The sequence below is a fragment of the Paenibacillus gansuensis genome (assembly GCF_042684925.1).
Taxonomy (GTDB): domain Bacteria; phylum Bacillota; class Bacilli; order Paenibacillales; family DY6; genus Paenibacillus_N; species Paenibacillus_N gansuensis.
In genome coordinates this window covers 1-57,537 of sequence record NZ_JBHUME010000003.1, presented here as the reverse complement: position 1 = coordinate 57,537, position 57,537 = coordinate 1, and the positions used below count along the sequence as shown (strand labels likewise).

General features: G+C 50.2%; 63 protein-coding genes, 1 rRNA gene and 1 riboswitch (1 of these 65 only partly in view). Of the genes, 61 read left to right on the top strand and 3 right to left on the bottom strand.

Going from position 1 to position 57,537, the window contains the following annotated elements:
* A protein-coding gene (locus tag ACFSUF_RS03950) for a glycoside hydrolase family 13 protein (RefSeq protein WP_377600372.1) crosses the window boundary here: on the bottom strand, positions 1-265 show its start. It extends 1,481 nt beyond the left edge of the window; 265 of the gene's 1,746 nt are visible here — the first part of the coding sequence; its start codon is at positions 263-265; the stop codon falls past the left edge of the window.
* Between the two features lie 271 nt (positions 266-536).
* On the opposite strand from ACFSUF_RS03950, the gene tmk reads away from it, so the two are divergent.
* From tmk to rsmI, 8 genes are all read left to right on the top strand, one after another.
* Positions 537-1,169: a dTMP kinase gene (tmk, locus tag ACFSUF_RS03945; protein WP_377600370.1), complete on the top strand. Its 633-nt coding sequence runs from the start codon at positions 537-539 to the stop codon at positions 1,167-1,169.
* Positions 1,170-1,282: 113 nt separating this feature from the next.
* Positions 1,283-1,612, top strand: a complete 330-nt coding sequence (locus ACFSUF_RS03940; protein WP_377600368.1) for a cyclic-di-AMP receptor — start codon at positions 1,283-1,285, stop codon at positions 1,610-1,612.
* Between the two features lie 31 nt (positions 1,613-1,643).
* A complete protein-coding gene (locus ACFSUF_RS03935; RefSeq protein WP_377600366.1) occupies positions 1,644-2,090 on the top strand; it encodes a YaaR family protein in 447 nt (148 codons plus the stop codon).
* A 17-nt stretch (positions 2,091-2,107) separates the two neighbouring features.
* Complete coding sequence (gene holB, locus ACFSUF_RS03930; RefSeq protein WP_377600364.1) at positions 2,108-3,085, top strand: DNA polymerase III subunit delta'; 978 nt, start codon at positions 2,108-2,110, stop codon at positions 3,083-3,085.
* 3 nt (positions 3,086-3,088) lie between these two features.
* The gene (locus ACFSUF_RS03925) at positions 3,089-3,889 is read left to right on the top strand and encodes a PSP1 domain-containing protein (protein ID WP_377600363.1); all 801 of its coding nucleotides are present in this window, start codon (positions 3,089-3,091) and stop codon (positions 3,887-3,889) included.
* A 76-nt stretch (positions 3,890-3,965) separates the two neighbouring features.
* A complete protein-coding gene (yabA, locus tag ACFSUF_RS03920; protein ID WP_377600361.1) occupies positions 3,966-4,340 on the top strand; it encodes a DNA replication initiation control protein YabA in 375 nt (124 codons plus the stop codon).
* A gap of 62 nt (positions 4,341-4,402) precedes the next feature.
* On the top strand, positions 4,403-5,155 hold the full coding sequence (locus ACFSUF_RS03915; RefSeq protein ID WP_377600359.1) for a tRNA1(Val) (adenine(37)-N6)-methyltransferase: 753 nt from the start codon (positions 4,403-4,405) through the stop codon (positions 5,153-5,155).
* Positions 5,152-6,024, top strand: a complete 873-nt coding sequence (rsmI, locus tag ACFSUF_RS03910) for a 16S rRNA (cytidine(1402)-2'-O)-methyltransferase (protein WP_377600357.1) — start codon at positions 5,152-5,154, stop codon at positions 6,022-6,024. Before ACFSUF_RS03915 ends, rsmI begins: the two co-directional genes overlap by 4 nt.
* A 118-nt stretch (positions 6,025-6,142) precedes the next feature.
* Here the strand turns inward: rsmI and ACFSUF_RS03905 are convergent, their stop codons facing one another.
* Positions 6,143-6,397: an AbrB/MazE/SpoVT family DNA-binding domain-containing protein gene (locus tag ACFSUF_RS03905; RefSeq protein ID WP_068605365.1), complete on the bottom strand. Its 255-nt coding sequence runs from the start codon at positions 6,395-6,397 to the stop codon at positions 6,143-6,145.
* Between the two features lie 282 nt (positions 6,398-6,679).
* On the opposite strand from ACFSUF_RS03905, the gene ACFSUF_RS03900 reads away from it, so the two are divergent.
* The 15 genes from ACFSUF_RS03900 (at position 6,680) to ACFSUF_RS03830 (ending at position 19,247) form a co-directional block, all read left to right on the top strand.
* Complete coding sequence (locus ACFSUF_RS03900) at positions 6,680-7,972, top strand: HD domain-containing protein (protein ID WP_377600355.1); 1,293 nt, start codon at positions 6,680-6,682, stop codon at positions 7,970-7,972.
* A gap of 61 nt (positions 7,973-8,033) precedes the next feature.
* Positions 8,034-8,801: a TatD family hydrolase gene (locus ACFSUF_RS03895; protein WP_377600353.1), complete on the top strand. Its 768-nt coding sequence runs from the start codon at positions 8,034-8,036 to the stop codon at positions 8,799-8,801.
* A 183-nt stretch (positions 8,802-8,984) separates the two neighbouring features.
* Positions 8,985-9,182: riboswitch (cyclic di-AMP (ydaO/yuaA leader) on the top strand.
* Positions 9,183-9,428: 246 nt separating this feature from the next.
* Positions 9,429-10,565: a ubiquitin-like domain-containing protein gene (locus ACFSUF_RS03890; protein ID WP_377600351.1), complete on the top strand. Its 1,137-nt coding sequence runs from the start codon at positions 9,429-9,431 to the stop codon at positions 10,563-10,565.
* 135 nt (positions 10,566-10,700) lie between these two features.
* Complete coding sequence (gene rnmV / locus ACFSUF_RS03885) at positions 10,701-11,237, top strand: ribonuclease M5 (protein ID WP_377600349.1); 537 nt, start codon at positions 10,701-10,703, stop codon at positions 11,235-11,237.
* Positions 11,238-11,254: 17 nt separating this feature from the next.
* Entirely contained in the window at positions 11,255-12,163 is a 909-nt protein-coding gene (gene rsmA / locus ACFSUF_RS03880) for a 16S rRNA (adenine(1518)-N(6)/adenine(1519)-N(6))-dimethyltransferase RsmA (protein ID WP_377600347.1), read from the top strand.
* 76 nt (positions 12,164-12,239) lie between these two features.
* On the top strand, positions 12,240-13,154 hold the full coding sequence (yabG, locus tag ACFSUF_RS03875; protein ID WP_377600345.1) for a sporulation peptidase YabG: 915 nt from the start codon (positions 12,240-12,242) through the stop codon (positions 13,152-13,154).
* A 195-nt stretch (positions 13,155-13,349) separates the two neighbouring features.
* Positions 13,350-13,625 carry a biofilm formation stimulator Veg gene (gene veg, locus ACFSUF_RS03870; protein ID WP_377600343.1) on the top strand — a complete coding sequence of 92 codons (276 nt, stop codon included), beginning with the start codon at positions 13,350-13,352 and terminating at the stop codon, positions 13,623-13,625.
* Between the two features lie 93 nt (positions 13,626-13,718).
* Complete coding sequence (locus ACFSUF_RS03865; protein WP_377600341.1) at positions 13,719-14,084, top strand: hypothetical protein; 366 nt, start codon at positions 13,719-13,721, stop codon at positions 14,082-14,084.
* 57 nt (positions 14,085-14,141) lie between these two features.
* A complete protein-coding gene (locus tag ACFSUF_RS03860; protein WP_377600339.1) occupies positions 14,142-14,324 on the top strand; it encodes a small, acid-soluble spore protein, alpha/beta type in 183 nt (60 codons plus the stop codon).
* A gap of 109 nt (positions 14,325-14,433) precedes the next feature.
* Entirely contained in the window at positions 14,434-15,288 is an 855-nt protein-coding gene (gene ispE / locus ACFSUF_RS03855; RefSeq protein ID WP_377600337.1) for a 4-(cytidine 5'-diphospho)-2-C-methyl-D-erythritol kinase, read from the top strand.
* Between the two features lie 99 nt (positions 15,289-15,387).
* Entirely contained in the window at positions 15,388-16,236 is an 849-nt protein-coding gene (gene purR / locus ACFSUF_RS03850) for a pur operon repressor (protein ID WP_377600334.1), read from the top strand.
* Positions 16,233-16,622: a RidA family protein gene (locus tag ACFSUF_RS03845; protein WP_377600332.1), complete on the top strand. Its 390-nt coding sequence runs from the start codon at positions 16,233-16,235 to the stop codon at positions 16,620-16,622. The genes purR and ACFSUF_RS03845 overlap by 4 nt, the downstream gene beginning before the upstream one ends.
* Positions 16,623-16,739: 117 nt before the next feature.
* On the top strand, positions 16,740-17,024 hold the full coding sequence (gene spoVG, locus ACFSUF_RS03840) for a septation regulator SpoVG (protein WP_068605342.1): 285 nt from the start codon (positions 16,740-16,742) through the stop codon (positions 17,022-17,024).
* 121 nt (positions 17,025-17,145) lie between these two features.
* Positions 17,146-18,540, top strand: a complete 1,395-nt coding sequence (glmU, locus tag ACFSUF_RS03835; RefSeq protein ID WP_377600329.1) for a bifunctional UDP-N-acetylglucosamine diphosphorylase/glucosamine-1-phosphate N-acetyltransferase GlmU — start codon at positions 17,146-17,148, stop codon at positions 18,538-18,540.
* Between the two features lie 71 nt (positions 18,541-18,611).
* Complete coding sequence (locus tag ACFSUF_RS03830) at positions 18,612-19,247, top strand: 50S ribosomal protein L25 (RefSeq protein WP_377600327.1); 636 nt, start codon at positions 18,612-18,614, stop codon at positions 19,245-19,247.
* Positions 19,248-19,321: 74 nt separating this feature from the next.
* Here the strand turns inward: ACFSUF_RS03830 and ACFSUF_RS03825 are convergent, their stop codons facing one another.
* On the bottom strand, positions 19,322-19,522 hold the full coding sequence (locus ACFSUF_RS03825) for a hypothetical protein (protein WP_377600324.1): 201 nt from the start codon (positions 19,520-19,522) through the stop codon (positions 19,322-19,324).
* Between the two features lie 97 nt (positions 19,523-19,619).
* On the opposite strand from ACFSUF_RS03825, the gene pth reads away from it, so the two are divergent.
* From pth to ACFSUF_RS03635, 38 genes are all read left to right on the top strand, one after another.
* A complete protein-coding gene (gene pth, locus ACFSUF_RS03820) occupies positions 19,620-20,180 on the top strand; it encodes an aminoacyl-tRNA hydrolase (protein ID WP_377600323.1) in 561 nt (186 codons plus the stop codon).
* A 117-nt stretch (positions 20,181-20,297) separates the two neighbouring features.
* On the top strand, positions 20,298-20,528 hold the full coding sequence (locus tag ACFSUF_RS03815) for an anti-sigma-F factor Fin (protein ID WP_377600321.1): 231 nt from the start codon (positions 20,298-20,300) through the stop codon (positions 20,526-20,528).
* A 112-nt stretch (positions 20,529-20,640) separates the two neighbouring features.
* Entirely contained in the window at positions 20,641-24,162 is a 3,522-nt protein-coding gene (gene mfd / locus ACFSUF_RS03810; RefSeq protein ID WP_377600319.1) for a transcription-repair coupling factor, read from the top strand.
* Positions 24,149-25,207: a peptidylprolyl isomerase gene (locus tag ACFSUF_RS03805; protein WP_377600317.1), complete on the top strand. Its 1,059-nt coding sequence runs from the start codon at positions 24,149-24,151 to the stop codon at positions 25,205-25,207. Before mfd ends, ACFSUF_RS03805 begins: the two co-directional genes overlap by 14 nt.
* A gap of 325 nt (positions 25,208-25,532) precedes the next feature.
* Positions 25,533-26,075 carry a stage V sporulation protein T gene (gene spoVT, locus ACFSUF_RS03800; protein WP_377600315.1) on the top strand — a complete coding sequence of 181 codons (543 nt, stop codon included), beginning with the start codon at positions 25,533-25,535 and terminating at the stop codon, positions 26,073-26,075.
* A 158-nt stretch (positions 26,076-26,233) separates the two neighbouring features.
* Positions 26,234-27,859 (top strand): putative polysaccharide biosynthesis protein, encoded by a 1,626-nt coding sequence (locus ACFSUF_RS03795; RefSeq protein WP_377600313.1) that lies wholly within the window; start codon positions 26,234-26,236, stop codon positions 27,857-27,859.
* Between the two features lie 7 nt (positions 27,860-27,866).
* Positions 27,867-29,360 (top strand): bifunctional methyltransferase/pyrophosphohydrolase YabN, encoded by a 1,494-nt coding sequence (locus ACFSUF_RS03790; RefSeq protein WP_377600311.1) that lies wholly within the window; start codon positions 27,867-27,869, stop codon positions 29,358-29,360.
* A gap of 114 nt (positions 29,361-29,474) precedes the next feature.
* Complete coding sequence (locus ACFSUF_RS03785; RefSeq protein WP_068605323.1) at positions 29,475-29,747, top strand: HU family DNA-binding protein; 273 nt, start codon at positions 29,475-29,477, stop codon at positions 29,745-29,747.
* A complete protein-coding gene (locus ACFSUF_RS03780) occupies positions 29,747-30,019 on the top strand; it encodes an RNA-binding S4 domain-containing protein (RefSeq protein WP_377600309.1) in 273 nt (90 codons plus the stop codon). The genes ACFSUF_RS03785 and ACFSUF_RS03780 overlap by 1 nt, the downstream gene beginning before the upstream one ends.
* A gap of 105 nt (positions 30,020-30,124) precedes the next feature.
* Complete coding sequence (locus tag ACFSUF_RS03775) at positions 30,125-30,400, top strand: hypothetical protein (protein ID WP_377600307.1); 276 nt, start codon at positions 30,125-30,127, stop codon at positions 30,398-30,400.
* A 62-nt stretch (positions 30,401-30,462) separates the two neighbouring features.
* Positions 30,463-30,744, top strand: a complete 282-nt coding sequence (gene yabP / locus ACFSUF_RS03770; protein ID WP_377600385.1) for a sporulation protein YabP — start codon at positions 30,463-30,465, stop codon at positions 30,742-30,744.
* On the top strand, positions 30,741-31,310 hold the full coding sequence (gene yabQ / locus ACFSUF_RS03765; RefSeq protein WP_377600305.1) for a spore cortex biosynthesis protein YabQ: 570 nt from the start codon (positions 30,741-30,743) through the stop codon (positions 31,308-31,310). The genes yabP and yabQ overlap by 4 nt, the downstream gene beginning before the upstream one ends.
* 18 nt (positions 31,311-31,328) lie before the next feature.
* The gene (locus tag ACFSUF_RS03760; protein ID WP_377600304.1) at positions 31,329-31,646 is read left to right on the top strand and encodes an FtsB family cell division protein; all 318 of its coding nucleotides are present in this window, start codon (positions 31,329-31,331) and stop codon (positions 31,644-31,646) included.
* Positions 31,647-31,790: 144 nt separating this feature from the next.
* Positions 31,791-32,297: a S1 domain-containing RNA-binding protein gene (locus ACFSUF_RS03755; protein ID WP_377600302.1), complete on the top strand. Its 507-nt coding sequence runs from the start codon at positions 31,791-31,793 to the stop codon at positions 32,295-32,297.
* 72 nt (positions 32,298-32,369) lie between these two features.
* Positions 32,370-33,287 (top strand): CPBP family intramembrane glutamic endopeptidase, encoded by a 918-nt coding sequence (locus tag ACFSUF_RS03750; protein WP_377600300.1) that lies wholly within the window; start codon positions 32,370-32,372, stop codon positions 33,285-33,287.
* A 364-nt stretch (positions 33,288-33,651) separates the two neighbouring features.
* Positions 33,652-36,147: a stage II sporulation protein E gene (gene spoIIE / locus ACFSUF_RS03745; protein ID WP_377600298.1), complete on the top strand. Its 2,496-nt coding sequence runs from the start codon at positions 33,652-33,654 to the stop codon at positions 36,145-36,147.
* Positions 36,148-36,323: 176 nt separating this feature from the next.
* Positions 36,324-37,085: a hypothetical protein gene (locus ACFSUF_RS03740; RefSeq protein WP_377600296.1), complete on the top strand. Its 762-nt coding sequence runs from the start codon at positions 36,324-36,326 to the stop codon at positions 37,083-37,085.
* A complete protein-coding gene (locus tag ACFSUF_RS03735; RefSeq protein ID WP_377600294.1) occupies positions 37,069-37,998 on the top strand; it encodes a protein kinase domain-containing protein in 930 nt (309 codons plus the stop codon). The genes ACFSUF_RS03740 and ACFSUF_RS03735 overlap by 17 nt, the downstream gene beginning before the upstream one ends.
* Before the next feature lie 32 nt (positions 37,999-38,030).
* Positions 38,031-39,464, top strand: coding sequence for a tRNA lysidine(34) synthetase TilS (gene tilS / locus ACFSUF_RS03730; protein ID WP_377600292.1), 1,434 nt, complete (start codon positions 38,031-38,033; stop codon positions 39,462-39,464).
* 34 nt (positions 39,465-39,498) lie between these two features.
* Positions 39,499-40,038, top strand: coding sequence for a hypoxanthine phosphoribosyltransferase (hpt, locus tag ACFSUF_RS03725; protein WP_377600290.1), 540 nt, complete (start codon positions 39,499-39,501; stop codon positions 40,036-40,038).
* A 90-nt stretch (positions 40,039-40,128) separates the two neighbouring features.
* The gene (ftsH, locus tag ACFSUF_RS03720; RefSeq protein ID WP_377600288.1) at positions 40,129-42,096 is read left to right on the top strand and encodes an ATP-dependent zinc metalloprotease FtsH; all 1,968 of its coding nucleotides are present in this window, start codon (positions 40,129-40,131) and stop codon (positions 42,094-42,096) included.
* Between the two features lie 221 nt (positions 42,097-42,317).
* Positions 42,318-43,256, top strand: coding sequence for a quinolinate synthase NadA (nadA, locus tag ACFSUF_RS03715; RefSeq protein ID WP_377600286.1), 939 nt, complete (start codon positions 42,318-42,320; stop codon positions 43,254-43,256).
* A gap of 47 nt (positions 43,257-43,303) precedes the next feature.
* Positions 43,304-44,926, top strand: a complete 1,623-nt coding sequence (nadB, locus tag ACFSUF_RS03710) for an L-aspartate oxidase (RefSeq protein WP_377600384.1) — start codon at positions 43,304-43,306, stop codon at positions 44,924-44,926.
* Positions 44,910-45,773: a carboxylating nicotinate-nucleotide diphosphorylase gene (gene nadC / locus ACFSUF_RS03705; protein WP_377600284.1), complete on the top strand. Its 864-nt coding sequence runs from the start codon at positions 44,910-44,912 to the stop codon at positions 45,771-45,773. Before nadB ends, nadC begins: the two co-directional genes overlap by 17 nt.
* A 3-nt stretch (positions 45,774-45,776) precedes the next feature.
* Positions 45,777-46,544 (top strand): type III pantothenate kinase, encoded by a 768-nt coding sequence (locus tag ACFSUF_RS03700; protein WP_377600282.1) that lies wholly within the window; start codon positions 45,777-45,779, stop codon positions 46,542-46,544.
* Positions 46,545-46,588: 44 nt separating this feature from the next.
* Complete coding sequence (gene hslO / locus ACFSUF_RS03695; protein ID WP_377600281.1) at positions 46,589-47,464, top strand: Hsp33 family molecular chaperone HslO; 876 nt, start codon at positions 46,589-46,591, stop codon at positions 47,462-47,464.
* Between the two features lie 157 nt (positions 47,465-47,621).
* Positions 47,622-48,560, top strand: coding sequence for a cysteine synthase A (cysK, locus tag ACFSUF_RS03690; protein WP_377600279.1), 939 nt, complete (start codon positions 47,622-47,624; stop codon positions 48,558-48,560).
* Positions 48,561-48,772: 212 nt separating this feature from the next.
* Entirely contained in the window at positions 48,773-50,326 is a 1,554-nt protein-coding gene (locus tag ACFSUF_RS03685; protein ID WP_377600277.1) for an anthranilate synthase component I family protein, read from the top strand.
* A gap of 42 nt (positions 50,327-50,368) precedes the next feature.
* Positions 50,369-50,953: an aminodeoxychorismate/anthranilate synthase component II gene (gene pabA, locus ACFSUF_RS03680; protein ID WP_377600275.1), complete on the top strand. Its 585-nt coding sequence runs from the start codon at positions 50,369-50,371 to the stop codon at positions 50,951-50,953.
* Positions 50,954-50,957: 4 nt separating this feature from the next.
* On the top strand, positions 50,958-51,821 hold the full coding sequence (gene pabC / locus ACFSUF_RS03675) for an aminodeoxychorismate lyase (protein ID WP_377600273.1): 864 nt from the start codon (positions 50,958-50,960) through the stop codon (positions 51,819-51,821).
* 1 nt (position 51,822) lies between these two features.
* Positions 51,823-52,677 (top strand): dihydropteroate synthase, encoded by an 855-nt coding sequence (gene folP / locus ACFSUF_RS03670; protein ID WP_377600271.1) that lies wholly within the window; start codon positions 51,823-51,825, stop codon positions 52,675-52,677.
* A 34-nt stretch (positions 52,678-52,711) separates the two neighbouring features.
* Positions 52,712-53,080 carry a dihydroneopterin aldolase gene (folB, locus tag ACFSUF_RS03665; RefSeq protein WP_377600269.1) on the top strand — a complete coding sequence of 123 codons (369 nt, stop codon included), beginning with the start codon at positions 52,712-52,714 and terminating at the stop codon, positions 53,078-53,080.
* Entirely contained in the window at positions 53,077-53,622 is a 546-nt protein-coding gene (gene folK, locus ACFSUF_RS03660) for a 2-amino-4-hydroxy-6-hydroxymethyldihydropteridine diphosphokinase (protein WP_377600267.1), read from the top strand. Before folB ends, folK begins: the two co-directional genes overlap by 4 nt.
* Positions 53,574-53,774, top strand: coding sequence for a helix-turn-helix domain-containing protein (locus ACFSUF_RS03655; protein WP_377600265.1), 201 nt, complete (start codon positions 53,574-53,576; stop codon positions 53,772-53,774). Before folK ends, ACFSUF_RS03655 begins: the two co-directional genes overlap by 49 nt.
* A gap of 66 nt (positions 53,775-53,840) precedes the next feature.
* Positions 53,841-54,842 (top strand): tRNA dihydrouridine synthase DusB, encoded by a 1,002-nt coding sequence (dusB, locus tag ACFSUF_RS03650; protein WP_377600382.1) that lies wholly within the window; start codon positions 53,841-53,843, stop codon positions 54,840-54,842.
* Between the two features lie 194 nt (positions 54,843-55,036).
* The gene (gene greA / locus ACFSUF_RS03645) at positions 55,037-55,513 is read left to right on the top strand and encodes a transcription elongation factor GreA (protein WP_377600263.1); all 477 of its coding nucleotides are present in this window, start codon (positions 55,037-55,039) and stop codon (positions 55,511-55,513) included.
* Between the two features lie 89 nt (positions 55,514-55,602).
* Positions 55,603-57,117: a lysine--tRNA ligase gene (gene lysS, locus ACFSUF_RS03640; RefSeq protein WP_377600261.1), complete on the top strand. Its 1,515-nt coding sequence runs from the start codon at positions 55,603-55,605 to the stop codon at positions 57,115-57,117.
* A 282-nt stretch (positions 57,118-57,399) separates the two neighbouring features.
* A 16S ribosomal RNA gene (locus ACFSUF_RS03635) occupies positions 57,400-57,537 on the top strand; the annotation flags it as partial.

Here is a 57,537-nt window from a genome sequence, read left to right as displayed (position 1 = left end):
CACCCGATATCAGATCGAATCCGTAAACCAGACGGCGGTACCGCGGCTGAATATACGTTTCCCAATAATCAAAGAGGGAATCGGAAGTCAGCACCTTTAATTCTACCTGCTCCATGCGCTCCCACGGTAAATATTTGTCCCCGTACCACAGTTTGACTTGTTCAACATCGTCTCGTTTCGTCCGGAACCGGATATGCAGCGTCTTTTCGTCATAGGCATAGGCCCAATTCAGTTTGGGGCGGTGATACAAGGCTTCTTTTAACATGAACCATCTCTCCCTGCGATTAGGAATCAAAAAAAGGCACACCGCAAATCCACGGAAACCGCAGAGCCGAGGTTGTACCTTCCGGTAACATTGCCTTTAAATTAGGGGAAGTAGTATTCCATGTTGATCGTAGCACAACTCTTTTCGCGTTAGCAAGCAGTCTTACCTATATGTTACCCTGCTGCAAATACGTTGTAACGTTGCTCTTTAGGCAGGTATGAATTATAGTTGGGTTACCATAAGATTCGTGCAAAATAGATTGGGGTAGATCATGAATACAGGACTATTTATAACAGTAGAAGGCGGAGAAGGCGCGGGCAAATCCACCGTCATAGGCCGGCTGGAGGCATTTTTACATACATATGGCTTTGAAGTGTTATCCACACGGGAACCTGGCGGGATCGATATTGCTGAGCAGATCAGAGCGGTTATCCTTGATACGCGGAACACAGCTATGGACGGCAGAACCGAGGCTCTGTTATATGCAGCTGCACGAAGACAGCACCTCGTTGAGAAAGTCATTCCTGCCTTGCGACAAGGAAAAATGGTAATTTGCGACCGTTTTATTGACAGCTCACTGGCTTACCAGGGTTATGCGAGAGGGTTAGGCATGAAAGACGTGTACGAGATCAACCGGTTTGCGACAGAGGACATGATGCCTGATCTTACGTTATATTTGGATGTGGATCCCGAAATCGGATTGAGCCGCGTACATGCCAACAAGGAGAGGGAAGTCAACCGGCTGGATTTAGAGAAGCTGCATTTTCACGAAAAAGTGAGAGAAGGATATCTTCAGCTGGCAGCTCAGTTTGCGGAACGGATCGTGACCATCGACGCCAACAGGACACCGGATGAGATTGCCGGGGACTGCTATGAAGTGCTCCGCAGGAAGCTTGGGCAATGAACCTATGAACGTACCGATACATAGTGTATAATAGAAGGAAGCGACAATACCTGGCTGCTACCGCATTGATAACGCTTCCTATCGCTTACTAATCACTCTCAGGAGGAGATCGTATGAAATTAGTCGTGGCCGTAGTACAGGATAAAGATAGCAACCGTCTTTCTAACGCTTTGGTGAAAGAAGGCTTTCGCGCTACCAAGCTTGCCAGTACAGGAGGTTTCCTGCGGGCAGGGAATACGACATTTATGATAGGTACGGAAGATGAACGCGTTACGGAAGTACTGCAAGTAATCAAGGCTAACTGTAAAATTAGGGAGCAGGTTGTTACCCCTGTATCGCCGATGGGCGGTACGACCGATTCTTATATTCCATTCCCGGTAGAGGTGCAAGTCGGCGGTGCAGCCGTGTTTGTAATGCCGGTAGAACGTTTCGAACATTTTTAAATTTTAAGATAGATGGAATCGCGGAGGTTTTATGAAAATCAATCCGGGTTACCGCCCACTCGGGAAAGACTTGCGCATGACGGACAACTCCGGATCGCCGCAGCTTCCGCAGCGTGCCTTCTCGGACGTAATGTACAGGCAGAATGAGCAAGTCACACAAGAGCAGCTGAGCCAGCGCATGCAGCAGATCGAACTGCAGGGGCAGCGGTTAGCCAAGTCCATGACGGTCCGGGAATTGAGGCTGTACAAACAGCTGATCAAGCAATTTCTGGAGGATACCGTCCGCCGGGGAGTAGGCCTGAAGGACACGAAGGGCTGGGACCGGCGCGGACGCGGCAAGAAGTATAAGCTGCTGGACGAAATCGACAGCGTCCTCTTATCCATGGGTGACGAGTTGCTGGAACATGAGCAGGGCCGGATCGAGCTCTTGGAGAGAGTCGGCGAAATCCGCGGGATGCTGATTAATTTATTTTTTTAATGGAGTGTAATTAAGCTATGTCATTTGAAGCCATCATCGGCCAAGACCGTGCGAAACGGATGCTGCAGAACGGGCTTCGGCAGGGAAGAACGTCCCATGCTTATATATTCAGCGGCCCCCGGGGAACGGGGCGGCAGGAAATGGCGTTTGCTTTGGCAAAGGCCATTTTTTGTACGGAGGGAACCGATGAAGCGTGCGGCCATTGCCTGGAGTGCCGGAAGCTTGCGCATGGCAATCACCCGGACCTTCATAAAGTGGAGCCGGAAGGGACAAGCATTAAGATCGAGCAGATCCGCCAGCTGCAGAAAGATTTTGCCTATCGGGCGACGGCTTCCCAGACGAAGATCTACATCATCTCAGAGGCAGAGAAGATGACGGTCCAAGCCGCTAATTCCCTGTTGAAGTTTCTGGAGGAGCCGCAATCTGCGGTAGTGGCCATTCTGATTACCGAGAACGGGCATGCCCTGCTGCCGACGATCCAGTCTAGAGCGCAATGGGTTCCGTTCCTGCCGCTGCCGCCTCAACAGATGATTGAAATACTCGAAAAAGAGGGACATTCCCAGGTATTGGTGAGAAGCGCCGTGCATTTAGCGGCCGGAATCGATGCATGCAGGGAAATAATCCAATTAAATTGGTTTGCAGAAATCAGAAACGTAATGATACAATTAGCTAAAGAGTGCATCAACAAGTTTGCCGCCGCACTGATTACGGCGCAGTCGAAGGTTTTCAAGACCGAGCTGGCCGAACATATAGATACACTGCTCCAATTGTTTGTACTGTGGTTTAAGGACATGGTTCACATCCAATGCAGCCGTCAGGAGAGCATTGTGTTCGTCGACCAATCCGAGTGGATGGCCAAGCATGCGTTCAGCCGCGACATTTCCTATTGGATCGGATGTATGGAGAAGGCGCTGGAGCTGCAGAAGAGACTTCGATTCCACGTAAACCCTCAGCTTGCATTTGAGCAGTTTGTTATTGATATACAGGGAGGGTAGGAATTGTATAGTGTTGTAGGCGTACGTTTCAAAAAAGCAGGCAAGATCTATTATTTTGATCCGATCGACCTTCCGGTTGACCAGGAACAGAATGTAATTGTAGAGACGGCCAGAGGCGTGGAATACGGCAAGGTGGTCATCAATAAGAAGACGGTCGGGGAATCCGATGTAGTGCTTCCTTTGAAGAAGGTCATCCGGATTGCCAGTGACCACGACGCCAAGATTGTAGAAGAGAATAAGAAGGCTGCGAAGGAAGCATTCGCGACCTGTTTCGATAAAATTAAAGAACATCAGCTGAAGATGAAACTGGTGGATGTTGAATATACATTTGACCGCAACAAAATCATTTTCTACTTTACGGCAGAAGGACGGATTGATTTCCGTGAATTGGTAAAGGATCTGGCGAGCATTTTCCGTACCCGGATTGAATTGAGACAGATCGGCGTTCGTGATGAAGCCAAGATGCTTGGCGGCATTGGACCTTGCGGACGCGTACTCTGCTGCTCATCCTGGCTGGGGGATTTCGATCCGGTCTCGATCAAGATGGCGAAGGATCAGAGCCTTTCCTTGAATCCGACGAAAATTTCGGGATTATGCGGACGGCTCATGTGCTGTCTGAAATTTGAGCATGATAACTACGAGAGCTCCAAAGAAGAAATGCCGAATGTGGGCTCGATGATTGCTTCTCCCCTTGGGAATGGTAAAGTAGTTGCATTGAATGCGGGTCAAAGAAAAGTGCATGTCCAGCTGTTCGATATCGGCAAGGTCATGGAACTTCCTTTGGACGAAGTAGTCATTCTATAGCTTCCTTCGCCGTTAGCGGCTGCCATAATACGTGAGGAAACGGATGCATTCGATTTTCGGATTCTGAGGTGGGAAAGTGGAGAAGAAAGACATGTTTGCTGCGATTGATGAAATCGAAGGACAAGTAGGTCATGTTCATGCAGAGTTAAGTTCTCTGAAGAAGCAGATTGTGCGGCTCCTGGAGGAGAACAAGCGGTTGAGCCTCGAGAATCAGCATCTCCATAAGCTGTTGAGACGCGAGGAGGAGCCTGCTGCCGAAACGGCGGAAGCTCCCACCGAACTTCAGGCTGAACCCGCGTCACCTTCCCGTATGGAGGAACCGGTTGTTGGAGAAGGCTACGACAACCTGGCCCGGATTTATAATGAAGGTTTCCATATCTGCAATGTGTATTACGGTCATCTCCGCACGGAGGGCGACTGCCTGTTCTGCCTTTCTTTCCTTAATAAATAAAGTACACCGTAGGGATCATAACCTACGGTTTTTTTTCAATTTTATATAAAGGATGTTACCTGATGGATGTGGCTCTATATAGCAATGAACGGATGGACGATTTACTCACCGAAAACTTGAAAATTATCCAAAGCGACGAAGTATTCAGCTTCTCCATGGATGCCGTGCTGTTAGCCCGGTTCTGCAGTGTGCCCTCCAAAGGGCGTATATTGGATTTCTGCAGCGGGAACGGAGTTATTCCTTTGTTGATGTCCACCCGGACCAAAGCCCATATCGATGGAGTTGAAATTCAAGAGCGCCTTTTCGGTATGGCCGTACGCAGTGTTGAGATGAACGGGCTTCAGGACCAGATTCATATTCATCACGGGGATTTAAGGAATTATCATATAGAAGCGGGCTACGGTATGTATGATCTCATAACGGTCAATCCTCCTTATATGCAGACGATTACCGGGGTACAGAATGAAAATGAACATTATGCTATTGCCCGCCATGAAATTCACTGCACGCTCGATGACGTCATTGCCGCTTGTGCCAGGCAATCCCGTACCGGAGGCAAGGTAGCGATGGTACATCGCCCTTCCCGGATGACAGACCTTCTATGTACTCTGCGCAGCCACCGGCTGGAGCCCAAACGTATCCGCTATGTTCATCCGCGTGCCGGAGCAGAGGCGAATATGGTTCTGATTGAGGCGGTAAGGGATGCCAAGCCTGAGGTCAGGCTGCTGCCGCCCCTCATTGTATATCGGGAGGATGGAACTTACTGCGAGGAATTAATGCAAATCTATTACGGCGGGAGCAAGGAACTCGGATGACGATAAATATACAAAAAAGTTTTCAGCAGCAGGAGAGAGGCACCTTATATCTGGTGGCAACGCCGATCGGCAACCTGGAGGATATCACATTTCGGGCTGTGAAAACGTTAAAGGAAGCCGATCTCGTAGCAGCCGAAGATACACGGCAAACCCGCAAGCTGCTGACGCATTTTGAGATCAGCACAAGGCTCGTGAGTTACCACGAGCATAACAAGCAGGCCAGCGGCCCCGAGTTAGTCCGTTTAATGGAGGAAGGGCAGACCGTGGCGCTCGTCAGCGACGCCGGCATGCCCGCCATCTCCGACCCGGGCAGCGAGTTGGCGGCCCTGGCCATCGAGCATGGGATTCCGGTCGTTCCGATACCGGGGGCCAATGCCGCGCTGTCAGCGCTGATCATGTCGGGACTTCCGACCGACAGATTTCATTTCGTGGGCTTTCTGCCCCGGGATCGGAAAGCGGTTCAAGAAACGCTGGACGAGGTTAAGGGGCTGAAAGCCACGCTGTTGTTCTATGAGTCGCCGCACCGTGTGGCGAAGACGCTGGAAGCGATGGCGGGCAAGCTGGGCGACCGCCGGGTGGCTTTGGTCCGCGAGCTGACGAAGAGGTACGAGGAAGCGGTGAGGGGTACCATCAGCGAATGCCTGGCTTACCTGGAGGAGCACCCGGCTCAGGGAGAGTACTGCCTGGTAGTGGAAGGCAGTGAAGGGAGCGGGGCTCTGCAGGAGGAAGGCGAATGGTGGACGGAACTGGCACCTGAAGAACATGTCTACTACTACGAGCGGCAGCAGCATTCCCGCAAGGATTCCATCAAGCTCGCAGCCATGGACCGAAAAATTCCGAAAAGGGAGTTATACAACCAGTTACTATAGAAGGAAAAAAGGCAAAAAAAGATCCCTCTTAAGCGGCAGCCTAAGGGGGATATCAAGGAGATATATAAAAGGTTAGAATTAACAATATCAGTTCTATTACTATTATATACTATCTTTATTATTTTGTCACAGGGGTTGGCATTTCAGATACACATTCATTGCAAACAATTTTGCCTTTAAAGTATGTAACGTTCTCAGCGTTGCCGCAGAAGATGCAAGCAGGTTCGTATTTCTTAAGCATAATGCGCTCTCCGTCTACATAGATCTCCAGAGCGTCTTTCTCGCCGATGCCCAGTGTACGGCGCAATTCAATTGGAATTACCACGCGGCCTAGTTCGTCTACTTTTCTTACAATACCGGTAGATTTCATCATAATGGATAAGTCCCCTCTCAATAATCGTCATTATTCGACATATTCATGCTTTTTATGATACCAACCATTCCCAAATGAGTCAACATACCAAATCGTTCCTGCCTCTTAGAAATGCTTATAAACTCAGTATATTCAAAGGAAAAAAGAGTACAACGAAAATATAAACGCGCAAATTTTACTGGAAAAAATGGTGATTATTTTTCGACAAATTCCGCCGATAACCTGGATGTTTTGTCGAATTTGTAATCATAGACTTAATATAGAATGGAGTGGAGCTTACTTATGAGAAATGAACGGCTGATGGAGGAAAAAGTATTCAAGGATCCCGTGCATAAATACATTTATGTTCAGGACCAAACCATCTGGGATCTGATTAATACCAAAGAATTTCAGCGCTTGCGCCGCATCCGCCAGCTGGGCACATCCTACCTGACGTTTCACGGTGCTGAGCACAGCAGGTTCTCTCATTCCCTCGGTGTCTATGAAGTCACACGCAAAATTATATCGCAATTCGAACGAAGCCATTATCCCGATTGGCCTAAAGAAGAGAAGCTGTTGTGTTTATGTGCAGCCCTGCTGCATGACATCGGGCACGGCCCGTTCTCTCATTCGATCGAGCAGGCGTTTGAAATGCATCATGAGGATTGGACTTGCCGGATGATCCGTGGAGATTCGGAGGTGCACTCTGTTTTGGCGGGGGTCTCATCCGATTTTCCCGAGAAAGTGGCCGATGTCATCTGCAAAACCTATGCCAAGCCCATAGTCGTCAGCCTGGTCTCCAGCCAGCTGGATGCCGACCGTATGGATTATTTGCTGAGAGACGCCTATTTCACCGGTGTGAACTACGGAACTTTTGATTTGGACCGCATTCTGCGTGTGCTCCGTCCTCATAAAGGCAAAATCGTAGTCAAGGAAAGCGGAATGCATGCGGTGGAAGATTACCTCATGTCCCGCTATCAGATGTACTGGCAAGTTTACTTTCACCCGGTTACCCGCAGTTCTGAGATCATCCTCCGCCAAATCTTTCGCAGAGCCAAACAGTTATATGCTGAAGGACACGTTTTCCGGTTCATGCCGGATCCTCTGCCAAGCCTTTTTGAGCAGAAGCTTACTATAGAAGAATATCTTCTATTGGATGAGGCATTCATCCAGACGGCCTTTGCCCAATGGACTTTGGAGCGGGATCGGATTCTGTCGGATTTATGCGGACGGTTTCTGAACCGGAAACTATATAAGTACGTTCCGCTGGAAGCAGAAGATGTCGAAATTCTGGATCTGGTCCGGGAAAATTTAGAGCGATCAGGCTTGAATCCCGCCTACCATATGGAACTTGATTTTCCATCTGATCTTCCCTATGATGTATATCGTCCGGGCGAATCAGGGGAGAAAATGCCGATTTTGCTGCTAACCGAACAGGAGAAATGCGTCGAAATCTCTCATAAGTCGGAAATTGTCCGATCGATCAGCGGTATCCACAAAGGGCAGAATCAGCTTTACTATCCACCTGACTTGCTTCAGAAGGTTCTGCCGCAGATGGATCAGGAAGTACGAAGCTTTTTTGCCCGAAGAGGATAGACGCCTTTTCACTATTTATACACCTTCGATTACATCTGGCAGATTAAGGGGGTCACCTGCATTGTTGTTTGATACACATACTCATATGGACGCTGTACAGTTTGAGGAAGACCGTGAACAAGCTATGCAAAGAGCGCTTGATGCCGGCGTGTCCAAAATTTTGAATATTGGATTTAACCGTGAAACAATTCCCACCACAATGAAGCTTGCCGAACAGTATGAAGAGGTTTATGCGGCCGTCGGCTGGCATCCTCAGGATGCAGTGACGATGAGGGAGGGAGATCTGGAGTGGATTGAAGAGCTCTGCAGTCACCCCAAAGTGGTAGCCATTGGAGAAATCGGATTGGACTATTACTGGGACACCTCGCCGAAGGATGTTCAACAGCGTGTGTTCCGTGAGCAGATCCGGCTTGCCCGTAAATTGAACAAGCCCATTGTGATCCATAACAGGGATGCCCACCACGATGTGGTCACGATTCTACGGGAAGAGAGAGCGGAAGAAGTCGGAGGGGTCATGCACTGCTATTCTGGCAGCTGGGAAATTGCCAAGCAATGCCTTGATATGAACTTCTATATTTCCTTCGGCGGTCCAGTTACCTTCAAGAATGCGAAGCAGCCGAAAGAGGTGTTGGCACAGGTTCCCCTTGACCGTTTATTGGTGGAAACCGACGCTCCATATTTAACGCCGCACCCCCATAGAGGGAAGAGAAATGAGACCGGATATGTGACTTTAGTCGCAGAGGCCGCTGCACAAATTAAGGGGATTTCTTATGAGGAATTGGCCCGGATTACCATGCAAAATGGGTGCAAATTATTTGGCATATCATGAAATGTAAAGAGATACAGAGAAAAAAGGACTATTGCGCATAAGAAAAGTGCATATGTTTCAAAGAAAGGCGGAATTTACCTTTATAAGGCTTAAAAACGGCTAAAATTGAAGTTTGCGAATGCTTTACAATTGTGTTTGATACAGAGTATCATACAGGTAACTTAATTAAATAAAGTTTTTACATTTCTTGTCTCGCTGAGTCTCCGGTAACGGAGAGCGGGGGAACCACATGTGTCCGGAACCGAAGCAAATACCACCGGCCGCATCGTTCTTTGGGGTGAATACGGAAGCTTGCAGCATATGTATGCGTGAGTATCTGTTAGGGCAACTCTCTTGTCCGAATCCGTCAGCTAACCTCGTAAGCGTACAGAGAGAGGTAACGTCCTGGTGCCTACCATTCCCTTTACATGCGCGTTTTTAGAAGCCAAAGGAAGACGACCTCTTGCCGAAGGCTTCTTTTATTTTGGCCAAAATCAGGGTAGGGCTTATCCGTTTCGATAATGGAGGTGTTGATTCGCCAACGTTTGAAGAGCTGATGTTGCTGAAGGAAGTAAAAATAAACTAACTAGTCGCGTCAATTTACATGCGTAACAATGGCGGCGGGGCTATGAAGGAGGACCGAAATAAGTGGGAAACAGTAATAACGAAACCCATGTTAAACGATCATCCAGCATGTCTTTCGCAATGCGATGGAAGCATGAGAACTTGCGTTTGATTATTTTGATTGCAACTCTCTCGATTGCTGCTTTCATGTGTTTGGTGTTGTTAAACGGTACGTCTACCAAGAGCGTATCGGTAGTAGTGAATGGACAGGAAAGTGTCGTTAAGACCAAACAATCCGTCCTGCAACGCCTACTGGATGAACAGTCCATCAAGTTAGGGACATTCGATCATGTTTCAATGCCTCTGAGCGCTCCGATCAAGAGCGGAGACAAAGTGGTGATTCAGACCGCAATTCCTTACAAACTGGTGGCTGATGGTAAGACTAGAACTTTGTATACAACAAGCAAAACGGTAAGCAGTATTTTGGCGGAGCAACATATTACTTTAAGTGCTAAAGACCGGATCTGGCCTCCGCTGGATCGTCCAGTCAAGCAGTACATGACTGTGAAGATCGTGCGTGTAAGCAAGAAGACGTCTCAACAGAAAGTAGCCGTTCCGTATACAACGGTGAAAACAGCCGATGCAAGTCTGCTGAAAGGCAAGACCGCCGTCGTGAAAGAAGGCAAAGACGGAGTTCTGTTCAAGCAATTCGTACATACGTACGAGGACGGGAAACTGGTAGCTACAGTGTTGGCGAGTAAGAAGGTTACGTTGAATGCTGTTCCGAAGGTAATTGCGGTGGGTACGAAGAAACCTGCTCCAGTAGTGACGGTAGCTGCGAAATCTTCCTCAACATCTATTACCCGCAAAGGCTTGACCTTCAAACCTAAAAAAGTGATTAAGAACGTTACGCTGACTGCCTATGCGGCAGGCGTGTCTTCCACAGGAAAGAGCAAGAGCCATCCGCAGTACGGCATTACGGCATCCGGCACGCGTGTTACGGAAGGACGTACCATTGCCGTTGACCCTAGGGTTATTCCGATCGGTTACTGGGTGTATATCGAAGGTATCGGCTACCGCCGTGCAGAAGATAAAGGCGGTGCTGTAAAAGGGAACAAAATCGATGTCTATTTCGACAGCGAATCCACAGCGAACAACTTCGGTCGCAAATCCGGTTACACTGTCTATGTCATTGGCCCTAAGAAGCCTGCATCTTACTAAATATAACGGACATACTGAAGATAAAGTTGCATTGTTCTTAATCAAATTCTTTCAAAGGAAGGGGACGTTTTCGTCCTCTTCTTTTTTTCATGTATAATAAGGGGTAGCTAATATGAAGTGAGTGAAAGGTGTTCTATGATCAGAGAAATTATCGTTGTCGAAGGCAAAGACGATACAACAGCCATTAAGCGGGCTGTGGAAGCCGACACGATTGAAACCGGCGGGTCCGCTATCAATAATGAAATTATCCGCAGGATCGCCTTGGCGCAGGAGAGAAGAGGAGTTATTATCTTCACGGATCCCGACCATGCAGGAGAGCGGCTCCGGAAAATTATTTCTTCCAGGGTGAAGGGCTGTAAGCATGCCTTCATTACGCAAGAGGAAGCTAACCGCAAGGGGGACATTGGGGTTGAAAATGCGAGCCCCGAGGTGATCCGGCAAGCTTTAGAGCAAGTAAAGACCGAGTTTACCGGAGGCGATCCGGAAATTACCTGGGCGGATCTGATTGACGCCGGGTTGATCGTACACCCGCAGGCTGCAGAACGCAGGCTCAAAATGGGCAAGCTACTAGGCATCGGCTACTGCAACGGAAAGCAGTTTCATAAGCGGTGCAATGCATTTCATATCGGTAAAGATGAGTTCCTTGCAGCAGTAGGGAAAATTGAAGAATAAGCGGGGTAAGTGAAGCCATGAGCTTGCATGACAATCAATTGGAAACCAAAAGTGACATCGGTTCCCCGAAGCGGACCAAAGATATTATCCAAAGGCACGGATTTTCCTTAAAAAAGAGCCTCGGACAAAATTTTCTGATTGATCAGAACATCCTTAACAAAATTGTTACGGCAGCCGAATTGGATAAGACCAAAGGAGCTCTTGAAATCGGACCCGGCATCGGGGCGCTGACGGAGCGGTTATCCAAAACAGCCGGCAAAGTAGTCGCCGTTGAAATCGATCAAAGACTCATTCCGATCCTGAGCGAGGTATTAGAGCCGTATGAGAACGTGCAGGTCGTACACGGCGATGTTCTTAAAGTGGACCTCAAATCGCTCTTAGAAGAGAATTACGGAGGTCTCACAGGGGTCAGCGTAGTGGCGAACCTGCCTTATTACATTACAACTCCCATTGTGATGCGTTTCCTGGAAGAGAAGCTTCCCCTTGAGAACATTGTCATTATGATCCAGAAAGAAGTTGCCGAGCGTATGGCCGCTAAGCCTGGAGGCAAGGAATACGGCAGTTTGAGTATCGCTGTACAATATTATTGCGAACCGGAAATGGTGACCGTCGTGCCTCACACTGTATTTATTCCGCAGCCGAACGTCGATTCTGCTGTAATCCGGCTGAAAATCAGGCAGGAGCCAGCCGTACAGGTGAAGGATGAAGCCTTCTTCTTCGAAGTGATCAAAGCCTCGTTCGCTCAAAGGCGGAAAACGTTATATAACAATTTAGCCAGCCGCTTTTATGACAAAAATACGAAGCCTAAGCTGGAGGGACTTCTCCTTAGTATTGGCATCGAGCCTTCAAGGCGGGGAGAGACGCTGAGCTTGGACGAATACGCAGCGCTCTCGGATGCACTTTATACCGAACTGAAAGGGGAGTAAACGCCCCTCGCCTGCCAAGCCCATTCTATACACCATCCGCCTATCGCAGCCATACGATAACGGGAGGTGATTGTGCATGAGGCAAGGAGATCTTGTCGTCCGGAAATCGTACGGCAAAGACATTCTGTTTATTATTGAATCGATCCATAGAAATACAGCGGTTATTATAGGATTTGATTTTCGCCTGATTGCGGATGCACCACTCCAGGATCTGGAAATGATTGCCGATATCGCAGATTTTGAAGCTAGAAGGAAAGATCAGGACCGCTTGCAGCAGTCCATGCGTTCTCTGGAAAGGCACCGCTTTGAGCAATACCGGAAGGTCCGTTCCTACCGCGGACTAGCGACTGCCGGGGATGATACATGGAGCCCCATCGAACCTGAGGCTCATCCCTATTTTGAAATTCCGGGTAAAGTGCTTCATCTGGACGGGGACCCTAACTACCTGCGGAAAAGCATGGCGCTTTATGAAAAGCTGCGGGTCCCTGTCGAAGGGCATCATGTGGCGGAAGCCAACATGGCTGAAGCTGTGAGGATTCTTCTTCCCCAGTCGCGGCCCGACATCATCGTAATAACAGGTCACGACAGCGTACTGAAGAGCCAGCGGAACTCGAACTTGTACAGTCTGAGCAGCTACAAGAATTCCGGTCATTTTGCCAATGCCGTGATGATTGCAAGGCAATATGAGCGGAACCGGGATGCGCTTACGATTGTAGCAGGAGCTTGCCAGTCTCATTTTGAAGCGTTATTGCAAGCGGGAGCTAATTTTGCCAGTTCCCCGGGACGGATCCTCATTCACGCGCTGGACCCTGTATATATTGCCGCAAAGGCCTCATTCACCTCCATTAAGGACACGATCAACATTTATGATGTGATCAACCACACGATCAGCGGAATGGAAGGGCTTGGAGGAATAGAGACAAGGGGGAGCTACCGGATCGGGCTTCCTAAACTTAAGTATTATCAGAATAAACCTACACCGAACTTATAAACAGGTTCGGTTTTTTCATTTTCCGACAAATATGGACATTGTGTGAACAATGAAATTTATCGGGGATACATAAATTTGTGAAAATAGGGAAAAATGGCGTTGACAATAAGTTTCAGGGGCTGTTATAATATTTGACCTTGTTTGACATGCCCTTTCCATTAGGTTATAATTGGACAAGGAAAGAGGTGGTAGACAATGGCTAAAAATGCGCTGTTGGAAATCAAACGCAGTTTGGAAGCCCACGTCGGGCAGAAAATCATGTTAAAGGCTAACGGTGGACGCCGGAAGACGATTGAAAGAACTGGTGTATTGGAAGAAACCTACCCTTCCGTGTTTATTGTAAAATTAGATCAAGAGCAGCACGCTTTTAAAAGGGTTTCCTATAGCTATGCGGATGTACTTACGGACTCGGTGCAGGTCACCGTTTGCAATGACGAAGGACAGGTTCGGATTACTTATATCCAGAACTAACCGTACGTTTAGCCGTAAAACCGCCCTAAACAACGATGGCCACGGCTTCGTTGTTTTTTTATTTTGCCATTGAAGAACCGGAGGACCGCCTGCATGTCTCAACAGTTTTCTATTATAAGGATTAACACGGTTGCCAAATATGACCGTCACGACGCCATAGATGACGCTAAGTCCGTGATCGTATCCAGCGGAGGATGGAGCACCGATTTCCGGATGTTCTCCAATAACTCCATCTGCCTGCAATTTGAAATTGAACCTACTGACGCGGTGCATCTTTATCCGTCGATTCTGCAAACCCGTCTAATCCTTATGGATGAGAGCCGTGAAGCCCTCGAAGAGCTTAGCAAATTTCTGCAAACAGGCCACCCAGGTATGAACAGGGACATTAGAGGAACGCTGCAAGTTACGTTTATCCACGACGAGCCTGATCTTATTATAGAAGTGCCTTTGGAATTATAAACGCCCGATTCACGCATACTAACAGCAGTCCGATATCCAAAGGAGGCTGAATCCGCGATGAGCCGTAGAAGAAGAGGCGTCATGTCCGAGCAATTGAAATATGAACTGGCCAAAGACCTCGGGTTTTATGAAACGGTAGAGCGTGAGGGCTGGGGCAGCATTAAAGCGAAAGATGCGGGCAATATGGTAAAACGCGCCATCCAGCTTGCCGAACAGGCAGCAAAGAACAAGCAGTCCTAACATAGATCACATCGTGAAGCTAAGGCGGAAACCCGCTTTAGCTTTTCTTTTTTTCATTTGCTATAATATGTTAAGTTGTCTTTATCAGCGAGTGAAAGTAGGTGGCTTTGTGAAGGTGTACGAGAAAGCGCCGGCCAAAATTAACTTATCCTTGGATGTTCTATATAAAAGAGAAGACGGGTATCACGAAGTGGAAATGGTCATGACAATGGTAGACTTGGCCGACCGGTTAGAGATGTCGGAGCTGCCAAGGGATACGATTATCATTTCCAGCCAGGCAGGGTACATACCGCTGGATGAGAAGAACCTGGCTTTTCAGGCGGCGCGCCTTATCAAAGACCGCTATGACGTGAAGCAAGGAGTATATATTCATTTGGACAAAAAGATACCGGTTGCCGCCGGACTGGCAGGGGGGAGCAGCGACGCGGCGGCGGCGCTAAGAGGGCTTAACCGGCTGTGGAAGCTGAACATTTCTACGGAAGAGCTGGAGACGCTGGGAGCGGAACTCGGGTCGGATGTGCCGTTCTGCGTGACCGGCGGAACGGCAATAGCCAGAGGCCGCGGGGAGAAGCTGGAGCGGATCGGAAATCCTCCGCAATGCTGGGTCGTTCTGGCCAAGCCGCCGATCAACGTGTCCACCGCAGACGTGTATGGACGGTTTAATGCGAATAAGCAGGAGCGGCGGACTTCAACAGCCCAGGTACGGGAAGCGATCGAACTGGGTGACTTCCAAAGGCTGTGCCGGAGCATGGGGAATATGCTTGAGGATGTTACAGTGGATGCCTATCCGGAGGTCCGACAGCTGAAAGACTGCATGAGGCGGCTCGGAGCGGACGGGGTCATGATGTCGGGCAGCGGACCTACGGTATTTGGTCTTGTATCCAAGGAATCCAAGGTATCCAGAATATATAACGGCTTACGCGGGTTCTGTAAAGATGTACACGTGGTAAGAATGCTGACATAAATATGAAGCTTTTTCTTGATAAAAGGCGGATGTAAATGATATATTCTCTGTATAATATTCGGATTTTGGTCTACAATTTGTGGAAAAGGGGGGCCTAATGTGAAGAAATTAAAACGTAGTTCCCGATTAGTAGAAATGACTCAATATTTATTGTTCCGCCCCCATACCCTCATCCCATTGACGACCTTCGCCGAAGCGTACAGCTCCGCAAAGTCTTCGATCAGCGAGGATTTGGCTATTATCAAGGAAGCTTTTGAGAATGAAGGCCTTGGAGATCTGGTTACCTTAGCCGGCGCAGCGGGCGGTGTCAAATTCATTCCGCGTATACCGAAGCAGGCTTCTCTTCAGATTATACGCAACATTTGCCAACAGCTCGAGCAGCGGGAACGTGTGCTGCCCGGGGGTTATCTGTACATGACGGATATTCTGGGCCAGCCTTTTATTGTAAATGAGATCGGAAAGATGTTCGCCACTTATTTTGCAGGCCGGGATATTGATGTTGTTATGACGGTAGAAACGAAGGGGATTCCGCTGGCTTACGCTACGGCAAGTTACCTGAATCTCCCGGTCGTGATTGTGCGCAGGGATAACAAGGTGACGGAGGGCTCGGCCGTGAGCATTAACTATGTTTCAGGCTCGAGCAAGCGGATTCAGACCATGTCTCTGGCTCGAAGGGCTCTGAAGGAGGAATCCAAAGTGCTCATAATCGACGACTTCATGCGGGCAGGCGGGACGGTCCATGGCATGATGAACCTGCTGCAGGAATTCAGGGCAACGGTTAAGGGCGTTGGCGTGTTCGTAGAATCCGGTGAAGTTAATGAAGAAGAGCATTTGGTCGAAGAATACGTTTCTCTTGCCAAGCTGACCGGCGTTGATGAGAAAACGAAACAGATTACGGTTTCACCGGGTAATTTTTTTGATGATGAATGGGGAGTGGATGAAGGATGAAGCTGGACATCGTCGCAACATCAGAGGCACCGGCAGCCATCGGGCCATACGCTCAGGCGGTGCGCGCAGGGAATTTGCTGTTTACCTCGGGCCAGATTCCGTTAGGCTTAGACGGAACGGTTGTCAATGGCGGCATTGTGGAGCAGACGCACCAGGTATTCCGCAATTTGCAGGCTGTTCTGAAAGAAGCAGGGGCTGGTTTTCAGGATGTCATCAAAGCTACCGTATTTATAAAAGATATGAATCAGTTCGCTGCGTTGAACGAGGTTTATGCTTCTTATTTCGGGGAACATACACCAGCCCGTTCTACTGTTGAAGTAGCCAGATTGCCTAAGGATGTTTTGGTTGAAATCGAGCTGATCGTATCACTTTCTGTCGAATCCTGAAACAGCAGTATTATTGGCAAAAAATTTTAAAAAAATTACCAAAATAAAGAAGGAATTTATCCAAACTTGTGGAATTATACACCAAGTCTTCTGTAAAGAAAAGGTGGTGAACACAAGGTGCAAATTACTGATGTTAGACTCCGCCGTGTCAATTCCGAGGGGAGAATGAAAGCGATCGCTTCCATTACCATTGATAATGAATTCGTTGTTCACGATATTCGTGTCATTGACGGAAACAACGGTATGTTCGTCGCAATGCCGAGCAAGAGAACGCCGGACGGTGAATTCCGTGACATCGCTCATCCGATTTCCTCGACCACCCGCGAGAAGATTCAAGCGGCGGTATTGGCGGAATACGATCGTGCTGCCACTGAAGAAGAAGTGATTGAAGAGGGAGCTTAATAAGCTGCTGGGTTAAGGTAGGGGGGCCTTCGGGCTCCCTTTCCTTTTGCCCTATTATGCTTTAACATAGATGAAACCGGGTATATTCCGAACAGTTCCATGAAACAGGAGGGTTATCACGATGAATTTATTTGGCGTTATTTTGGCTGCGGGCCAAGGGAAACGAATGAAATCGAAATTATATAAAGTGCTTCATCCGGTTTGCGGAAAACCGATGGTCGGCCATGTAACGGATGTATTGGATCAATTGAATACAGACCGCAAGGTAGTTGTCGTCGGGCACGGTGCGGAAGCCGTGCAGGCGTATTTGGGAGACCGCGCGGAGTATGCGCTGCAGGAACAGCAGCTGGGGACGGGACACGCGGTGCTTCAGGCGAAGCCGTTGATCGGCGGCGAAGAAGGCATTACCGTCGTCGTATGCGGCGACACGCCGCTGGTTCAGCAATCGACGCTGGAGCGGATGATCGAGCTGCACAAGGAACGCGGTGCAGCGGCAACGATCCTGACGGCGGAGATGGCCCGCCCGCAAGGCTACGGCCGGATTATCCGGGCCGCAGACGGCTCCGTCAGCAAGATCGTCGAGCAGAAGGACTGCTCGCCGGAGGAAGACCGTGTGAAAGAGATTAACACGGGAACGTACTGCTTTGACAACCGGAAACTGTTCGAAGCATTGTCCAAAGTTACGAACTCCAACGCCCAGAATGAGTACTATTTGACCGATGTTATCGGCATTCTAAAGGGTGAAGGCGAAGGAATTGAAGCGTTCTGCACGGAAGACGAAGCGGAAGCGATCGGAGTAAACGACCGTCTTGCACTGTCTGAAGCGGAACGGATGATGCGGGAGCGAATTCTCCGTGCTCACATGGTAAACGGCGTTACGCTGATTGATCCAGCCAATACTTACATTGAATCCGGAGTCGTGATCGGTTCCGATACGGTGATTTATCCAGGGTCGGTATTGCGCGGTAATACTACGATCGGATCTGATTGTCTGATCGGGCCTAATGCTGATATTACGGATTCCAAACTGGCTGACGGCGTGGCTGTTAAATACTCCGTGTTGGCTGAAGCGGTTATCGGCAAAGAAACAACAATCGGTCCTTACGCAAATTTAAGACCGGGCTCCGTAACGGGAGAACAAGTGAAAATCGGCGATTTCGTAGAGTTGAAGAACGCCACGCTTGGCGACTACAGCAAAGTGTCGCATTTGAGCTATGTGGGCGATGCGAAAGTCGGCCGGAACGTAAATATCGGCTGCGGTGCCATCACAGTGAACTATGACGGATTTAACAAGGCGTTGACCGAGATTGAAGACGATGCCTTCGTAGGAAGCAATTCCAACTTGATTGCCCCTGTGAAAATCGGAAAAGGCGCCTATGTAGTAGCAGGTTCGACGATTACGCACGATGTAGCCGCAGATGACCTTGCCATCGCCCGGGAGCGCCAGGTAAATAAAACGGGTTATGCCGCCAAATTGAAAGCAAGGTTTAAAGCCAAGAAAGAAAACAAGGAATAATTTGCATGTTTAGCCTCTTGTATGATGTGGTAAATGAAAGGATAGCTTATCACCATAAGGAGGCATGAATCATGGCAACTACGCTTAAAGCAGATCTTCGAAATACATCGAAACAGTCCGAACTTAGAAGCCTGAGACAGCAGGGGTTGATTCCCGGCGTTATTTACGGTGAGAAAGTACAGGCAAGCATTGCGATCAATGAGAAGGATCTAAATACATTGCTTCGCGAAAATCCAAACGGCATCCTGACATTGGATATACCGGAGTACGGTAAACATTCGGTCATGATGACGGAAACCCAAAAAGAGCCGTTGAAAGGCCGCGTTATCCATGTGGACTTTCACCAGATCAACATGAATGATGAAGTGAAGGCAACCGTCCGGGTTGAATTGACGGGTGAACCTCAAGGCGTGAAAGAAGGCGGAATTCTTCAGGTCGTTCGTTACGATGTTGAGGTGAAGTGTATGCCTTCCAAGCTTCCTGAATCCCTTGAGCTTGATGTCAGCGGGCTGCAGGTAGGGGAAAGCCTGCATGTGGACGCGCTGAAACTTCCGGAAGGGGTGGATCTGTTGACCGCACCGGAAGAGATCCTGGCCAGCGTACTGGCACCGAAAGTGGAAACCGAGCCGGAAGAACAACCTGAGCCATCGGAAGCTGCTGCAGAGGGAATCGCAGAAGCAAACGAAGGTGATGTTGAAAAGTCGTAATTATAACCAACCAGGGGTTGTTTCCTTCGGGAAACAGCCCCTTATTTTGGTTTCGTTGCTTATGTAGGATATAATTAATAGCCGGGCCTCGAAATAAAGGTAAACAGGGTGCGGTTGTAAAATATATTATTGATTCGTACGAATGCCGGACAGATCGATTCAATATATCCGATGTCATGATGCCGCTCTTCGTAGTACACTTGTACGGGAACCTCATGCGTGCGGTGGTCATCGAAATGCTGGTCCGCAGTAAGCACTTGGCCGTTAAAGTACATAACTTCACCTCCGCAGATGGATGAAAAATGGCAACTATATAACTTATGTACAGCAACTTGGCAAATATGAAAATTGAACGAAACAGGAGAGAAAACAATGAAGTGGATTGTCGGTCTCGGGAATCCGGGAACCCAATATGAAGATACCCGTCACAATGTCGGTTTCATGGCACTGGACTTACTTGCCGAACGATGGAATGTGAAGACTTGGCAGAGCAAGTTCAAAGGATTAGTGGGGGAAGCTAACGTAAGCGGTTCCAAAGTTGTCCTCATCAAACCCATGACTTATATGAATTTATCCGGGGAATCCCTTCGTGCCTTTATGGATTTCCATAAAGCCGACTTGCTGGACCTTCTGGTGATATATGATGATTTGGATACGGAATTAGGTAAAATCCGGCTGCGTTATCAGGGAAGTCCAGGCGGTCACAACGGGATTAAGTCTATTATACAACATACAGGCACTCAAGTGTTCAACCGAATCCGAATCGGTATTTCCCGGCCTGCTCCAGGCAAAAATATTGCCGATTATGTATTGTCCAATTTCGGGAAATCGGAAGCCGAGGGGCTGCAGCAGTCCTTGCAGCAAACTGTACTTGCCGCGGAAGATTTTCTGATGGAACCTTTTGAAAAGACCATGGCGAAATACAACAAGTAATCCTCCTGCCGCAAATAAACCTTGTTTCAGGACTTCAGCTAATTTCCTTGGATTTGGGCTAAAACCGTGTTAAACGGTGCATACTAAGGGTATATAGTAGAGTCAGGAGGCATAGATATGGCTGTGAAATATGTTTGCCGCCACTGCCAAACCCCATTGGGCACGATCCAGGGGTCCGAAGTGAGCGAGTTCCGTCTGGGTTTCCATTTCTTGACCCCGGAGGAACGCAGCGATATAATAGCGTATACTTCGGAAGGAGACGTTCAAGTGAACGTTACCTGCGACTACTGCAAAGAAGCGCTTGAACACAACCCGGAGTTATCTCTGGTCAGCAATCCTCTGCAGTGATGATTACACCTGCAAGACAGCCTTGGCTTTGCGCCTAAGGCTTCTTTTTGGTATAAAAGAAATACCGACTCTCAAACCTACTTGAGTAACATGAACGGGGTGCCATTACCAGTTGAAAACATTGATTCAAGCCTTCAGGGAAGACGCCGATTTTCAGTCGATTGTAACCGGTGTCCGCAAAGGGATGAAAGAACAGCTGATCTCGGGCCTGGTCGGTTCATCCCGGCAAATCATGATCGCATCGCTGCTGCAAGAGTTGGACCGGCCTATTTTTATTATAACGCATAATATGTTTTCGGCTCAGAAGATCACAGAGGATTTATACGAATGCCTTGAAGAGGATCAAGTGCTGCTTTATCCGGCCAACGAATTGATGGCAACGGAAGCGGCGATCTCAAGCCCCGAAACGCTGGCACAGCGGATTGATACCCTGTCAGCGCTGTCGCAGGGCTTTAAAGGCGTGGTTGTTGTGCCGTATGCGGGGGCGCGGCGCTTTCTTCCTTCTCCTGAAGTTTTCGCTGACTCAACTATCCGGCTCCAAGTAGGAGGAACAATCCAGCTGGAGGAGTTGATTCGCAGGCTTACGGAAATCGGGTACGTACGTGCGGAGCGGGTCGAAGTGAAAGGCGAGATGAGTGTCCGCGGGGGGATTGTCGATGTGTTCCCGCTTACGGCGGAAACAGCATTCCGTATTGAATTGTTTGATGAGGAAATCGATTCTATCCGCTCGTTTGACGTTGCTGATCAACGGTCGACCGATAAATTAACGAACTTGGAAATCCTGCCGAGCCAGGAGCTGATCGCAGATCTGAAGCGGTTCAAAAATGCCGCTCAGCATGCCGGCGAGCTGCTAGAGAAGCAGCTGGAGAAAATGACGGACCGCCAGGCAAGGCAGAAGCTGAATGAAGGTATTAAGCAGGATATGGAAATGCTGCGTGAAGGTATCTTCTTCCCCGGCATCTATAAGTACGCCTCATTGCTTTACCCGGAGCGTAAGACGCTTATCGACTATATGCCGTCAGATGCTCTGGTGTTGATGGATGAGCCTTCGCGTTTGCTGGAAACGGCAAAGCAGCTGGAAAAGGATGAGGCAGAGTGGTTTACCCATCTCCTGCAGGACGGACAGTCGCTGCCGGGCTTCGTTATCGCCAAAAATGCGGATGCCGTACTCTATCACCGTTCACATTCTACACTTTTTCTTTCCTTGTTTTTGAGGCAGGTTCCTCATACTCAGCCTCAAAACATAGTGAATTTCATGGCTCGTGCAATGCAGGATTTCCACGGGCAAATGAATTTGCTGAAAACGGAAATGGACCGTTGGAAAAAAGGCGGGGCCCGGGTCATCGTGCTGGCCAATGGAGAAGAACGGGTAGAACGGGTCAAACGGGTGCTGGCGGATTATCATATCGATGAGCCTGAAATTTTGAATGGCAACTTGCAGTCCGGGTTTGAAATTCCGTCTATTCATCTCATTGTGCTGACAGAGGGCGAGATGTTCTCCCAGAAACAGCGCAAGGCCAGGAAAGTAGACAAAAAGATAGAGAATGCCGAGAGAATCAAGAGTTACACCGAGCTGAAAGTCGGCGATTATGTTGTTCACGTGAACCATGGGATCGGCAAGTATGTCGGCATCGGGACCTTGGAGATCAATGGAATCCATAAAGACTATATTCATATTTTGTATGCCGGGGGCGACAAGCTTTCCGTACCGATCGAACAGATCGATCTGGTACAGAAATATGTAGGTTCCGAGGACAAAGAGCCGAAAGTGTTCAAATTGGGCGGCAGCGAATGGAATCGGGTAAAGAGCAAAGTCCGAGCCTCCGTCAAAGATATTGCAGACGACTTGATCAAGCTGTACGCGGATCGCCAGGCAGCTCCCGGTTATGCTTTTAACAAGGACACGCCTTATCAGAATGAATTCGAGGAGATGTTCCCTTATGACGAAACAAGGGATCAGCTTCGCGCCATCAGCGAGATTAAGGACGACATGGAGAAGTCACGCCCGATGGATCGCCTTCTGTGCGGTGATGTAGGATACGGCAAGACGGAAGTGGCCATCCGCGCGGCTTTCAAGGCGGCGATTGACGGTAAGCAGGTAGCTGTTCTTGTGCCGACGACCATTTTGGCCCAGCAGCATTACGAAACGTTCAAAGAGCGGTTCTCGGGGTATCCCTTTAATGTCCAGGTCATCTCCCGGTTCCGGTCCAAGAAAGAACAGAACGAAACCATTAAAGGCGTCAAGGCGGGAACGGTCGACGTATTGATTGGAACACACAGGCTGCTCTCCGCGGATGTGCAGTTTAAAGATTTAGGGCTGCTGATTATCGACGAGGAACAGCGCTTCGGTGTAACGCATAAGGAAAAAATGAAACGGCTCAAAACGAATGTAGACGTGCTGACTTTGACCGCCACGCCAATCCCGCGCACGCTGCACATGTCCATGTTGGGTGTAAGGGACCTTTCTGTCATCGAAACACCGCCGGAGAACCGGTTTCCGGTTCAAACTTATGTTGTGGAGATGAGCACTGCGCTTGTAAGAGAAGCCATAGAGCGGGAGCTGGCGCGAAACGGGCAGGTTTACTACTTGTACAACAAAGTTCAAGGAATTCAACAAATGGCGGAGCAGATTTCTGCGCTCGTTCCGGATGCCAAGGTTGGCGTAGGCCATGGGCAAATGTCGGAACAGGAGCTCGAACGCACCATCCTGGACTTCCTCGACGGGGAGTATGACGTCCTTGTCAGTACGTCCATTATTGAAACGGGTGTAGATATCCCTAACGTAAATACGCTTATCGTCCATGATGCCGACAAAATGGGGTTGTCCCAGCTTTACCAGCTGCGCGGACGGGTAGGCCGTTCCAACCGGGTAGCCTATGCGTACTTCACTTATCAAAGGGACAAGGTTCTGACGGAAGTGGCGGAAAAGCGTCTGCAGGCGATCAAAGAGTTCACGGAGCTCGGGTCCGGCTTTAAGATTGCGATGAGGGATCTATCCATCCGAGGAGCGGGGAATTTGCTTGGAGCCGAACAGCACGGTTTTATCGCGTCCGTAGGATTCGATATGTATTCGCAGATGCTGGCCGATGAAATCGCTGAACGCAAAGCGAAGATGGAGGGCGGCCCTGCCGTCGAGAAGAAGGAATGGGCTACTCAGATCGACATGGACATCGACGCCTATTTACCTTCCGACTACATTTATGATAGTATTCAGAAGATTGAGATTTACAAAAAGGTCGCTAATATCCGCAGTTTGGAAGAGTCTTCGGACCTGCATGAAGAGATGGTTGACCGGTTCGGGGATTTGCCGGATGCCGTGAAGAGGCTCCTGACGGTCGCGCGGTTGAAGGTGTACGGCAATCGGTACGCTATTGAGACCATGTCACAGAAAGGCGACGACATTACTCTTCGGATCAGCGAAAGCATGAATGACAAGATCGACGGGCAGAAGCTGTTCGACATCGGCACGAAATTTGAAGGCCGGGTCAAACTCGTTTCCGGTCCCCATATTGAAATCAGGCTGAAAAGCAAAGGGTTGAAACCGGATGAGGCGCTTGTGCTCCTCGAAACGTTCCTGCAGGAATACGAAGCGGTTCTAAAATCGAAGGGAGTCTTACAAAATGTTGCGAAATAAAGCGTTCGGCATTCTGATTCTGGTGCTTATTGCGGCACTGGTTGCAGGATGCGGCAAAACGAAAGAAAACGCCCAAGTGGTTGCCACTTATAAAGACGGCGAAATTACGGCCCAAGACTTTGACAAATTTAAAAGCGTTGTTACCTTGTTCAATCCATCCTATGAGCAAATGATGGCAGAAGCTTCCGTTCAGGAAAGTATGCTGAAGCAGCTGATTGCTTACCGTATTTTGAATGACAGAGCGGACAAGTCCTTGAAGGAGAAGTCCGAGACAAAGGCAAAAGAGCAAATGGCTGAAATCACGAAGTACTATGAGTCTCAAAAGCCGACACTGGAAGAGCAGCTCAAAGCAAAGAAGTTAACGAAAGACGATATACAGGATTTCCTTCAGCTGGATGAAACGGCCCGGTCCTACATGGGTACCCAGGTGAAAGAAGCAGACATGAAGAAAGAATTCGAAACGAATACCAAGACGGACAAGCATTATTACGATAAAGCTTCCGTAAGACATATCCTTGTTGCTTTTGAAAATGCAGAAACCGGCAAGAAGCTGACAAAGGAAGAAGCACTGAAAAAAGCCAAAGACATTCAAGCGAAATTGAATGCAGGCGGCGACTTTGCAGCCTTGGCCAAAGAGTTTTCTGACGATCCGGGATCGAAGGAGAATGGCGGCCTTTATGCGGATGCACCTGTATCCCAATGGGTAGAGCAGTTCAAGAAAGCTGCCATCGAGCTGCCTTTGAACAAAGTCAGCGATCCGGTGGAGACTTCTTACGGCTACCATGTCATGAAGGTGGAAAAGCGTACTGAAGGAACGTATGATTCTGTGAAGGATCAACTTCGTGAAAGCCTTGCAGGGCAGCAAATGTCCACGTTCCTTGAAAAGGAACTGCCTGGACTGATCACAAAGACGAACTTGCCTAAGACAGAAGCGCCGAAAACGGATGCGCCAAAAACCGGCACTGAGGGCGGAGCGAACCAAGGCTCTACCAACGGCGGCAAAACCGATTCCGGTTCTACGAATTCGGGAACGACAACGAAATAAGCTCTTTACCAAGGAACCTCCGCACTGTGGGGGTTCCTTTTTTTGCCTCGGGGTGCAAAACGGTGTATGATATACTTTCGGACTTGGGACAAGGGAATATTGCAGGGTAATTTAGATGATTATGGACATAATGTAAACGCGGAGGCCGCACCTACAATGGCCGTACATAAGTGGAAAATTACGGTCGTGTGCATAAGCAATTGGGAGCAGTTGAATACTATGGGCAGATATTCAATATCTGTCACCTACTCCTCCTTATGAAATAGAACATTGTCATTGATCCCAGTCGTATCCAAACCTTCAAGGAAAGTGAGGCAACAAGAGTATGAAAGCTACTGGAATCGTTCGCCGGATCGACGACCTCGGGCGGGTCGTTATCCCTAAAGAAATTCGCCGTACGTTGAGGATTCGTGAAGGAGACCCGCTTGAAATTTTCGTTGACCGTGACGGGGAAGTCATTTTGAAGAAATATTCGCCGATCGGCGAGTTGGGTGACTTCGCTAAGGAATATGCCGAATCGCTATCGGAAAGCACAGGGCATATTACACTGATATCGGACCGGGATACCATGATTGCCGTGGCAGGAGGATCCAAGAAGGATTTCCTGGACAAGCAAGTCGGTTCCATCGTGGAAAGCTGCATGGAAGGCCGCAGAAGCATTCTTGAAACCAACAGCGGTGAATACGAAGTGGTTAAAGGGGCTGCGGAAGCGTACGGATCGTTCGTAATCGCTCCGATCGTCGCCGGCGGAGACCCGATCGGCACCGTAATTCTGTTAAGTAAAGACGAGAATGCAAACATGGGCCAAATGGAAACCAAAATGGCTGAAACGGCTGCAGGGTTCCTTGCCAAACAAATGGAACAATAATAAATAAACACCACACGGCTTCCACCGGCTTTCTATCCACCGGCGCGGAGCCTTTTTCAATAGCGGCATAAACAGGTATAATGAAGGGGTGTGTTCATAACAGAAGGGGCGTTAGGATGAAAACAGCACGAGTGCCCGCTGCCGCGAGAGGCAGCCTGATGAAAGGAGCCGCGGTGCTGGGCCTCGCAGCGATGGCTTCCAAACTGATCGGTACGCTGCAGAAGATCCCGTTGCAGAACCTGGCGGGAGATGCTGCCTACGGCATATACAACACGGTCTATCCGTTCTATGTATTGCTTCTTTTCATATCCTCCGCCGGTGTCCCGATCGCAGTCTCCAAGATGGTTTCTGAGCGCCATGCTTTGGGGGACCGGAGCGGGGCGCAGGATGTCGTTAAAGTTTCCTTGTTCATTCTCTCGGCTTCCGGGTTAGCAGGATTTCTCCTGCTTTACTTCGGAGCGGGGCTGATTGCAGGCTGGATGGGTAACCGGAAGACGGAACTGGCGATCCAGAGCGTATCTTTTGCCCTTCTTATCGTTCCGATGATGTCTGTCATCCGAGGATATTTTCAGGGACTTGGAGATATGATGCCCACCGGCGTATCCCAGGTGATAGAGCAGCTGATCCGTGTGGCGACCATGCTGGGCTTGCTGCTGTGGTTTCTTGGGCAGCATCGTCAGGATGAAGTGATTGCCGCCGGCGCGACGTTCGGTTCGGTTACTGGTGCCTTAGCAGGGTTAGGAGTTATGTTGTATTATTGGGCCCGGCACCATCGATCGATAAGAAGCGTCATAGGCGGAAAAGACTTAAGTGTGATGCCGGAGGAGAGGCGGATCGGCCGCAAGCAGCTGGCCCGAACGATATTGGCCTATTCGATTCCCATCTGTCTGGGGTCAATTGCCCTGCCCATCCTGAGTATTGCGGATTCCTTTACGATGCCGCGGCTGCTCGCCCTGCAGGGGCTGAGCGAGACGGGCGTCATGGACAGGTTCGGCGAATATAATCGCGGGCTGCCGTTAACCCAGCTGGTCGCGATGCTGGCCAGCTCCTTATCTGTGGCGCTTGTGCCCGCCATAGCGAAAGCGAAGCTTCGGGGGGACAAGTCAGCCGTCCGTACCCAGGCTGACGGAGCGATGCGCATGACGTGGCTGCTCACGCTGCCGGCCGCCGCAGGCTTGGCCGTCCTCGCGGTGCCGATCAACGTCATGCTATACACGAACGCCGAGGGCTCTGCGACGATGGCGCTCCTGGCTCTCACCGCGGTGTTCAGCTCGCTGAACATCATCTCCGGCGCGCTCCTGCAGGGAGCCGGAGCGGTGAAGGCGCCCGCGGTGCATCTGTTTGCGGCGGCAGCGGCCAAGATCGGCCTGAACCTCGCCCTGATCCCGTTCTTCGGGATCGACGGCGCCGCCGCGGCCGCTGTGCTCGCCTTTGCCTTGGCCGCCGCGCTGAATCTGCGCGCCTTGGCCAAGCATACGGGCGCGCGCACTCAGCTGCGCGCCCTGATCCGCCCGGCCGCCGCTGCGCTGGCCATGGCGGCCGTACTGCTCGCGTTCCAGCTGGCGTGGAACGCGGCCGTGTCCGCCGCCGCGCCTGAGCTGCCGGCGCGGCTGAACATGACGGCGCTCGCGCTGCTGGGCATCGCGCTCGGCGCCGCCGTCTACGGCGCGGTCGCCCTGCGCACCCGCGCCGTCACCGAGGCAGAGCTGGCGCGCGTACCGAAATCGCGCAAGCTGCTGCTCATTCTGCGGAAGTTACGTTTCCTTCCGCCATCCCAAACCTAGGAGGCGCATGACGATGACTACATCCGCCCGAATTACCGTGGTCGGCCTGGGAACCGGCGACCCGGATCAATTGACGCTGGGCATCTGGAGACGGCTCCAGCAGGCGGAACGCCTGTACCTGCGAACCGAACGCCACCCGATGGTACAGCTTCTGAAAGAGAACGCGATCACGTATCAATCGTTCGATCATGTATACGAAGCGAAGGACTCGTTTCCGGAAGTATACGAGGCCATCGCGGCGGAACTGCTTCACACGGCGGCATCGCTCAAGACGGACATCATCTATGCTGTCCCGGGTCACCCGATGGTAGCCGAATCCACGGTTCAGCTGCTTCGCGCACAATCCGCTGAACGGGGCGTAGAACTGACAGTGCTGGGCGGTGAAAGCTTCCTGGACGAGGCGTTCAACCGTTTCGGCTTCGACCCGATTGACGGGTTCCAGCTTCTCGACGCCGGTACCCTATCGGCGGGCCAGCTGCGCTCGTCCATGCACACACTGATCGCTCAGGTTTATGATACATACACCGCATCCGATGTGAAGTTGAGCTTGATGGAGGTATACCCGGACGACTACGAGGTAGTAGTAGGACATGCCCTGGGGGTCGCGGAAGAGGAAATCATCCAAACCATACCGCTGCACGAGCTGGACCGGATCGAAGGCTACGGCAATCTTTCTCTAATCTGGGTACCCCGCAGCGACCGCGCCGATCTGCGGAACCGTTCTTTCGAACGCCTTCATGAAATCGTACAGATCCTGCGCAGTCCGGAAGGCTGCCCTTGGGACCGCGAGCAGACGCACCAAAGTATCCGCAAGAATCTGATTGAGGAAATGTACGAAGTGCTGGAGACGATTGACGACGATGACCCTGCGGCGATGTGCGAGGAGCTTGGCGACGTGATGCTTCAGGTGATGCTCCATTCGCAAATGGAAGAAGAGACCGGAACGTTTACCGTTTACGACGTCATTCAGACCCTAAACGAGAAGCTGTTGTTCCGCCACCCGCATGTATTCGGTACAACAGAGGCCGGCAACAGCGAAGAGGCTCTTCAAAACTGGGAAGCGATGAAAGCCGAGGAGAAGCGGCGCAAGGGAATCAAAGCGGAGCAGCAGTCCGTCTTGTCCGGCGTTCCCCGTGATCTGCCCGCACTGATGAAGGCCTACAAAGTGCAGAAAAAAGCAGCCAAGGTTGGCTTTGACTGGGACAACATCAATGATATATACGACAAAATCAAAGAGGAACTACAGGAACTGCAGGAAGCCTCTGGCAGCAACGATACCCAGCATACATTGGAAGAGTTGGGAGATTTGCTGTTTGCTGTCGTCAATGTCGCGAGATACCTCGATATCGATCCCGAAGAAGCCCTAACCGCGACGAACCGGAAATTTTACCAAAGATTTGCCTATATCGAGGAGCAGCTGCGTATAGCAAACAAATCTTTTGACCAAACTGATTTACTAGAGATGGACCGTTGGTGGAATGAAGCCAAATCCCGCACATAATATTTTTCACGAAATCGCATCATTTAGCAGGATTTTCCCCAAGGACCAAGAATAAGTAGGCGTAAAGCGTCATCAAACCAATTTCGATGGATGCACTTAGGAGGAGATTTTCACATGAATAAGACAGACTTGATCAACAACATTTCTACCAAAAGCGGCCTGACTAAAAAGGACGTTGAAGCAGTTCTTAACGGTTTCCTTGGCGAAATTACAGATGCTCTAGCAGAAGGCGACAAAGTACAACTGATCGGTTTCGGCACGTTCGAAACCCGCAAGCGCTCCGGACGTACCGGCCGCAACCCGCAAACAGGCAAAGAAATCAGCATCCCTGAATCCGTAGTGCCGGCATTCAAAGCAGGCAACAAACTTAAAGAAGCCGTAAAATAATGCGTCTTGATAAATTTCTTAAAGTATCCAGATTGATCAAGCGGCGCACCGTCGCGAAAGATGTCTCCGATCAGGGCAGGGTTTGGATCAACGGCAGGGATGCGAAAGCAAGCAGCACCGTCAAACCCGGCGATGAACTGAAGATCCGGTTCGGCCAGAAAAGCGTGACCGTCCGTGTGGAGCAGCTGTCGGAGAACAGCCGCAAGGAAGAAGCGGCCAATATGTATACTTTACTGAAAGAAGAATCGCATAAAGATTCGGATTCCGAATGAATGAATACAAGCTGATGGTCCTCCGGGGCAATCAGCTTGTTTCTTTTTGGGTAATACATCATATAACTTCAGACCGGCCTTGGCCGGCAGAAAGAGGGATATGTGATGGAATTACTCGTATTTATCATTTGCGGGCTCAGTATCGGCCTGCTTTATTTTAGATGTGATCAGGAAGAACACCGGCAGAAGGAGCTGTGCATCAGCCTGATGGTCTTTTTCCTCCTCAACGCGTTCATGGTCTTTCTGAAAGTTCAGGGACACGGAGGGGAGTATATGCTGCTGCATAACCTGTCAACCGGACAGCTGTACGCTATTTTGGAGTTCTGGCTTTTCCTTGGCGCCCTTTCGTTCATCGCTTACCAGCTGCCTCAAAGAAGATAGTTCTAAAAATCGGCACGGCCCCATAATCTATGACTAGAAGAGGAGGGGTACATGCTATGAACATGATGGACCATGGCAAAAACAAACGCCAGGAAGTCAAAATGCTGAACCGGAAGCTGCTGGAAGTTTCAGGCGTACTGAACGTAGAAAGCTTTGACAGCGAGGAGTTCCTTCTGGAAACCGAGTGCGGCTTTATGGCCATCAAAGGACAAAATCTGCACATCAAAAATTTAAGCCTGGAGCAAGGGTTGGTCGCCATTGAGGGGTATGTCCACTCTCTGGGCTATATCGATGCAAACTCCCAGGATAAATCCAAGGGATTCCTCGGGAAGCTGTTTAAGTGAGCCTCCATACTCAATTTTATACCTTTGCCATGATGGCCCTGAGCGGGGTGCTGCTCGGCGTGGTCTATGACGCTTACAGGGTCGTCTGCCGCGAGCTTCGTTTGCCCCGATGGGTCCTCTCCCTCATGGATCTGGTGTATTGGGTGTTCTCCTGTATCTTTGTCTTCCGGGTTCTCTATGCGAGCAATCAGGGTGAAATCAGACTTTTTGTCTTTTTGGGTCTGGTTTTGGGAGTATTGTTCTATTTTTGGCTGATCGGTTCTATAACGGTCCGAATTGTGTTATGGTTGATTCAGGTTGTACGAGCCCTGCTGCGGTTCGGCGCAAAGTGTTTCCGGATCCTGATCCTGATGCCGCTGCGCGCATTGTACAAGCTGATTGTCATACTACTAGGGTTTCTCGCAGCAATCACTATATTCGTTTATAAGATTGTGCTACAATTGATAGGGCCTGTATTTAGACTGATCTGGCGTATACTTCAACCTTTACATAAATATTGGGTACTTCCTTCCTGGTTTCATAAGTTCAGAATATGGTTACAAGGAAAGTGGAAGCGCCCGTTCTAGGAGGCTTAATTTCCCTTCATGGCTGGACAAACAAAGAAGACTAGTGAACAGAAAGGCCTGCGCAAGCGTCTTCGTTTATACTTGTTCGTAATGATCTGCTTTATCGCATGGGCAGGATCTACTCTGGTCGGACAAGGCTCCAAGATGAACGATACGCATTCACAGCTGAAGGCGTTACAGAAGAAGCAGAAGGATATTGAATTGCAGAGTGAACAATTGAAGCTGCAGTTGAACCGGTTGAACGATCCGGAATATATCGGGCAAATAGCGCGTAAAGATCTGGGTATGTCGCTGCCGGGAGAGACTTCGATTCAGGTTACCCGGCCGAAAGAGTAGGCAAGGGCCCCTTTCGGGGGTGTTCGGTTGACCTCCCTTTTCACGTGCGGTATAATCAACATAGTCGGCTTTTTTGTGTTCCATGGCCGGAGAAACAGCTTCTACTCAGGTTTGCAAATTCTTAAGGGAGGAACATTTTATTCTATGTCAATTGAAGTAGGCACCAAGTTAGAGGGCAAAGTTACCGGAATTACTCATTTCGGAGCGTTCGTTGAACTGCCCGGAGGAGTGACCGGTCTGGTACACATCTCGGAGATCGCGGATAACTATGTAAAAGATGTTAAAGACCACTTGAAGATGGAAGATGTGGTCACAGTTAAGGTGATCAACGTAGACAAGGACGGTAAGATTGGTTTATCGATCAAGCAAGCGGTTGATAAGCCTGTGGAACAGCAGCAGCAAAGACCATTCCGTCCTGACAGACCGGCTGGCGGAGCCCCTCGGTCCGACAGACCTGCCGGCGGCGGTTTTAACCGTGACGGAAGAGGCGGAGGCGACCGCGGAGGCCGATTTGCAAGCAAGCCCAGCTTTGGTAAACCTAGCTTCGAGGATAAAGTGTCCCGCTTTTTAAAAGATAGCGAAGAGCGCATTTCTTCACTCAAGAAGAATACCGAAGGCAAACGCGGCGGACGCGGTGCCAAGCGGGTATAACCCTTCAGCGTTATACGCTCACACATGAAAACCGCAGCCCAGCGCTGCGGTTTTTCGTTTAAGGAGGCAATCATGATATGGACTAAATGGGGGATTTCCCTGGGGAAAGCAGCTATGTGTATTGCGGTTGCTTTTTTCATTGCAGCTGTTCTGATGATCCCGGCGGGTGTGGTGCTCATGGCCTTAAACGGGGGAGACCTGAACGGCATAATGGAGGAAGCTGACGAATTGAATGCAACGAACATCGTGTTCGGCATTGTTCAGGCCGTTGCATTTATTACGGCGGTAATCCTGATGTATACCGCGTTCGAACGAAAGAAAGGCTGGCCGCTCGGCTGGAAAGAGAAGAAGCTCGCATCCAACTTTATCGTGGGGTCCTCGGCCGGAATCATCCTGATTACATGCAGCTTTCTGCTTATTTGGGTTTATCGCGGCATTGCCGTGACGGAATCCGTACCAATCACCTCCTTTTTGAATCATTTTCTGGGATGCATGCTGTTGTTCCTGTTTGTAGCAGTAAGTGAGGAGCTGTTCTCCCGCGGTTATGTATACGGACTGTTGAAGCAGCAGTTTTCAGCACGGGCGGCGGCCATAGGGTCGGCTCTCGTCTTCACGATATTGCACAGCCTGAATCCAGGGATGTTTGAACAGCCTTTTCCGGTCATCAATCTGTTTCTGGTCGGCATCCTGTTTGCTCTATGCAGGGAGTTCACCGGCGGGCTTTGGGTTCCGATCGGCCTTCATTTCACATGGAACCTGTTCCAGGGGAATATTTACGGGTTCGCTGTTTCCGGTACAACCGGGCAGTCGATGATGATCTTGGATGTTCAGGAGGGATTGTTGGCAGGCGGGACGTTCGGTGCGGAAGGAAGCTTTATGACAACGGTAGTTCTCGCTGCCGCTGCGGCAGTGGTGTGGATCGCGGGCACGTCCGCCCGGACCCCGCAGACGCTTCCCATTTCCGCCTCATCTGATAGGATCGATCAATAAATTAACGCAGGTCCGGAGAAATCCGGGCTTTTTTTTGTCCAAATTAATAGAGGTTACGCTGGTTTCGCATGAACCTTCCATAATACGATTTCGCCATTTCATCGAGTCGACAGCGTATGTTGTCAAATGAGGGATGTTTTCAGCCTCGAATGGAGCCGGCCGGCGACAAAGGGCAGGGACATAGAGCCTAAGTTGGTCAGGTTCTGCCTGGAAGACTTTCCGCACAGGGCGGGATATGAGGCTGGATTTCTGCAGGCAAGCCTTTTTTGTCGGAAAAAACTTTGAGTCTACTACCTGATTCTGACAAACTTTATGATAGAGCCTACCTATAATAGAGAGACCAAATTCGATAAGGTGGTGCTTGATGATGGCAAAAACATTTATGGCAGGAGCAGAGGAAAAATGGGCAAAGGTATCGGACAAGCTGATGCAAAGCGGGCAGGGAGTTTTCATGGGAAACCGTTTGTTTCAGGCAGTGGCAGCCAAAAAGTGGTCTATCATTCTTCTGGCTATGGCATTTCTGCTAGGCAGGGCTATGATCCTAGAGCAGCTGGCCCCCTTTGCGGTTGCCTATTTTGCCGTCATCTACTTTCTGAGAAGAGATTTGTTGTTCTATTCCGCAGGGATGCTTCTTGCCGGAAGTTTGTTTGCCGAACAGATGCACATAGGGATTATTGCGGCGGAGATGGCGGTTTTTTTCTTCTTACTGAAGGGGTTAGAGAGGTTCGAAAGAGCGGAAATTTCATTCGCGCCGGTCCTGGTCCTCACCTCGACACTGCTGGTAAACACCTTTTATCTCATAGTGACGGGGGGGTTAACTTGGTATTCGATGGCGATGGCCGTGGTGGAGGCGGTTTTGAGTCTGGTGCTCACACTGATCTTTATTCAGGCGATTCCCGTATTCACGCTATCCCGTAAAAATTACAATCTCAAAAATGAGGAAATTATCTGCCTGATCATCCTTTTGGCATCGGTGATGACGGGAATGGTGGGATGGAAGCTGGGGGGGCTTTCCACAGAGCATATTATGTCCCGCTATCTGATTCTCCTGTTTGCGCTGGTCGGCGGCTCGCCCATGGGGGCTTCGGTGGGGGTCATTACAGGTCTCATTCTAAGCCTGGCCCGGGTGGACGCCATTTATCAAATGAGCCTGCTCGCTTTTGCGGGGATGCTGGCCGGTCTGCTCAAGGAGGGGAGACGGATGGCGGTGGGGCTGGGCATGCTGCTCGGTTCCTCCATACTCTCGGTGTATATTGGAAATCAGACGGATGTGATGAGTTCTACCTGGGAATCGGTAGTAGCGGTGGCCCTGTTTCTGATGACGCCGAAAAGCGTGATCCAGACGATTGCCAAATACGTGCCGGGCACTCAAGAGCACATGAATTCGCAGAACGATTACGCCAAACGGATCCGGGATCTTACGGCCGGACGGGTACAGCAGTTCTCCGAAGTATTCAGGGAGTTATCCAAAAGCTTTGTTCCCTTGACTCAAGAAGCGGCGGCCGATCCGGACCGCGCTGCAGAGGTAAGCCATTTCATGAATGCGGTGGCGGCGAAAACCTGCGACGGCTGCCATCGGTCCACCCAATGCTGGGGCAGTAAATTTCAACGGACTTATTCGTTTATGACGGAGGCGATGACGGACATTGAGCGGGATCCGGGGATGAAGAACCGGAAGATCCCTGTAGCTTGGAGGAATGCCTGCCAGAAGCCTGAACAGGTGCTGGGAGAGATGAAGCAGCAGTACGATTTATATCAGCATGACCTTCATTGGAAAAAGCAAATTCAGGAGAGTCGGCAGATCGTAGCCGATCAGCTGTACGGGGTATCCCAGGTCATGGAGGATCTGGCGAAAGAAATCCGCAGGGAAGGGCAGGAGCTGTTTCTTCAGGAGGAGCAAATCCGGCAGACGCTGGAGGAACTGGGGCTGTCCATTCACAGTATTGATGTCATCAATTTGGAACCGGGGAATGTGGAAATTGAGATTATCCATCAGTATACGAAAGGATTTGATGAATGCAGAAAGATTATCGCGCCGCTGCTTACGGACATTCTCGGCGAGCATATCGCCGTGAAGAGCGAACAGTATTCAGCCAAGGGAACCGGCTATTATACGGTGGTGTTCGGCTCTGCCAAGGAATACGAGGTGGAGACCGGCATTGCCAGCGCCGCCAAAGGAGGCGATTTGCTCTCGGGTGACAGCTTCAGCCTGGCAGAGCTGAACAACGGGAAGTTTGCCGTCGCGATTTCGGACGGCATGGGCAACGGAGAGCGGGCTCGCGCGGAAAGCAGCACCGCTCTGAACATCCTGCAGCAGCTTCTGGATTCCGGCATGGACGAGAAGCTTGCCGTCAAATCGGTCAACTCGGTGCTGCTGCTGCGCTCCACAGACGAGATGTACGCGACGGTAGACGTCGCCCTCATCGACCAATACAGCGCCAAGACGACTTTCGTAAAGATCGGCTCTACGCCAAGCTTTATTAAACGGGGCGACGAGGTGATCCCCGTTCATGCCAACAACCTGCCGGTCGGTATCATTCAGGACATTGACATCGACCTGATTACCCGCCAGCTGGAGCCCGGCGATGTGCTTGTTATGATGACCGACGGCATCTATGACGCACCCGGCCACGCCGTGAACAAAGAACTCTGGATGAAGCGCGTTATCCAGGAGCTGGAGGACGGCGACCCGCAGGAGATGGCGGACAAGCTGATCGATCTGGCCGTTCGTTATCATGAGGGTTCGATTCATGATGACATGACCGTAGTGGTGGCGCGCGTGCAAAAGCATAAACCGGAATGGTCTCCGCTGCGGTGGCCGGGCATGTCCCGGCTGGAACGGCCGAAGATCGTCAGCTAAGATAGAAGGGGGCCGGCTCTTGCCCGGTTCTCTTTTCTTTTTACGATACAACCTATGGTATACTAGAGTAGCTGATTTTTATTGGTAACATACAAGGAAGTCTGCCTCTTCAGGGATTAAATCTCTCATTACTGGGAAAGATGATGATAGATTAGGATCCGCTAGGGGGAGAGACGATGAAACAAATCATTTTGATTACGGACGGCTGTTCCAATGTCGGTGTAAGCCCGGTAGTGGCTGCCGCGCATGCGTTGGCCGAGGGCATAACCGTAAATGTGATAGGGGTTATCGACCAAGGTGAGATCGGAGTGTTGGGCGCCGGTGAAATTGAGGAAATTGCCCGGGCCGGCGGAGGCATGAGCCGCATCGTGAACACGAAGCAGCTCTCGCAAACGGTTCAGATGCTGACGCGCCACACTGTCATGCAGACGATACAACAGGCCGTGAACCGGGAACTTCAGCAGGTGCTGGGTGAAGGTTCGATTGAATCGCTGCCGCCGGAGAAGCGCGGGCAGGTGGTTGAGGTTATGGACGAACTCGGAGAAACCGCAGCTTTACAAGTCGTGCTCCTGATTGATGCGAGCGCCTCTATGAAACCGAAGCTTTCCGCTGTGGAAGAGGCTATCCGGGACTTGATGCTGAGCCTGCGGGCAAGGAGCGGGAAAAGCGAAATGGCCGTCTGCCACTTCCCCGGCCCTGCCGGCAGCGGGCAGGAGTTTCAATTGGACCTGCCTTGGACTCAGGATATGGGCAAAATCAAACAGCTTTTCTCCAAAATTAATATGCGCGGAACGACCCCCACGGGACCGGCGCTGCTTCAGGCGATCGATTATATGACAGCGGGGGACCACAGTTTGGGCGCTTCCGATCAGGCACATCTTATACAGGGAGCCGCGGATCACAACAAAGGCGGGTTGTTAAGTGACTATATCGTTTGACCCGAACTTCCGCTTTTCTCCCAATGAGATCATTACAGGGAAGTGGAACGGGGCTAAGTATCGGATCCACCGCTTATTAGGTAAAGGGGCAAACGGACAAGTGTACCTGGTGTATCAGGGAAGCCGCCCGTTTGCTATGAAGTTCGGATTTCATGCGGTGGATCTCCAATCGGAAGTAAACGTGCTTAAGGCGATGTCACGGGGCAAGCCCGCCAAGGAACATTACCTTACAGATATTGACGATTATGAGACACCGTCGGGAAATGTCCCTTTTTATGTGATGAAATACATAGAAGGCTATAGTTTAAATGAGTTTATACATAGGAAACAAATGCAATGGCTCCCTGTCATCGGCTACCAGCTGTTATGCAGGCTTTGTGAACTCCATCAGGCAGGGTGGACTTTCGGCGACTTAAAGGCGCAGAATGTCATGGTGACTCCCTACGGCCAAGTGAACCTCGTCGACTTCGGCGGCTCTGTGCAGCAAGGAAAGTCCGTAAGGCAGTTTACGGAAGTGTATGACCGCGGTTACTGGGGTGCCGGGGAACGCAGTGCTGATGAAGCATATGATTTGTTCTCTTTTGCCGTTCTTTGCCTTCAGGCCGAGGATCCGGCGCTTCTGAAGGAAGCCGGGCAGCTGATCCCTCAGAATCGCACAAGGGATTGGCTCTTAACTAAGGCGGACCGAACCCGGGTGCTGGCAGAGTTCCGGCCCCTGCTGAAGCGAATGCTGGGCGGTTCCGTAGGAAGCTTGGAAGCCCGCGAGGAATGGCGGCAGCTGCTTCGGGCTTCCTCGCACAGAACCCAACTGCGCGCGCTTACGCCTAACGGCCGGTCGGGCTGGATCCGCGGTTTGTTCACTGCCTCCGCTATGATGCTGTGCGCTGTGGTTTATATGATAGTTTCTCAATAAAGTGATCATTGGCAGGAAAGGAACGATGCTTCGTGGAAGGCCTGCTCCGCAAAGTGGATAACATCATCAGAGAGGAGGGATTGGCCTGCGAAGGACAAGCCCTTCTTGTTGCGGTGTCCGGAGGGCCGGACTCGGTTGCTTTACTGCATTTGCTCCATAGATTGTCCGCCGCGTGGAAGTTCAGGCTCTATGCTGCCCATGTGAATCATCAGTTCCGGGGCAGCGAATCCGACGAGGAAGAAGATTTTGTCCGCAAAATCGCTGAGGACCTCGGTGTTCCATGTGAAACAGTGCGTATTAATGTACCGGCTTATATAGAGGAGTCGGGTTTGAATCTGCAGACGGCGGCCAGGCAGAAAAGGTATGAGTTCCTGCATAAAACAGCCGTAGCTTTCGGCGCTTCCGCCATCGTCACCGCGCATCATGCGGACGATCAGGCGGAAACCGTCCTGATGAGGATCATCCGGGGTACGGGCAGCGGCGGCCTGGCGGGAATTCCCATCAGGCGACGGGAAAAAAACGTGGAACTCATCAGGCCCTTGCTCCGTATATACAAGTCAGAGATTTTACAGTATCTTCAGAACCTTCGGATCCCTTACCGAAATGACAGCAGCAACGAGCTGCGGAAGTATACGCGCAACCGAATCAGATTAGATGTCCTGCCCTATCTGTCCCGGTTGAACCCTCATTTGCCGGATTCGCTGAACCGCCTGGCTGAAACGGCAGCTGCGGAAGAGGAGTACATGGAAGGGGAAACTCTTGCTGTATATGAGCGGATCGTACGTCACGAAGGGGACCGGTTTACTTTTTCAGGACGCGATTTTGCGTCCCTGCACCTCGCTTTACAAAGGAGAGTGATTAAACTAATATTAAGTTATCTTGCTCCCGGCGGCGATGTGTCCGACTTTCAGAAGATTGAAGGAATCCGGCATGCCGTCACGTTAAACCGAACAAGTTCTATCCGTATAGATTTAGACCGCATGATTGAGTTTAAGAAAGAATATGACCGATGCTCCCTCGGACCGCCCGCGGATTCCTCCCCGGCAAGTTACGCCTACGAGGTGCTCCAGGCCCCTTTCCGGCTGGAAATTCCCGAGTTTACCTCTTGGTTAAGCGGTAGTTTGATTCCAGGCAGCGAGCCGGCATACGGACATTCTGCTTTACAGGCTCATTTTGACGCGGAGGAGATTGTCTTCCCTTTGATGGTGCGAAACCGGCGCAGCGGGGACCGTATGCAAATTGCAGGATTAAACGGCAGCAAAAAGGTAAAAGATATCTTCATCGATGATAAGATCTATCCGGTTATAAGGGATGAAATTCCCATCATACTTGATGGAAACCATAATATATTATGGATACCGGGTATTCGCGTTTCCGGACTTGCACAGGTAAGACCAGACACTGCCCGGACCCTTAGTTTGACGCTCGAGAAGAGCGGACAGGTTCGTGAGTGGAAGCATAAGTGAAATTATTTAGTACATTTCTTAGGAGGTCCAATCGTTGCATAATGACATTCAGGAAGTTCTTTTTAGCGAAGAACAATTACAGCAGAAGGTAAAGGAACTCGGGGAACTCCTGAGCAAGGAATACGGAGGACGCAACCCGCTCGTCATCTGCGTGCTGAAGGGTGCGTTTGTTTTTATGTCCGATTTAGTGAAGCGGATTGAAATCCCGTTGGAAATCGACTTTATGGCGGTATCCAGCTACGGCGCATCCACGAAATCGTCGGGGGTTGTCAAGATCATTAAGGACTTGGACACTTCCGTTGAGGGCAGGCACATCCTGATTGTTGAGGACATTATCGACAGCGGGCTGACCCTGAGTTACTTGATTGATGTACTGGAGCGACGCAATGCGCAGTCGATCAAGGTAGTTACCTTATTTGATAAACCGTCCGGCCGCAGGGTTGAGATGGAAGCTGACTATACAGGCTTTACCCTTCCGGATAAATTTATTGTCGGCTACGGGCTGGATTATGCGGAGAAATACCGCAACCTGCCGTACATCGGCGTCCTGAAGCCGGAAGTTTACTCCGAGTAAAGCAAGCAGAGCAAGGGTTCAGGTTCTATTGTTATGGTCAGACATGCTATGGTAAAATAATGAAAGCGTGTCGCCGAGAGGAGGTTGGGGATGAATCGCATCATCCGGAATACAGGATTTTATCTGCTTATTTTTCTTGTGACTGTGGGAATCGTCCATTTCATCAGCACACAAAATAGCCAGACTCAAACGATCCGTTACGATCAATTCGTAAAAGCTGTACAAGATAACAACGTGAAGAGTGTTAGAGCACAATGGGATGGTTTTTCGTACTACATTACAGGAGAGTACAAGAAATCCCCGAGTCCTGACAACGCAACCTTCGATACGCGTGCGTTCGATAGTTTCGATGATTCCCCTCTAGCGGATAAGCTGGTGGAACAAGGCGCGTTAATTGAAGTGAAGAAGATGGAAGGGGAGAACGGCTGGCTGACGCTGCTGACTTCCATTATTCCTTTCGTCATTATGTTTGTATTGTTCTTCTTCTTGTTGAATCAGGCGCAAGGCGGCGGCGGCAAGGTCATGAACTTTGGCAAGAGCAAAGCCCGCCTGTACAACGAAGAGAAGAAACGGGTTACCTTTGAAGATGTAGCCGGTGCAGATGAAGAGAAGCAGGAGCTGGTGGAAGTAGTTGAATTCCTCAAGGACCCGCGTAAATTCGCTGCCGTCGGTGCCAGAATTCCGAAAGGCGTTCTGTTAGTGGGCCCTCCCGGTACCGGTAAGACGCTTCTTGCCAGAGCTGTAGCAGGTGAGGCAGGAGTTCCGTTCTTCAGCATCTCGGGTTCGGACTTCGTAGAAATGTTCGTCGGTGTCGGTGCATCCCGTGTACGTGACTTGTTCGAGAATGCCAAGAAGAACGCACCATGTATTATTTTCATTGATGAGATCGACGCAGTTGGACGTCAACGGGGCGCAGGCCTCGGCGGCGGACATGACGAGCGCGAACAGACGTTGAACCAGCTGCTTGTTGAGATGGATGGTTTCGGGGCCAACGAAGGGATTATCATCGTGGCTGCCACCAACCGTCCGGATATTCTGGATCCGGCGCTTCTGCGTCCGGGCCGTTTTGACCGGCAGATTACCGTTGACCGTCCTGACGTGAAGGGCCGTGAAGCGGTACTGAAAGTACACGCCCGCAATAAACCGCTGGCATCGGACGTCAAGCTCGATGTAATTGCCAAATATACGACAGGCTTTACAGGCGCTGACCTGGAGAACCTTCTGAACGAATCCGCCCTGATTGCAGCGCGCCGTAACCGGAAGGATATCACGATGGATGAGATCGAAGAAGCGATCGACCGTGTCATTGTCGGTACACAGAAGAAAAGCCGTGTCATCAGCGAGCGCGAGAAGCGGATTGTCGCTTACCACGAAGCCGGTCACACCATTTCCGGCTACTATCTGGAGCATGCAGACCGCGTTCACAAAGTTACCATCGTACCGCGGGGCCGCGCAGGCGGTTACCTGATGATGCTTCCGAAGGAAGACCGGATGCTGATGACCAAGAACGAGCTGCTTGACCGGATCACCGGTTTGCTGGGCGGCCGTGTAGCCGAAGAGCTGTTCATCGGTGAAATCGGTACAGGCGCTTACGATGACTTCAAGAAAGCGACCAGCATTGCACGCAGCATGATTATGGAATACGGTATGAGCGAGCGTCTCGGACCTATGCAGTTTGGAAGCTCTCAAGGACAGGTGTTCCTGGGCCGCGATATCGGCCATGAACAGAATTACAGCGATGCTATCGCACATGAAATCGATCAGGAGATGCAAAACATTATCCGCGGTTGTTATGACCGCTGCCGCGAGCTCTTGAAAGAGCATGAAGCTGAGATGCATCTAATCGCAAAAACGCTTCTTGAGAAGGAAACGCTGGATGTCGACCAAATTACGCAGTTGCTGGAACAAGGCAAGATCACTTCCGTAAGCGAGGAAGCTGCAAAAGAAGGCGACGTGAAGGTGAACATTCACAAGCAGGATGAAGAAAGCGACGGCAACAAATTCACCTTCGAGAAGAAGATGGATCAGGCTGCTGACGACGATATCAATAACGACTAAAACGCTACGGCACCGCACAGATCGTGCGGTGCCGTTTCTTTTGTCCGGAAGTGTGGGCGGCTTGCAGAGGAAAGGGAATTTTTATTGGCCCATGAAAGATATGTTATAGCGTGTAAATGCATTGACACTGCATGCTAGGTTGTGTAAATTAGGTGTAAATCGCATACTAAGAACAATCGCAGGATTGCTCTTACCATATACCATAGGGAGTTGAGTGCACAGTGGAAGCGCTGGCCTTAGAACGCAAGAAGCAGCAGAACGAGGAACTGAAAGAACGTCTGCTTCAACTGAAGAAAGAACGGAATGCTATCATTTTAGCTCATTATTATCAAAGGGATGAAATTCAGGAAGTAGCCGATTTTCGGGGGGATTCCTTTCTGCTGGCGCAAAAAGCGGCGGAAACCGATGCCGATGTCATCGTATTTTGCGGCGTTCATTTCATGGGGGAAAGCGCAAAAATATTAGCACCTAACAAAACGGTCATCATTCCCGATGAACGCGCAGGGTGCCCGATGGCGGACATGGTGAACGTAGACGGGCTGCGTAAACTGAAAGCCCAGCACCCAAATGCAACGGTAGTGACTTATATCAACTCTTCGGCAGAGATTAAGGCGGAAACCGATATTTGCTGTACCTCGGCCAATGCGGTGAAAGTTATTCAATCGCTGGACTCCGAGGAGATTATTTGGGTACCGGATAAAAACCTGGGCAACTATGTGGAAAAATTCACAGACAAGAAAATGATCATTTGGGAAGGTTACTGCAACACCCATGACATGCTTACTGTGAAAGATGTGGAGGAGATGAAAGCCCAATATCCGAACGCGCAATTCGTTGTGCATCCGGAATGCCGTCCGGAAGTTGTGGCTCTCGGAGACTTCGTCGGAAGTACTACCGCTATCATCAAATACTGCAAAGAATCCGATTGCCAGGAGTTCATCGTGGGCACCGAGGACGGTACAGGGTATCAGCTGAGATTGGATAGCCCGGAGAAAAAGTTCCATTTTGCTACGAAATTCCTGGTATGTCCGAATATGAAAGTGAACAATTTGAAAAAGCTTGTGAAATGCCTGGAAACGATGGGACCGGAAATTTACGTTGATCCAGAAGTTGCCGCCAAAGCAAAGTTATCTCTAGAGCGCATGCTGCAGGTGAAGTAGCATGCGCTGCTTCCTTGTATAGGACAGGATGAAGGGTGCGGGTGAAGATGGTACCACGTTATTTAGTAGATTTCTCGCTGGATCAGCTTCCGCGGGTGAAGACCGACGTCATCGTGATTGGTGCCGGGATCGCCGGGCTATTTGCTGCGATAAAAGCAAGCAAGACGAATAAAGTCCTTATGATCACGAAGAAATCGTTAATGGACAGCAACACGCGTTATGCCCAAGGGGGTATTGCCGCGGTCATATCCGAGAATGACTCGCCGGCGTATCACCGCGAGGACACACTAACGGCTGGGGCGGGGCTTTGCTCTCCCCGTGCCGTGGATGTGCTCGTTCATGAAGGTCCGAAGGGCGTGCAGGACCTGATTAAGATGGGGACCCAGTTCGACTATGAAGACGGAGAACTGGCGCTCACCCAGGAAGGCGCGCACAGCCAGCGCCGGATTCTGCATGCTAACGGGGATGCAACCGGTTATGAGATTGTGCGGGCGCTTTCTGAGGAAGCGGGGGGCAATCCGAATATAGAGGTTTGGGATGAACATTTCATTCTGGACCTGATCACGCACGACGGCGAATGCCGGGGTGCGCTCGTACAGCGCCCGGACGGGCAGCGCGTGTTTGTGGAAGGCAAAGCGACGGTGCTTTGCAGCGGTGGGACCGGCCAATTGTACAGGTACACTACAAACCCTGAGATCGCTACCGGTGACGGTATAGCTATGGCGTATCGTGCCGGTGCGGATATTCAGGACATGGAATTTGTCCAATTCCACCCTACGTCCTTATGCTATCCCGGCGCGCCGCGCTTTCTGATTTCCGAGGCGGTCCGAGGAGAAGGGGCTATCCTGCGCAACATTCGCGGCGAGCGGTTTATGGAGAAATATCATCCTCAATTGGAACTTGCCCCAAGGGATATCGTAGCCAGAGCTATCGTGAGCGAGATGGAGAATACGAAGTCGACTTTCGTTTATTTGGATATTACGCATGAATCGCCGGACATGGTAAAGCACCGCTTTCCGACGATCTACGAATTTTGCATGAACTACGGGTTGGATCTCACCAGCGACTGGGTTCCTGTTGCTCCTGCCGCCCACTATATGATGGGAGGAGTCAAGACCGATCTGAACGGAGAGACAAGCGTCAAACGCCTGTTTGCCTGCGGCGAAGTGTCCTCCACAGGTGTACATGGGGCGAATCGGCTGGCTTCCAATTCATTATCCGAGGCCATTGTTTTCGGGCGGAGAATTGTTCAGCGAATTCAGGAAATTGGAGAAGCTGCGCCCACCCCTTCGTTTGCATCGCGTACAAACCGGACGGAACCGCCTATGCAAGCCGTTGTGGAAAAACGGCTAAAGCTGCAAAAAGTGATGGTACGCTATGTAGGGGTCCGAAGAAATCAGAGAGATCTGCAAAAAGGAATAGAGGAACTAAAGCGCCAGCTTCCAATTTATGAGGCGGTACTTACAAAGCGGGAAGAATATGAATTTGCGAACCTGTTGACTTGCGCGCTGCTCACCAGTGAAGCGGCCCTTTTGCGGGAAGAGAGCCGGGGCGGGCATTACCGGGAAGACTTCCCTGAAAGGGATAATCTGCAATGGCGCAAACACATCGTGTTGAACAGGGAGCGCGGCATCATCGAGGAGTGGGTAGAAGATGTTGTTTATGAATAAAATACAAGTGATCCAGTCCATTAGGCAATGGCTGGCTGAAGATATCGGATCAGGAGATATTACAACGATGGCGACCATCCCTCAGGACCATCAGTCCGTTGGGATCATTCATGTAAAGGATACGGGTCTAATCGCGGGGCTTCCTTTTGCGGAAATGGTATTTCATGAAGTGGATCCTTCTTTGCAAGTAACGGTTAAAGCTCAGGACGGCGATTCCGTAACCCGGGGAACCGTAATCATGGAGGTAGAAGGAAGCACGCACAGTATTCTTACAGGAGAAAGACTTGCATTGAACCTTATGCAGCGGCTATCCGGCATAGCGACGAAAACAAGACAATTCTTAGACGCGCTGGAAGGATTACCTGTGCGGCTTGTCGATACACGTAAAACGACGCCGGGCCACCGCCAATTGGAGAAGTATGCCGTTCGTGCGGGAGGCGGGGCTAATCACCGATTCGGGCTTTACGATGCAGTTATGATCAAGGATAACCATATTAAAGGGTCCGGCGGCATTACCCAAGCTGTCCTGAATGCCAGGAATGTCATTCCTCATACTATGAAAATTGAGGTTGAAGCCGAGAATCTGGAGCAGGCAGCGGAAGCGGTGCGTTCCGGGGCTGACATCATCATGCTGGACAATATGAGCAACGAGCGGATGGCGGAGGCTGTAGCCTACATTCGCAAAGAGGCCCCTCATGTGACGATTGAAGCATCAGGCGGCGTTTCTTTGGAAACCATTAAAGGTATCGCATTAACAGGAGTAGATGTCATTTCGGTCGGGGGCCTTACCTATTCGTTCCGCTCGCTGGATATCAGCCTGGATCTGAATGGGAAGAAGGAGGAATAAAGCTTGATTCTGGTTATTGATGTAGGGAATACTAATATTGTTCTTGGCGTATACCGCGGCAAGGAACTGCTTCATCACTGGAGACTCAGCACAAACCGTTCCACTACAGTGGATGAGTACGGTATCGCAATTTATAATCTATTTCAGCATGCGCGGATCGGGTTGCATGATGTGGAAGGAATTATTATCTCTTCCGTTGTTCCGCCGCTGATGCATACGCTGGAAAGTCTTTGTGAGAAATATTTAAAGAAGACACCGTTGATCGTGGGGCCGGGGATTAAAACAGGACTGAACATCCGATACGAAAATCCGCGGGAGGTTGGAGCGGACCGCATTGTGAACGCGGTAGCTGCGATCGAGTTATACGGTCCTTCCCCGCTGATCGTCGTGGATTTCGGGACAGCTACGACTTTTGATTACATTGATGAGCAAGGGCAGTATTTGGGGGGAGCCATTGCTCCCGGCATCGGCATTTCAACAGAAGCGCTGTACCAGCGTGCCGCCAAGCTGCCGAGAATAGAATTAACGAAGCCTAAGAGTGTCGTAGGGCGGAACTCCATCGCTTCTATGCAGGCAGGCATTATTTATGGTTACGCAGGCCAAGTGGACGGCATTGTCCAGCGGATCCGGGAAGAGTACAGCCCGGAGGCCAGAGTGATTGCAACAGGGGGACTGGCCGACCTGATCTCCAGCGAATCCAAAACCATTGAATTGACTAACCCGCTGTTGACCCTGCAGGGTCTGCAGATGATATATGAACGAAACGTGTAAAAATAGAAGTTGATCGCCTGGCGGTCGGCATAGGAGGATGAACCATGAAGGACTACTTAATCCGGGGTACGGCGCTGAACGGCAAGGTCCGTGCTTTCGCAGTGAACACGACGAACCTCGTGGGAGAACTAAGCCGGCGGCACGGCACGTATCCGACAGCTACGGCAGCATTCGGCCGTACTTTATCGGCTGCTGCTATGATGGGGGCCATGCTGAAAGGCGAAGAGCATCTTACCATCCAAGTGAAAGGGAACGGCCCGATCGGGCAAATTGTAGTCGACGCCAATGCCAAAGGAGAAGTCCGGGGCTATGTCGATAATCCGGAAGTTCATCTGCCAAGCAATGCGCTGGGCAAGCTGGATGTGGCAGGGGCCGTAGGGACGGAAGGATTTATCCATATTATTAAAGATCTTGGCTTGAGAGAGCCCTACCGCGGAAGCATACCGATCGTTTCCGGGGAGTTGGCAGAGGATTTTACGTACTATTTTGCTAAATCCGAACAGACGCCTTCCGTTGTATCTCTTGGCGTTCTTGTTGAGACGGACGGAAGCGTCATCGCTGCAGGCGGGTTTATTATTCAATTGCTGCCGGGTGTGACAGATGAGGAGATTGACGGGATTGAGCGTCAGTTGGGCAGCTTGCCGCCAATCACCTCTTTGCTGAATCAGGGACACACCCTTGAGGAAATCTTGAACCGCGTGATTGAGCCGGTACAGATCATGGATCAGAATGATTTGGTTTTTAAATGCAAATGTTCTCGGGAACGGGTGGAACAGACCTTAATCAGTCTTGGTAGAGCTGAGATCGAAGGGATTATCGAGGAAGACGGGAAAGCGGAAGTGGTATGCCATTTTTGCAATGAAGCATATGAATTTAATGGGGAAGAACTGGCGGAGATTTTGAAGAAAGCTTCTTCATAACAGGATTTATAAAAAAGCAAAATTCCCTTCCATAGTGTAGATGGTAACGAATGACACTTGGCTGTTGACAATGATTAGGCGGGTTGTTATCATATGAATATAAAACCTACTTATTTACTCGGATTATTCATAACATATACTATGGGAGGGTATCATCATGGCTAAATTAGTTCAGAGCGTTACGGAGTTGATCGGCGGCACGCCGCTTGTTCGTCTCAACCGCGTGGTTCCGGAGGACAGCGCTGAGGTTTACGTGAAGCTGGAGTTCCAGAACCCCGGCGCAAGCGTGAAGGACCGTATCGCCATTTCTATGATCGAGACGGCGGAGAAAGAAGGCGTACTGAAACCGGGCGCTACGATTATCGAACCTACCAGCGGAAATACAGGTATCGGTTTAGCTATGGTAGCCGCTGCGAAAGGTTACAAAGCCATTCTAGTCATGCCGGAAACGATGAGCATGGAACGCCGCAACCTGCTGCGTGCCTACGGCGCCGAGCTGGTGCTTACACCGGGAGCGGAAGGCATGAAAGGCGCGATCCGCCGTGCGGAAGAGCTGCAAGCGGAGAATCCGGACTATTTTATTCCTCAGCAATTTAAGAATCAAGCTAACGTGAAAGTTCACGTAGAGACCACAGGTCCTGAGATCGTAGAAGCAATTAAAGGGCATGATGGACAGCTTGATGCTTTCGTTGCCGGGATCGGTACAGGCGGAACGATTACAGGTGCGGGAGGCGTTCTGAAAGAGAATTTCCCCGGCATCCAAATTTACGCCGTAGAACCGGCAGGCTCGCCAGTTCTATCCGGCGGTAAGCCAGGCCCGCACAAGATCCAGGGAATCGGAGCAGGTTTCGTTCCTGACATCCTGAATACGGAAATCTACAACGAGATTATTCAAGTAGAGAATGAAGATGCGTTTGCAACGGCCCGCCGTGTAGCGAAAGAAGAGGGCATTTTGGGCGGTATCTCCTCCGGTGCTGCTATCTTTGCAGGCCTTCAGGTAGCGAAGAAGCTGGGTAAAGGGAAGCGCGTTGTAGTTATCGTACCAAGCAACGGGGAACGGTACCTCAGCACGCCGCTATATCAATTTGAAGATTAATTTTAAATAGAATAGAGAGAAGCTGTCCGATAGGTAGTTCACCTATAAGGACAGCTTCTTTTTTACTACATTGGAAGGGATATCATCCCATCTGAAACGGTATATGTAAAGGTAAGTTTTAGTCTTTGGAAGGATGGTTTTGTTTTGGGCGGGAATGGAGTATACTTTTGTCAATGTTACAGCAGCGGAATGCTGCGGGGGGATGGAAGGTCTTGAGTATTGTGACTTTGGCTCATTGGAAAGAATGGGCGTTGACTTATAAATGGCTTCCTTACATAGAAAGGCATGAGCTAAAGGAAGGCGGGAAACCGCTGTCCTGGGAGAAAGTTTGGGCTCAGGCGGGGGAAGAAGCAGTAATACTGGAGAGCGGAAAGGACGGCCGGTACACGTATGCAGCTGTAAAGGCAAGAATGACCATTCGCGGGAAAGGCGATACGGCTGAATCTTGTCATACGGACCCGGTGTCCGGACGTACTGTGGTAAGGAAACACCATACCAAGCCGCTGGAGGCGGTCAAGACATGGATGGCGCCTTACCGGACACCCAAGGTAGAGGGTGCCCCTAAATTTATAGGCGGCTGTATCGGATACTGGAGTTACGATATCATCCGTTCCATCGAAAAGCTGCCTTTACAAGCGAAGGATGACCTGCCGTTTCCGGATTATTTCTTTATGATGGTCGAGGAACTGTGGATCCTGGACGAGAAAGAACAAGCATTATACTGTGCTGTTCATCAGCAGAGTAGTGAAGAAGAAAGCCTTGAGCAATCGTTCTCCAAGGCGGCTCAACGCGCTTCAGATATGAAGAAGCGCTGGGATGAATGGACTGCAGTTGACCCGGCTCTGGAGCAGTCCACCCAAGCTAAACGGGATCTATTGTCACGGACAGGCTTAGGCATTGATGTTGAGCAAGTAGACGGGGTAACCACTGTCTTTACAAAAGAACGTTTTATGCAGGCAGTGCTGCAGATCCAGGAATACATCAGCCAGGGGGATGTCTTTCAGGTGAACCTGTCAGTCCGCCAGAGCAGGCCGCTGATTACGCCGCCGGAAGAGATTTATGAATGGTTACGGTTGTTTAACCCCTCTCCTTATATGGGGCTGCTGCGTTTTGACGGGATGCATCTGGTTTCGGCTTCTCCGGAGCTGCTGGTGGAAACCGACGGCGAAACGGTCAGCACCCGTCCCATCGCGGGCACAAGACGAAGGGGCAGGACGGAACAGGAAGACGCTGTTATGGCTGAGGAACTCCGGTCCAGCGAGAAAGAGCGGGCGGAGCATATCATGCTGGTCGATCTGGAACGCAACGATCTGGGACGCATTTCCGAGTATGGCAGTGTACAAGTGGAAGATCTGATGGTGATCGAGTACTACTCTCATGTCATGCATCTGGTGTCTGAAATAAAAGGCCGTCTCGCGGATGGGAAGGATGCCTATGACGTCATTGCCGCGTCCTTTCCTGGCGGCACGATCACAGGGGCTCCTAAGATTCGTACAATGGAAATCATTGAAGAATTGGAACCGACACGGAGAGGGCCTTATACCGGCTCAATTGGATGGATTGACTATAACGGTAATATGGAATTTAATATTACTATACGTACACTTGCTGTTGCCGGCGGAATGGGCCATATTCAGGCGGGAGCCGGCATTGTAATCGATTCCGATCCGGAGCGGGAGTACTACGAATCCTTAAGCAAGGCGAAAGCGTTATGGAAAGCCATTCAATATAGCGAACTATACAGAAAACAATCACATCATTATTGATTTGCTGCTAATAAAAATAGGAAGTTAAAGGAGGACACCGGTATGATATTGGTTATTGATAATTATGATTCCTTCACTTATAACCTGGTGCAGTATCTTGGCGAATTGGGCGAGGACATTGTGGTCAAACGTAACGATGAAATCAGCCTGGAGGGGATAGAAGCCCTGCATCCGGATCATATTCTCATCTCGCCGGGTCCTTGCTCCCCTAATGAAGCGGGAATCAGCCTTTCCCTGATTGAACATTTCAAAGGAACCGTCCCTATTCTCGGCGTATGCCTTGGGCATCAGTCGATCGGACAGGCTTTTGGCGGCGAAGTTGTCCGCGCGGAGAAGCTGATGCACGGGAAGACCTCGGAGATTTTACATGACGGCAAAACGATTTTTGAAGGCATTCCTTCCCCTTATACAGCTACCCGGTATCATTCGTTGATCGTACGCCGGGAAACGCTGCCGGATTGTCTGGAAATCAGCGCAGAGACTGCAGAAGGGGAAATTATGGGCCTTCGCCATAAAGAATACCCGATTGAAGGGGTTCAATTTCATCCGGAATCCATCATAACAGACCATGGCAAGCAGCTGCTGCGCAATTTCTTGTCCCAGCGGGCTAAGGCCCTAAAGGAATAAGGCAATGATCCTTAGTATAAACGGACAGATGTATACAGAGAAAGATGCCGTGATCTCCGCATTAGATCACGGTTTTCTTTATGGGATCGGCTTGTTTGAAACTTTCCGGACTTATAGTGGGGAACCTTTCGCTTTGGATTTGCATTTAGAGAGAATGCAAAGGGGCTGCCGGGAACTGGGGATCAGTTGGAAACCGGATGAGAGGCAGCTCAGGATGCAGATAAGCGGTATGCTGTCGGCATCCGGTTTGGAAGACGCTTATATCAGGTATACAATTACTGCAGGACCGGACATTCTAGGTTTGCCGTCGGGCGATTATAGCAGGCCTACGGAAGTTATTTATATGAAAGAGCTGCCTCCTCCGGCTGCCTCTGTACGGCCGGCAAAGGCGCTGCAGTTACTGCAGCTGCGGCGGAATACACCTGAAGGGCCCGTGAGGTTTAAGTCTCTTCATTATATGAATAACATTCTGGCAAAGAGGGAAGTATCTACGTACCCTTGGGCACAAGGGTCGGAGGGGTTGATGCTGACGGCTTCCGGACATGTGGCTGAAGGGATCGTCAGTAATTTGTTTTGGGTGAAGGACGAGGTATTATATACTCCTTCGCTGGAAACCGGAATTCTGCCGGGTATCACCCGTGCCGTTGTTATTCAGCTGGCTGAGCAGGCAGGCATCCAGGTTGCAGAGGGACTTTACACATGGAATCAGGCGGCAGAGGCTGATGAAATCTTTTTGACGAATTCGATCCAGGAGCTGACACCTGTTCATATGCTCTATGACACAGCGGGTAAAGCTTACCCGATTCATTGCCCAGGCCCCCTTACCGTGCAGCTTCAACAACAATACCGGACTAAAGTAGGGAACTAACATGACTTTTTCTATTAATAAAAATTCCCCCTCACATAGAGTGCTTGAATATAACGGGATGCGCCTTGAGCTAGGCAAGCGTACGCTGATTATGGGGATATTGAATGCGACACCGGATTCGTTCTCTGATGGAGGGCGTTATATTTCCGTGAATTCTGCTGTAGAGCAAGCAGGGCGCATGTTGGAAGAAGGGGCGGACATCCTCGACATTGGCGGGGAATCTACACGTCCAGGAGCTGAGCCGGTAGATGAGCAGGAGGAGCTGGAGCGGGTGCTGCCGGTGATCGAGGCGGTTCGATCCGCTTTCGGTCCGTCACTGCCGATTTCTATTGACACATACAAGCCCAACGTAGCTCGTCAAGCCATAAAAGCCGGGGCCCATATCATTAACGATATTTGGGGCTTTCGGGGAGATCCGGTGATGGCGGAAACGGCCGCGGCTTTAAGATGTCCTGCTATTCTTATGCATAACCGTCAGCAGATGGATTATACAGACTTCCTGACCGATGTGATTCAGGACCTGCAGGAAAGTATCCGTATTTCTCAAGATGCCGGTATTCCCGAAAGCAGCATTATTTTGGATCCCGGAATCGGCTTTGCCAAAACACAGGATCATAATCTCCAATTAATGAACAACCTTGAACGCATTGCGGCCCTAGGCTATCCCGTACTTCTCGGCACCTCGAGGAAAAGATTCATCCGGTCGATACTGGACCTTCCAGTGGATGATGTTATAGAAGGAACGGTCGCTACTACGGTGATCGGAATCATGAAAGGCTGCAGTATTATTCGCGTACATGACGTGAAAGCCAATAAGCGGGCGGCTCTGATGGCGGATGCTGTGATAAGGTCATAGCCTGGATTCCGTATAAAAAGGAGACTTTTAGGAAATGGATAAGATCATTCTTCGGAAAATGAAGTTTTTCGGATATCACGGGGTGTTCCCGGAAGAGAATAAATTGGGGCAGCGGTTTTATGTGGATGCAACTTTATTTTTCGACATTGGCCCTGCAGGCAGCAACGACGATTTAGAGAAAACCGTGAATTATGCTGAAGCGTATTACACAATCAAGAAGATTGTCGAACAAAAGCAGTTTAAATTAATTGAAGCGCTTGCGGAGCATATTGCAACCTCGCTGTTGGACACTTATACTATTATAAATGAAATTGAGATCCGGGTGACTAAACCTCATCCGCCTTTTGATATTCATTTTGAGGGCGTCACAGTCGAGATTCACAGGAAGCGGGTTCAAGCATGACAGAGTATACTTCAGATGCGGATCAACCTGCTTACATTGCGCTTGGCTCCAATCTTGGAGACCGGGAGGCCTACTTGCGCCGTGCGATTGCAGAGCTTCATCATCATCCGCTGATCCGGGTGGACCGCTGTTCTTCCATCTATGAAACCGAACCGGTAGGCTATACAGAACAGGCTGCATTCCTGAACATGGCGATAGCTGTTACCACCTCGCTATCCCCTATGGAACTTCTGGAAGCAATGCTCCACGTGGAACAATTGCTTGGACGGGTTAGGGATGTAAGATGGGGACCGCGGACGCTTGATCTGGACTTACTTTTGTACGGAGAGTATACGAGCAATGATGAAAAGCTGATTCTGCCTCATCCGCGTATGCATGAACGCTTGTTTGTGTTAATTCCCCTGTTGGACGTGCTGCATCAAGAAATCCTGCCCGACGGACGTTCCGTGAAGTCCCTGGTGCAGGCAGCGGATGGAAGGGACGGCATCAACCTATGGAAATCAGTTCATTGGCACAGCGAATCAGGGCGTTTCGAAAGCTGAAAGGACATACTCAGCAGGAGCTTGCGGAATTATTAGGCGTATCGGTTGCTGTGCTGGGGGCCGTAGAACGCGGTTCGCGTAAACCTGATGGTAAGTTGTTGAAGAAAATAGCGGAAGCTTTAAATATTGATGTAGAAGAATTGACATCTTAGAACAGCTGCAAGAAAGCTGCGGCATAAGGAGGTAACAACGTGGGACTCAAGATAGGCAATATAGAAATGAAGAACCAAGTGGTGCTGGCTCCGATGGCGGGCGTATGTAATCCGGCGTTCCGGCTGATAGCCAAAGAATTCGGCACAGGTCTCGTATGTGCGGAGATGGTCAGCGATAAAGCCATTTTGCACGGCAACAAAAGGACCATTGAAATGCTTTATGTGGATGAGCGCGAAAAGCCGCTAAGTTTGCAGATTTTTGGCGGGGACCGCGAATCGCTCGTAGAAGCTGCAAAAGTTGTCGATAAGCAGACCAATGCTGATATTATCGACATCAATATGGGGTGCCCTGTACCGAAGATCACCAAATGCGATGCGGGAGCACGCTGGCTGCTGGATCCGGACAAAATCTACGAGATGGTGTCTGCGGTCGTGGATGCGGTAGATAAGCCGGTAACGGTCAAAATGAGAATCGGCTGGGATTCAGAGCACATCTACGCGGTTCGCAATGCACAAGCGGTTGAGCGGGCCGGCGGAAAGGCAGTCAGTGTACATGGACGTACCCGTGAACAGCTATACACCGGCAAAGCGGACTGGAACATCATCCGCGAAGTGAAAGAAGCGGTGAACATTCCGGTGATTGGAAACGGGGATGTCCTCACTCCGGAGGATGCCAGACGTATGCTTGACACTACCGGAGTAGACGGTGTGATGATTGGGCGGGCAGCTTTGGGTAATCCATGGATGCTTTACCGTACCATCGAATACCTTACAACCGGCGAGCTTCCCGAAGAACCGACACCGCGCGACAAGCTGCGCATCGCAACGCTGCATCTGGACCGCCTGTCGGCATTAAAAGGGGAGCACATTGCTGTTAAGGAAATGCGCAAGCATATGGCGTGGTACCTGAAAGGCATGAAGGGCGCTTCCCGCGTAAAAGACAGCTTGATGGAAGCTACGAAACGGGATGAAATGGTATCCCGATTCCAAAGCTTTATCGACAGCTTGGAGCAGCTTGCGGATGAGCCTGTAGCATCCGTTGCAGTGGAGCATTCCGCCGTCCATTAACCGCCGGGTGATGGGGCTTAGCTCCCCTTTGGGAACGGCCTTCGTGCTCATTGACAATTGGTCTGGAGTGCAATATAATCTTGCAATATATATGCCGAATGGAGAAATTTTCAAGTTTTCCGGTAATATACTTTAATGAAAAGTGAATTCATAGTTGATATGAAAATTGTTCACGCGACGGGAGATTTTCGATAATGAGCGAAAAAGAAGTCATCCTCACCCCTGAAGGCCTAAAGAGACTTGAAGAAGAGCTGGAGAACCTTAAATCCGTTAAGCGCCGCGAAGTCGCGGAAAGAATAAAGGTTGCTATTGGTTACGGGGATATCAGTGAAAACTCCGAGTATGAAGATGCTAAGAACGAGCAGGCATTTATTGAAGGCCGGATCATTACCCTTGAGAAAATGCTTCGCAATGCGCGTATTATTAACAACGACGAAGTCGATATTAATACCGTTAGCATCGGATCGACCGTAACTGTAGAAGATCTGGAATTCGGTGACACCGTGGAGTATGTTATCGTTGGTACAGCGGAGTCCGACCCTATGCAGAATAAGATTTCTAACGAAAGCCCGGTAGGAAAAGCGATTCTCGGAAAGACCAAGGGTACGGTTGTAGACGTTAACGTTCCTGCTGGCATCATTCAATATAAAATTGTAGATATCAAAAAATAAACTGTGTATAATAAACAAGAATTAAACGACATTGAGAAAGCTTCCGCGGGAAGCTTTTTTCGTTAGATACCGATAGGAGTTGAACTGTTGTGACTGATCATGTGACTGAGAACCATGAGACGGAATTAAATGAGCTGCTGGTCATCCGGCGCAATAAATTGGACGAGCTGCGTGCATTGGGCTTGGATCCGTTCGGCCAGAAATATGTGCGTACCCATACGGCCAAAGACATCATTGGCGCCTACGATGCTTTCTCCAAAGAGGAGCTGGACGAAAAGGCGGTTGAAGTGAGCTTGGCCGGCCGTATTATGCAGAAACGGGGAATGGGCAAGGCAAGCTTTGCACACATCATGGATATTACGGGCAAAATTCAGATTTACGTTCGTCAGGACACAGTGGAAGAGGCCAAATATCAAGCCTTTGACCTGTTGGATTTGGGCGATATCGTAGGTGTGAAGGGGACGGTTTTCAAAACCAAAACAGGCGAAATTTCCGTGAAAGCAAAGGAACTAGAAGTCCTGTCTAAATCCCTGTACCCATTGCCGGATAAATATCATGGCCTGCAGGATGTGGAGCTTCGTTACCGTCAGCGTTACGTGGATCTGATCATGAACCAGGACGTTCAACAGACCTTTATTGCACGTTCCCGCATTATCCAGTCGATGAGACGCTATCTGGATTCTCTGGGCTACTTGGAAGTGGAAACTCCGACGCTGCACACCATTGCCGGCGGAGCTTCGGCACGTCCTTTTATCACCCATCATAATGCTTTGGACATGCAGTTATATATGCGGATCGCGATTGAGCTTCATTTGAAGCGTCTTATCGTCGGCGGTCTGGAGAAAGTATACGAAATCGGCCGGGTATACCGGAATGAAGGCATTTCCACACGCCATAATCCGGAATTCACGATGATCGAATTGTATGAAGCTTATACAGATTACAAGGATATTATGAAGCTGACGGAGGAACTCATCGTTCATATTGCGCAAGAAGTGCTTGGGACAACAACCGTTGACTACCAGGGTCAAAAAGTGGATCTAGGCACACCATGGCGCCGCGTATCTATGGTAGACGCTGTACGCGATGTAACTGGTGTGGACTTCAGCCGTGAAATGTCCGATGAAGAAGCTCGTTCGCTCGCTAAAGAGCACAAAGTTCCTTTTGAGCCGAATATGACCTTTGGGCATATTTTGAATCAATTCTTTGAGCATTTTGTAGAAGAGACGCTGATTCAGCCTACTTTCGTATACGGGCATCCTTTGGCGATTTCTCCGCTGGCGAAGAAGAACGAGGAAGATCCGAGATTCACGGACCGTTTCGAGCTCTTTATCGTAGCGCGGGAGCATGCTAATGCCTTTACCGAGCTTAACGATCCGATCGATCAGCGCGAGCGGTTTGAGGCGCAATTGGTGGAACGCGAACAAGGGAACGATGAAGCCCATATGATGGACGAAGACTTTATCCGTGCTCTGGAATACGGTATGCCTCCTACAGGCGGACTGGGCATTGGGATCGACCGGCTTGTGATGCTTCTTACCAATCAGCCTTCCATTAGGGATGTACTGCTGTTCCCGACCATGCGTGAACGGGCTCTGGATTAAGTGTAAATAGAAGCTTTGCGGGTGTCATAAACTTCCAATGTATAAAAGCTTGCAAAGTGGTTTTGATCTGTGGTATCTTATTTAAGTCGCCGCTGACGAGAACGAAAAGCGCGCGGCGGTGACTGAATAAGAGTCATCTGCGTTTGATCTTTGAAAACTGAACATCGAGCGAATTAAGCAGTCACATGACAGTGACTTTAAAAAATAAGTCAGCTAGTGCTGAAACGAAGATCCTTGTATGAGGGTCGGAGGCTTCAGCCGGAATGAGTCATCAGCTTTTCTTTTATGGAGAGTTTGATCCTGGCTCAGGACGAACGCTGGCGGCGTGCCTAATACATGCAAGTCGAGCGGAGTAGAAGAGAAGCTTGCTTCTCTGATACTTAGCGGCGGACGGGTGAGTAACACGTAGGCAACCTGCCT

Coding starts and splice junctions, on each gene's coding strand:
- ACFSUF_RS03830 (WP_377600327.1), top strand. CDS start 18,612: ATGGCAACTACGCTTAAAGCAGATCTTCGAAATACATCGAAACAGTCC.
- ACFSUF_RS03795 (WP_377600313.1), top strand. CDS start 26,234: ATGAAAGGAGCCGCGGTGCTGGGCCTCGCAGCGATGGCTTCCAAACTG.
- ACFSUF_RS03785 (WP_068605323.1), top strand. CDS start 29,475: ATGAATAAGACAGACTTGATCAACAACATTTCTACCAAAAGCGGCCTG.
- folP (WP_377600271.1), top strand. CDS start 51,823: ATGACTTTTTCTATTAATAAAAATTCCCCCTCACATAGAGTGCTTGAA.
- yabP (WP_377600385.1), top strand. CDS start 30,463: ATGATGGACCATGGCAAAAACAAACGCCAGGAAGTCAAAATGCTGAAC.
- hslO (WP_377600281.1), top strand. CDS start 46,589: ATGAAGGACTACTTAATCCGGGGTACGGCGCTGAACGGCAAGGTCCGT.
- folK (WP_377600267.1), top strand. CDS start 53,077: ATGACAGAGTATACTTCAGATGCGGATCAACCTGCTTACATTGCGCTT.
- ACFSUF_RS03805 (WP_377600317.1), top strand. CDS start 24,149: ATGTTGCGAAATAAAGCGTTCGGCATTCTGATTCTGGTGCTTATTGCG.
- rsmI (WP_377600357.1), top strand. CDS start 5,152: ATGACGATAAATATACAAAAAAGTTTTCAGCAGCAGGAGAGAGGCACC.
- ACFSUF_RS03750 (WP_377600300.1), top strand. CDS start 32,370: ATGATATGGACTAAATGGGGGATTTCCCTGGGGAAAGCAGCTATGTGT.
- rsmA (WP_377600347.1), top strand. CDS start 11,255: ATGAGCTTGCATGACAATCAATTGGAAACCAAAAGTGACATCGGTTCC.
- holB (WP_377600364.1), top strand. CDS start 2,108: ATGTCATTTGAAGCCATCATCGGCCAAGACCGTGCGAAACGGATGCTG.
- ACFSUF_RS03935 (WP_377600366.1), top strand. CDS start 1,644: ATGAAAATCAATCCGGGTTACCGCCCACTCGGGAAAGACTTGCGCATG.
- nadC (WP_377600284.1), top strand. CDS start 44,910: ATGTTGTTTATGAATAAAATACAAGTGATCCAGTCCATTAGGCAATGG.
- ACFSUF_RS03740 (WP_377600296.1), top strand. CDS start 36,324: ATGAAACAAATCATTTTGATTACGGACGGCTGTTCCAATGTCGGTGTA.
- rnmV (WP_377600349.1), top strand. CDS start 10,701: ATGATCAGAGAAATTATCGTTGTCGAAGGCAAAGACGATACAACAGCC.
- folB (WP_377600269.1), top strand. CDS start 52,712: ATGGATAAGATCATTCTTCGGAAAATGAAGTTTTTCGGATATCACGGG.
- greA (WP_377600263.1), top strand. CDS start 55,037: ATGAGCGAAAAAGAAGTCATCCTCACCCCTGAAGGCCTAAAGAGACTT.
- spoIIE (WP_377600298.1), top strand. CDS start 33,652: ATGATGGCAAAAACATTTATGGCAGGAGCAGAGGAAAAATGGGCAAAG.
- ACFSUF_RS03845 (WP_377600332.1), top strand. CDS start 16,233: ATGAAGCTGGACATCGTCGCAACATCAGAGGCACCGGCAGCCATCGGG.
- ACFSUF_RS03815 (WP_377600321.1), top strand. CDS start 20,298: ATGGCTGTGAAATATGTTTGCCGCCACTGCCAAACCCCATTGGGCACG.
- cysK (WP_377600279.1), top strand. CDS start 47,622: ATGGCTAAATTAGTTCAGAGCGTTACGGAGTTGATCGGCGGCACGCCG.
- ACFSUF_RS03780 (WP_377600309.1), top strand. CDS start 29,747: ATGCGTCTTGATAAATTTCTTAAAGTATCCAGATTGATCAAGCGGCGC.
- yabG (WP_377600345.1), top strand. CDS start 12,240: ATGAGGCAAGGAGATCTTGTCGTCCGGAAATCGTACGGCAAAGACATT.
- ACFSUF_RS03760 (WP_377600304.1), top strand. CDS start 31,329: ATGGCTGGACAAACAAAGAAGACTAGTGAACAGAAAGGCCTGCGCAAG.
- ACFSUF_RS03900 (WP_377600355.1), top strand. CDS start 6,680: ATGAGAAATGAACGGCTGATGGAGGAAAAAGTATTCAAGGATCCCGTG.
- pabC (WP_377600273.1), top strand. CDS start 50,958: ATGATCCTTAGTATAAACGGACAGATGTATACAGAGAAAGATGCCGTG.
- ACFSUF_RS03940 (WP_377600368.1), top strand. CDS start 1,283: ATGAAATTAGTCGTGGCCGTAGTACAGGATAAAGATAGCAACCGTCTT.
- dusB (WP_377600382.1), top strand. CDS start 53,841: ATGAAGAACCAAGTGGTGCTGGCTCCGATGGCGGGCGTATGTAATCCG.
- tmk (WP_377600370.1), top strand. CDS start 537: ATGAATACAGGACTATTTATAACAGTAGAAGGCGGAGAAGGCGCGGGC.
- pth (WP_377600323.1), top strand. CDS start 19,620: ATGAAGTGGATTGTCGGTCTCGGGAATCCGGGAACCCAATATGAAGAT.
- ACFSUF_RS03755 (WP_377600302.1), top strand. CDS start 31,791: ATGTCAATTGAAGTAGGCACCAAGTTAGAGGGCAAAGTTACCGGAATT.
- ACFSUF_RS03790 (WP_377600311.1), top strand. CDS start 27,867: ATGACGATGACTACATCCGCCCGAATTACCGTGGTCGGCCTGGGAACC.
- ACFSUF_RS03860 (WP_377600339.1), top strand. CDS start 14,142: ATGAGCCGTAGAAGAAGAGGCGTCATGTCCGAGCAATTGAAATATGAA.
- ACFSUF_RS03905 (WP_068605365.1), bottom strand. CDS start 6,397: ATGATGAAATCTACCGGTATTGTAAGAAAAGTAGACGAACTAGGCCGC.
- ACFSUF_RS03915 (WP_377600359.1), top strand. CDS start 4,403: ATGGATGTGGCTCTATATAGCAATGAACGGATGGACGATTTACTCACC.
- ACFSUF_RS03775 (WP_377600307.1), top strand. CDS start 30,125: ATGGAATTACTCGTATTTATCATTTGCGGGCTCAGTATCGGCCTGCTT.
- veg (WP_377600343.1), top strand. CDS start 13,350: ATGGCTAAAAATGCGCTGTTGGAAATCAAACGCAGTTTGGAAGCCCAC.
- nadB (WP_377600384.1), top strand. CDS start 43,304: ATGGTACCACGTTATTTAGTAGATTTCTCGCTGGATCAGCTTCCGCGG.
- glmU (WP_377600329.1), top strand. CDS start 17,146: ATGAATTTATTTGGCGTTATTTTGGCTGCGGGCCAAGGGAAACGAATG.
- pabA (WP_377600275.1), top strand. CDS start 50,369: ATGATATTGGTTATTGATAATTATGATTCCTTCACTTATAACCTGGTG.
- ftsH (WP_377600288.1), top strand. CDS start 40,129: ATGAATCGCATCATCCGGAATACAGGATTTTATCTGCTTATTTTTCTT.
- ACFSUF_RS03865 (WP_377600341.1), top strand. CDS start 13,719: ATGTCTCAACAGTTTTCTATTATAAGGATTAACACGGTTGCCAAATAT.
- ACFSUF_RS03655 (WP_377600265.1), top strand. CDS start 53,574: ATGGAAATCAGTTCATTGGCACAGCGAATCAGGGCGTTTCGAAAGCTG.
- ACFSUF_RS03825 (WP_377600324.1), bottom strand. CDS start 19,522: ATGTACTTTAACGGCCAAGTGCTTACTGCGGACCAGCATTTCGATGAC.
- spoVT (WP_377600315.1), top strand. CDS start 25,533: ATGAAAGCTACTGGAATCGTTCGCCGGATCGACGACCTCGGGCGGGTC.